Source organism: Arthrobacter sp. StoSoilB13 (assembly GCF_019977255.1).
GTDB lineage: Bacteria > Actinomycetota > Actinomycetes > Actinomycetales > Micrococcaceae > Arthrobacter.
In genome coordinates, this window is sequence record NZ_AP024649.1 from 915,662 (window position 1) to 972,480 (window position 56,819).

Annotated in this window: 55 protein-coding genes, 1 tRNA gene and 4 pseudogenes (2 of these 60 running past the window's edge); 44 read left to right on the forward strand and 16 right to left on the reverse strand. The window is 62.5% G+C overall.

What is annotated here, in order from left to right; all coding sequences use genetic code 11:
* The 6 genes from LDP01_RS22850 to LDP01_RS22875 all read left to right on the forward strand — a co-directional run.
* Positions 1–1,879 carry the 3' portion of a carbon starvation CstA family protein gene (locus LDP01_RS22850; RefSeq protein WP_224094417.1) on the forward strand. Its footprint begins 446 nt before the window's first position, so only the last 1,879 of its 2,325 coding nucleotides appear in the window; its start codon lies off the left edge, out of view; it ends in the stop codon at positions 1,877–1,879.
* On the forward strand, positions 1,879–2,070 hold the full coding sequence (locus LDP01_RS22855) for a YbdD/YjiX family protein (protein WP_224094419.1): 192 nt from the start codon (positions 1,879–1,881) through the stop codon (positions 2,068–2,070). The genes LDP01_RS22850 and LDP01_RS22855 overlap by 1 nt, the downstream gene beginning before the upstream one ends.
* A gap of 79 nt (positions 2,071–2,149) precedes the next feature.
* On the forward strand, positions 2,150–2,791 hold the full coding sequence (locus LDP01_RS22860) for a bacterial proteasome activator family protein (protein WP_224094421.1): 642 nt from the start codon (positions 2,150–2,152) through the stop codon (positions 2,789–2,791).
* Positions 2,792–2,799: 8 nt separating this feature from the next.
* Positions 2,800–3,252 (forward strand): hypothetical protein, encoded by a 453-nt coding sequence (locus LDP01_RS22865; protein WP_224094423.1) that lies wholly within the window; start codon positions 2,800–2,802, stop codon positions 3,250–3,252.
* A gap of 120 nt (positions 3,253–3,372) precedes the next feature.
* Entirely contained in the window at positions 3,373–4,212 is an 840-nt protein-coding gene (locus LDP01_RS22870) for an aldo/keto reductase (protein ID WP_224094425.1), read from the forward strand.
* 156 nt (positions 4,213–4,368) lie between these two features.
* Positions 4,369–5,325, forward strand: a complete 957-nt coding sequence (locus LDP01_RS22875; RefSeq protein WP_224094427.1) for an AsnC family transcriptional regulator — start codon at positions 4,369–4,371, stop codon at positions 5,323–5,325.
* Here LDP01_RS22875 and LDP01_RS22880 read toward each other — a convergent pair.
* Complete coding sequence (locus LDP01_RS22880) at positions 5,306–6,772, reverse strand: amidase (protein ID WP_224094429.1); 1,467 nt, start codon at positions 6,770–6,772, stop codon at positions 5,306–5,308. The two genes, LDP01_RS22875 and LDP01_RS22880, sit on opposite strands and share 20 nt — an antisense overlap.
* Before the next feature lie 272 nt (positions 6,773–7,044).
* Between LDP01_RS22880 and LDP01_RS22885 the strand changes: the two genes are divergently transcribed.
* From LDP01_RS22885 to LDP01_RS22905, 5 genes and pseudogenes are all read left to right on the forward strand, one after another.
* The gene (locus tag LDP01_RS22885; protein WP_224094431.1) at positions 7,045–7,821 is read left to right on the forward strand and encodes a DUF5058 family protein; all 777 of its coding nucleotides are present in this window, start codon (positions 7,045–7,047) and stop codon (positions 7,819–7,821) included.
* A 73-nt stretch (positions 7,822–7,894) separates the two neighbouring features.
* Positions 7,895–8,627, forward strand: a pseudogene (locus LDP01_RS22890) (hypothetical protein).
* Positions 8,628–8,676: 49 nt separating this feature from the next.
* Entirely contained in the window at positions 8,677–9,906 is a 1,230-nt protein-coding gene (locus LDP01_RS22895) for an amidohydrolase (RefSeq protein ID WP_224094433.1), read from the forward strand.
* Positions 9,907–9,925: 19 nt separating this feature from the next.
* Positions 9,926–11,191, forward strand: a complete 1,266-nt coding sequence (locus LDP01_RS22900) for a CaiB/BaiF CoA transferase family protein (protein ID WP_224094435.1) — start codon at positions 9,926–9,928, stop codon at positions 11,189–11,191.
* A pseudogene (locus LDP01_RS22905) lies at positions 11,192–12,770 on the forward strand (carboxyl transferase domain-containing protein).
* A 63-nt stretch (positions 12,771–12,833) separates the two neighbouring features.
* On the opposite strand, the gene LDP01_RS22910 reads toward LDP01_RS22905, so the two are convergent.
* The 5 genes from LDP01_RS22910 to LDP01_RS23545 form a co-directional block, all read right to left on the reverse strand.
* On the reverse strand, positions 12,834–13,712 hold the full coding sequence (locus LDP01_RS22910; protein WP_263433800.1) for a dihydroorotase: 879 nt from the start codon (positions 13,710–13,712) through the stop codon (positions 12,834–12,836).
* A 100-nt stretch (positions 13,713–13,812) separates the two neighbouring features.
* Complete coding sequence (locus tag LDP01_RS22915) at positions 13,813–14,259, reverse strand: amidohydrolase family protein (protein ID WP_263433801.1); 447 nt, start codon at positions 14,257–14,259, stop codon at positions 13,813–13,815.
* Positions 14,252–15,217: an acetamidase/formamidase family protein gene (locus LDP01_RS22920; protein ID WP_224094438.1), complete on the reverse strand. Its 966-nt coding sequence runs from the start codon at positions 15,215–15,217 to the stop codon at positions 14,252–14,254. Before LDP01_RS22920 ends, LDP01_RS22915 begins: the two co-directional genes overlap by 8 nt.
* A gap of 12 nt (positions 15,218–15,229) precedes the next feature.
* On the reverse strand, positions 15,230–15,703 hold the full coding sequence (locus LDP01_RS23540) for an aminotransferase class IV (protein WP_527249102.1): 474 nt from the start codon (positions 15,701–15,703) through the stop codon (positions 15,230–15,232).
* Positions 15,624–16,205 (reverse strand): aminotransferase class IV, encoded by a 582-nt coding sequence (locus LDP01_RS23545; RefSeq protein ID WP_527249103.1) that lies wholly within the window; start codon positions 16,203–16,205, stop codon positions 15,624–15,626. The genes LDP01_RS23540 and LDP01_RS23545 overlap by 80 nt, the downstream gene beginning before the upstream one ends.
* Before the next feature lie 441 nt (positions 16,206–16,646).
* Here LDP01_RS23545 and LDP01_RS22930 point away from each other — a divergent pair, with 441 nt between their 5' ends.
* The 15 genes from LDP01_RS22930 to LDP01_RS23000 all read left to right on the forward strand — a co-directional run bounded on the left by LDP01_RS22930 (position 16,647) and on the right by LDP01_RS23000 (position 29,676).
* Positions 16,647–17,534: an ABC transporter permease gene (locus LDP01_RS22930; RefSeq protein WP_224094439.1), complete on the forward strand. Its 888-nt coding sequence runs from the start codon at positions 16,647–16,649 to the stop codon at positions 17,532–17,534.
* Positions 17,531–18,427, forward strand: coding sequence for an ABC transporter ATP-binding protein (locus LDP01_RS22935; protein ID WP_224094440.1), 897 nt, complete (start codon positions 17,531–17,533; stop codon positions 18,425–18,427). The genes LDP01_RS22930 and LDP01_RS22935 overlap by 4 nt, the downstream gene beginning before the upstream one ends.
* 2 nt (positions 18,428–18,429) lie before the next feature.
* Positions 18,430–19,233, forward strand: a complete 804-nt coding sequence (locus tag LDP01_RS22940; RefSeq protein ID WP_224094441.1) for an ATP-binding cassette domain-containing protein — start codon at positions 18,430–18,432, stop codon at positions 19,231–19,233.
* The gene (locus LDP01_RS22945; protein WP_224094442.1) at positions 19,230–20,315 is read left to right on the forward strand and encodes an ABC transporter permease; all 1,086 of its coding nucleotides are present in this window, start codon (positions 19,230–19,232) and stop codon (positions 20,313–20,315) included. Before LDP01_RS22940 ends, LDP01_RS22945 begins: the two co-directional genes overlap by 4 nt.
* Positions 20,316–20,366: 51 nt before the next feature.
* Entirely contained in the window at positions 20,367–21,194 is an 828-nt protein-coding gene (locus LDP01_RS22950) for an MBL fold metallo-hydrolase (RefSeq protein WP_224094443.1), read from the forward strand.
* A gap of 9 nt (positions 21,195–21,203) precedes the next feature.
* Positions 21,204–22,034 (forward strand): MBL fold metallo-hydrolase, encoded by an 831-nt coding sequence (locus tag LDP01_RS22955; RefSeq protein WP_224094444.1) that lies wholly within the window; start codon positions 21,204–21,206, stop codon positions 22,032–22,034.
* A 28-nt stretch (positions 22,035–22,062) separates the two neighbouring features.
* Positions 22,063–23,658: an ABC transporter substrate-binding protein gene (locus LDP01_RS22960; protein ID WP_224094445.1), complete on the forward strand. Its 1,596-nt coding sequence runs from the start codon at positions 22,063–22,065 to the stop codon at positions 23,656–23,658.
* A 78-nt stretch (positions 23,659–23,736) separates the two neighbouring features.
* Complete coding sequence (locus tag LDP01_RS22965; RefSeq protein ID WP_224094447.1) at positions 23,737–24,372, forward strand: cysteine hydrolase family protein; 636 nt, start codon at positions 23,737–23,739, stop codon at positions 24,370–24,372.
* Positions 24,373–24,448: 76 nt separating this feature from the next.
* Positions 24,449–25,222 (forward strand): MBL fold metallo-hydrolase, encoded by a 774-nt coding sequence (locus tag LDP01_RS22970; protein WP_224094449.1) that lies wholly within the window; start codon positions 24,449–24,451, stop codon positions 25,220–25,222.
* Entirely contained in the window at positions 25,219–26,043 is an 825-nt protein-coding gene (locus tag LDP01_RS22975) for an MBL fold metallo-hydrolase (protein WP_224094450.1), read from the forward strand. Before LDP01_RS22970 ends, LDP01_RS22975 begins: the two co-directional genes overlap by 4 nt.
* Before the next feature lie 37 nt (positions 26,044–26,080).
* The gene (locus tag LDP01_RS22980; RefSeq protein WP_224094451.1) at positions 26,081–27,013 is read left to right on the forward strand and encodes a polysaccharide deacetylase family protein; all 933 of its coding nucleotides are present in this window, start codon (positions 26,081–26,083) and stop codon (positions 27,011–27,013) included.
* Positions 27,014–27,178: 165 nt separating this feature from the next.
* Positions 27,179–27,439, forward strand: a complete 261-nt coding sequence (locus LDP01_RS22985; protein WP_224094452.1) for a cupin domain-containing protein — start codon at positions 27,179–27,181, stop codon at positions 27,437–27,439.
* A 61-nt stretch (positions 27,440–27,500) separates the two neighbouring features.
* The gene (locus LDP01_RS22990; RefSeq protein WP_224094453.1) at positions 27,501–28,223 is read left to right on the forward strand and encodes an aldolase/citrate lyase family protein; all 723 of its coding nucleotides are present in this window, start codon (positions 27,501–27,503) and stop codon (positions 28,221–28,223) included.
* 113 nt (positions 28,224–28,336) lie between these two features.
* A complete protein-coding gene (locus LDP01_RS22995; protein WP_224094454.1) occupies positions 28,337–28,954 on the forward strand; it encodes a cupin domain-containing protein in 618 nt (205 codons plus the stop codon).
* Between the two features lie 2 nt (positions 28,955–28,956).
* Complete coding sequence (locus tag LDP01_RS23000; protein ID WP_224094455.1) at positions 28,957–29,676, forward strand: maleate cis-trans isomerase family protein; 720 nt, start codon at positions 28,957–28,959, stop codon at positions 29,674–29,676.
* Positions 29,677–29,771: 95 nt separating this feature from the next.
* Here the strand turns inward: LDP01_RS23000 and LDP01_RS23005 are convergent, their stop codons facing one another.
* On the reverse strand, positions 29,772–30,683 hold the full coding sequence (locus LDP01_RS23005) for a polysaccharide deacetylase family protein (protein ID WP_224094456.1): 912 nt from the start codon (positions 30,681–30,683) through the stop codon (positions 29,772–29,774).
* 92 nt (positions 30,684–30,775) lie between these two features.
* Here LDP01_RS23005 and LDP01_RS23010 point away from each other — a divergent pair, with 92 nt between their 5' ends.
* Genes LDP01_RS23010 through LDP01_RS23020 form a run of 3 tightly spaced genes read left to right on the forward strand, consistent with a single transcriptional unit; the run spans position 30,776 to position 33,764 of the window.
* On the forward strand, positions 30,776–32,149 hold the full coding sequence (locus LDP01_RS23010) for an amidohydrolase family protein (protein WP_224094458.1): 1,374 nt from the start codon (positions 30,776–30,778) through the stop codon (positions 32,147–32,149).
* Positions 32,146–32,361 (forward strand): hypothetical protein, encoded by a 216-nt coding sequence (locus LDP01_RS23015; protein ID WP_224094459.1) that lies wholly within the window; start codon positions 32,146–32,148, stop codon positions 32,359–32,361. The genes LDP01_RS23010 and LDP01_RS23015 overlap by 4 nt, the downstream gene beginning before the upstream one ends.
* Entirely contained in the window at positions 32,358–33,764 is a 1,407-nt protein-coding gene (locus LDP01_RS23020; protein ID WP_224094461.1) for an amidase, read from the forward strand. The genes LDP01_RS23015 and LDP01_RS23020 overlap by 4 nt, the downstream gene beginning before the upstream one ends.
* 232 nt (positions 33,765–33,996) lie before the next feature.
* Here the strand turns inward: LDP01_RS23020 and LDP01_RS23025 are convergent.
* Positions 33,997–34,069, reverse strand: a tRNA-Thr gene (locus tag LDP01_RS23025).
* Between the two features lie 217 nt (positions 34,070–34,286).
* Here LDP01_RS23025 and LDP01_RS23030 point away from each other — a divergent pair.
* Complete coding sequence (locus tag LDP01_RS23030; protein WP_224094463.1) at positions 34,287–35,018, forward strand: HAD family hydrolase; 732 nt, start codon at positions 34,287–34,289, stop codon at positions 35,016–35,018.
* A 21-nt stretch (positions 35,019–35,039) separates the two neighbouring features.
* Here LDP01_RS23030 and LDP01_RS23035 read toward each other — a convergent pair whose 3' ends face one another.
* The 3 genes from LDP01_RS23035 to tmk are packed head-to-tail and all read right to left on the reverse strand — an operon-like array spanning position 35,040 to position 38,481.
* Positions 35,040–36,650, reverse strand: coding sequence for an alpha/beta hydrolase (locus LDP01_RS23035; protein WP_224094465.1), 1,611 nt, complete (start codon positions 36,648–36,650; stop codon positions 35,040–35,042).
* A gap of 8 nt (positions 36,651–36,658) precedes the next feature.
* A complete protein-coding gene (locus tag LDP01_RS23040; RefSeq protein WP_224094467.1) occupies positions 36,659–37,810 on the reverse strand; it encodes a DNA polymerase III subunit delta' in 1,152 nt (383 codons plus the stop codon).
* Positions 37,807–38,481, reverse strand: coding sequence for a dTMP kinase (gene tmk / locus LDP01_RS23045; RefSeq protein WP_224094469.1), 675 nt, complete (start codon positions 38,479–38,481; stop codon positions 37,807–37,809). The genes LDP01_RS23040 and tmk overlap by 4 nt, the downstream gene beginning before the upstream one ends.
* Before the next feature lie 74 nt (positions 38,482–38,555).
* Here tmk and LDP01_RS23050 point away from each other — a divergent pair, with 74 nt between their 5' ends.
* Both LDP01_RS23050 and LDP01_RS23055 read left to right on the forward strand, forming a co-directional pair.
* Positions 38,556–39,740, forward strand: a complete 1,185-nt coding sequence (locus LDP01_RS23050; RefSeq protein WP_224094471.1) for a trans-sulfuration enzyme family protein — start codon at positions 38,556–38,558, stop codon at positions 39,738–39,740.
* Between the two features lie 10 nt (positions 39,741–39,750).
* Positions 39,751–40,092: a DUF2516 family protein gene (locus tag LDP01_RS23055; protein ID WP_216921243.1), complete on the forward strand. Its 342-nt coding sequence runs from the start codon at positions 39,751–39,753 to the stop codon at positions 40,090–40,092.
* Between the two features lie 6 nt (positions 40,093–40,098).
* Here LDP01_RS23055 and LDP01_RS23060 read toward each other — a convergent pair whose 3' ends face one another.
* A complete protein-coding gene (locus LDP01_RS23060; protein WP_224094472.1) occupies positions 40,099–40,920 on the reverse strand; it encodes a class I SAM-dependent methyltransferase in 822 nt (273 codons plus the stop codon).
* A 131-nt stretch (positions 40,921–41,051) separates the two neighbouring features.
* Here LDP01_RS23060 and LDP01_RS23065 point away from each other — a divergent pair, with 131 nt between their 5' ends.
* Positions 41,052–41,798, forward strand: a complete 747-nt coding sequence (locus LDP01_RS23065) for a phosphoglyceromutase (protein WP_224094473.1) — start codon at positions 41,052–41,054, stop codon at positions 41,796–41,798.
* Between the two features lie 162 nt (positions 41,799–41,960).
* Here LDP01_RS23065 and phoU read toward each other — a convergent pair whose 3' ends face one another.
* Positions 41,961–42,614: a phosphate signaling complex protein PhoU gene (gene phoU, locus LDP01_RS23070; protein ID WP_224094474.1), complete on the reverse strand. Its 654-nt coding sequence runs from the start codon at positions 42,612–42,614 to the stop codon at positions 41,961–41,963.
* A gap of 199 nt (positions 42,615–42,813) precedes the next feature.
* Here phoU and LDP01_RS23075 point away from each other — a divergent pair, with 199 nt between their 5' ends.
* Together LDP01_RS23075 and LDP01_RS23080 are read left to right on the forward strand one after the other, a co-directional pair.
* A complete protein-coding gene (locus LDP01_RS23075) occupies positions 42,814–44,052 on the forward strand; it encodes a sensor histidine kinase (RefSeq protein WP_224095158.1) in 1,239 nt (412 codons plus the stop codon).
* A gap of 96 nt (positions 44,053–44,148) precedes the next feature.
* On the forward strand, positions 44,149–44,829 hold the full coding sequence (locus LDP01_RS23080) for a winged helix-turn-helix domain-containing protein (RefSeq protein ID WP_159704610.1): 681 nt from the start codon (positions 44,149–44,151) through the stop codon (positions 44,827–44,829).
* Between the two features lie 102 nt (positions 44,830–44,931).
* On the opposite strand, the gene LDP01_RS23085 is transcribed toward LDP01_RS23080, so the two are convergent.
* On the reverse strand, positions 44,932–45,483 hold the full coding sequence (locus tag LDP01_RS23085) for a hypothetical protein (RefSeq protein WP_224095159.1): 552 nt from the start codon (positions 45,481–45,483) through the stop codon (positions 44,932–44,934).
* 293 nt (positions 45,484–45,776) lie between these two features.
* On the opposite strand from LDP01_RS23085, the gene LDP01_RS23090 reads away from it, so the two are divergent.
* From LDP01_RS23090 to rlmB, 6 genes are all read left to right on the forward strand, one after another.
* The gene (locus LDP01_RS23090; RefSeq protein WP_011690592.1) at positions 45,777–46,259 is read left to right on the forward strand and encodes a CarD family transcriptional regulator; all 483 of its coding nucleotides are present in this window, start codon (positions 45,777–45,779) and stop codon (positions 46,257–46,259) included.
* A gap of 66 nt (positions 46,260–46,325) precedes the next feature.
* A complete protein-coding gene (gene ispD, locus LDP01_RS23095; RefSeq protein WP_224094475.1) occupies positions 46,326–47,108 on the forward strand; it encodes a 2-C-methyl-D-erythritol 4-phosphate cytidylyltransferase in 783 nt (260 codons plus the stop codon).
* A complete protein-coding gene (gene ispF / locus LDP01_RS23100; RefSeq protein WP_224094476.1) occupies positions 47,108–47,671 on the forward strand; it encodes a 2-C-methyl-D-erythritol 2,4-cyclodiphosphate synthase in 564 nt (187 codons plus the stop codon). Before ispD ends, ispF begins: the two co-directional genes overlap by 1 nt.
* Entirely contained in the window at positions 47,664–48,020 is a 357-nt protein-coding gene (locus LDP01_RS23105) for a hypothetical protein (RefSeq protein WP_224094477.1), read from the forward strand. The genes ispF and LDP01_RS23105 overlap by 8 nt, the downstream gene beginning before the upstream one ends.
* Before the next feature lie 35 nt (positions 48,021–48,055).
* The gene (gene cysS / locus LDP01_RS23110) at positions 48,056–49,525 is read left to right on the forward strand and encodes a cysteine--tRNA ligase (RefSeq protein ID WP_224094478.1); all 1,470 of its coding nucleotides are present in this window, start codon (positions 48,056–48,058) and stop codon (positions 49,523–49,525) included.
* 79 nt (positions 49,526–49,604) lie between these two features.
* Positions 49,605–50,594, forward strand: coding sequence for a 23S rRNA (guanosine(2251)-2'-O)-methyltransferase RlmB (rlmB, locus tag LDP01_RS23115; RefSeq protein ID WP_224094480.1), 990 nt, complete (start codon positions 49,605–49,607; stop codon positions 50,592–50,594).
* 365 nt (positions 50,595–50,959) lie between these two features.
* Here rlmB and LDP01_RS23120 read toward each other — a convergent pair whose 3' ends face one another.
* Entirely contained in the window at positions 50,960–51,769 is an 810-nt protein-coding gene (locus LDP01_RS23120) for a carbon-nitrogen hydrolase family protein (RefSeq protein WP_224094482.1), read from the reverse strand.
* Between the two features lie 240 nt (positions 51,770–52,009).
* Between LDP01_RS23120 and glgX the strand changes: the two are divergent.
* The 3 genes and pseudogenes from glgX to LDP01_RS23135 all read left to right on the forward strand — a co-directional run bounded on the left by glgX (position 52,010) and on the right by LDP01_RS23135 (position 54,968).
* Positions 52,010–54,126, forward strand: a pseudogene (gene glgX, locus LDP01_RS23125) (glycogen debranching protein GlgX).
* Positions 54,127–54,136: 10 nt separating this feature from the next.
* On the forward strand, positions 54,137–54,601 hold the full coding sequence (locus LDP01_RS23130) for a guanyl-specific ribonuclease (protein ID WP_224094483.1): 465 nt from the start codon (positions 54,137–54,139) through the stop codon (positions 54,599–54,601).
* 6 nt (positions 54,602–54,607) lie between these two features.
* Positions 54,608–54,968: pseudogene (locus LDP01_RS23135) on the forward strand (barstar family protein).
* A 136-nt stretch (positions 54,969–55,104) separates the two neighbouring features.
* Here the strand turns inward: LDP01_RS23135 and glgP are convergent.
* Positions 55,105–56,819, reverse strand: partial view of an alpha-glucan family phosphorylase gene (gene glgP / locus LDP01_RS23140; RefSeq protein ID WP_224094484.1) — the 3' portion only. Its footprint extends 910 nt past the window's final position; only the last 1,715 of its 2,625 coding nucleotides appear in the window; its start codon lies off the right edge, out of view — the gene reads right to left on this strand; the stop codon is at positions 55,105–55,107.

Here is a 56,819-nt window from a genome sequence, read left to right on the forward strand (position 1 = left end):
CGCTGGACCCTTGGTGGGCCCGATCATTGCGGCCCAGATGGGCTATCTGCCCGGCACTATCTGGATCATCATCGGCGTCGTTCTTGCCGGTGCGGTGCAGGACTACCTGGTCATGTTCTTTTCGATGCGCCGCGGTGGCCGTTCCCTGGGTCAGATGGCCCGCGAGGAACTCGGTGTCATTGGTGGTACGGCGGCGCTCGTGGCAACGCTGCTCATCATGATCATCATCGTGGCCATTCTTGCCCTGGTGGTGGTCAACGCCCTGGGTGAGAGCCCGTGGGGCGTGTTCTCGGTGGGCATGACGATTCCCATCGCGCTGTTCATGGGCGTCTACCTGCGTTATCTTCGTCCGGGCAAGGTCATGGAAGTCTCCATCATCGGCTTCGTTCTGCTGATGGCAGCGATCATTGGTGGCGGTGCCGTGGCCGGCACCGAGTGGGGCTCTGCCTTCTTCCACCTGGACAAGGTCACTATCGCCTGGGGCCTCATCATCTACGGTTTCATCGCGGCCATCCTGCCCGTGTGGCTGCTCCTTGCACCGCGTGACTACTTGTCGACGTTCATGAAGATCGGCGTGATCGTGATGCTCGCCGTCGCCATCATCGTGGTCCGCCCGGAAATCAGCGTCCCGGCCTTTAGCGAGTTCGCGGGACGTGAGAACGGCCCGGTCTTCTCGGGGGCGCTCTTCCCGTTCCTCTTCGTCACCATCGCCTGTGGTGCGTTGTCCGGTTTCCATGCGCTCATCTCCTCGGGAACCACGCCCAAATTGATCGAGAAGGAACGCCAGACCCGCTTCATCGGCTACGGCGGCATGTTGATGGAATCGTTCGTGGCCATCATGGCGCTGGTGGCTGCCATCTCGATCGATCGCGGCATCTACTTCGCCATGAACGCTCCACTGGCACTTACGGGTGGCACCGTGGAGTCGGCTGCGCAGTGGGTGAACAGTCTTGGACTGGCCAACGTCAACATCACTCCTGACCTTTTGGCCCAGACTGCCAAGGACGTGGGAGAAGAGAGCATCATCTCGCGTTCGGGTGGAGCGCCCACCTTGGCGGTCGGCCTGGCCCACATCATGCAGCAGTTCATTGGCGGGCCGGCAATGATGGCCTTCTGGTACCACTTCGCCATCATGTTCGAAGCCCTCTTCATCCTTACGGCAGTGGACGCCGGCACCCGGGTTGCCCGCTTTATGCTGCAGGACTCCATCGGTAACTTCGTGCCTAAGTTCAAGGATCCCGCATGGCGCCCTGGCGCTTGGCTGTGCACCGCCGTCATGGTGGGAGCCTGGGGTGCGGTACTTTTGCTGGGCGTTACGGATCCGCTGGGCGGCATCAATACGTTCTTCCCGTTGTTTGGCATCGCGAACCAGCTTCTGGCTGCGATTGCCCTGGCAGTGTGCATGGCCATTGCGGCCAAGCGAGGGGCTTTCCGTTACCTGTGGATCGTGGCTGTGCCCCTGGCTTTTGCCGCCGTCGTGACCGTCACGGCCAGCTTCCACAAGATCTTCTCGCCGGTTCCCGCAGTGGGCTACTTCGCCAACAACCAGGCGTTCGCGAAGGCCCTGGCAGATGGCAAGACGTCGTTCGGCACCGCCAAAACGGTGGAAGCCATGGAGGCGGTAGTGCGTAACACCATGATCCAGGGCGTGCTGTCCGTGATCTTCGTGACGCTGAGCATCATCGTGATCATCACCGCAGTGGTGGCAACGGCCAAAGCGTTCCGTGCCGGGGGCGGTAAGGACCACGAGGATCCGGCAGTGGCCTCCAAGGTCTTCGCCCCGGCCGGGCTGTTCCCGACCTCCGCAGAGAAGGAGTTGCTCGCCGATTGGAACGCCTTGCCGGCCGGGCAACGGACACAAAAGGCGGGGCATCACTAATGCACGCCGTCGTCAGGGGATTCCAGGGCTTTGCCGCCTACATGAGTTCGCTCATGGGTGCCGACGCTTACCGCAAATACCTGGACCACTTCATGTCCACGGGCCACTCCGGTCCCGCCATGACAGAACGTGAGTTCTGGCGGGACCGGATGGACCGGCAGGACAGCAATCCACAGGGCCGCTGCTGTTGACGTGTAGTTTCGCTACGAACGAAGTCCAAAATCCGGTCCTGGACCCAGGTTCCCGTGAACCGCATGAGAGTATGAACGGATGAGCGATCTGAACAACATTCAGCCCACGGATGAGGCTTCGGACGACACCCCTGTGGAAGGAACCACCTTGGACGAGGGCACCACCACGCCCACAGAAGAGCATTCGGGCAATGCGGTACCTGTCAAGGATTCCAAGCCCCGGGGCGCGAACCTCCAGGAACTTGTTGACGAGCCGGCCAAGGTAATGAGGATCGGTACCATGATCCGCCAACTCCTTGAAGAGGTGAAGAGCGCACCGCTGGACGACGCTGCCCGCGGCCGGCTCGCAGAGATTCACGAGCGCTCCATCAAGGAACTCGAGGACGGATTAGCGCCGGAGCTCATCGAAGAGTTGGAACGCATCAGTCTTCCCTTCCCCGATGAGAAGGCGCCATCGGATGCAGAGCTTCGCATCGCCCAAGCCCAGCTTGTGGGCTGGTTGGAGGGCCTCTTCCACGGCATTCAGGCTGCGGTCGCGGCTCAGCAGGCCGCAAAGGCACAGATGCAACTCCGTCAGCTTCCGCCAGGGACTGTCATTGCGCCCGGCATTGTCATCGGCGAAAACGGTCAACCGCAGCGCGCCGCTGCACCGGGTGCGCCTGGTGCGGCGCCCCAGGGCCGACCCGAAGATCCGGACCACGGCCCGGGCCAGTACCTCTGAGCTTGACCGTGGGTTTCTTTGGGGCCGTCCGGCAAGGGCGGAAGGACGATCTTGAGCTGGGTAAGGGGCTCTGGCGCCGCGCCCACGATCGCTTTCACCGCGGATTGGACCGGTACCATCAGGTCCTTGAGGGTGTCGACGACGACCAGCTTTACAACGAGCTCGTGGAGATCGCGAATGAGCTGGCCGAGTTGTCTCCTCGTGTGAGAACCATCTGCGTGGAAGCCCAAAAGAGGGCCCCGAGCGATGGCTTGGACGTTCCTGGTTCTCTAGCCGGTGTTCACCGCGCTCTTTCCAAGGCTGGGAATTCCTTGGCCACCACGGCCGAGGCAGCGGCCATGCTTCGGCTGGCCGTTGGCCCCGTCCCTGTGGGTGCATTGTCTGTCAGGCGCCGGGCGGAGTCAGTCTTCGAGCAGGTTGCCGACGCTGAACGCCAACTGCGGGCTCCAGAGGTTCAATAAAGCAAGCGTGTGCAAATACTGGCGCACGCCTATATTTACAGATTGCAAGCAGTTAAGCGGATAGCTGATCTCTGTAATATTTGGTGCCTCAGGCAACCCATTGCTGGCAGGATGACAAACATGACTTCGTCACCAACACTTACTTTCAACGACGGCAACACCATTCCCCAGCTCGGCTACGGGGTGTGGCAAGTTGAAGACGACGTAGCCGAAAAAGTTGTGCGCCAGGCGTTCGAAGCGGGCTTCCGCCACATCGACACCGCAAAGATTTACGGGAACGAGTCTGGAGTGGGCCGCGCCATTGCTTCCTCTGGCCTTTCCGCCGAAGAAATCTTCATCACCACCAAGCTCTGGAACGCCGATCAAGGCTACGAGTCCACGCTTGCCGCGTTCGAAGAATCCATGGACCGCCTGGGCATTGAGACATTGGATCTCTACCTCATCCACTGGCAGCAGCCCAAGCAGGACAAGTTCGTGGACACCTGGAAGGCCCTGATCGAACTCAAGAAGCGCGGCCGGGTCAAGTCCATCGGTGTTTCCAACTTCACCGTTGAGGGACTGCAGCGCATCATCGATGAAACCGGAGTTGTCCCGGCCATCAACCAGGTGGAACTGCACCCGTTCTTCAACCAGGCCGAACTGCGCGCCTTCAACGCCTCCAAGGGCATCCTGACGCAGGCTTGGTCACCGCTGGGACAAGGTGGGGAACTGTTGGAGAATGCCACGGTGGCCGAAATCGCAGCCAAGCATGGCGCCACCCCGGCCCAGGTAGTCATCGCCTGGCACTTGGCCATCGGCAACGTCGTGATCCCCAAGTCCGTTACGGAATCCCGTATCCAGGAGAACTTCGCCGCCTTGGGCGTGAAGCTGGACGACGCCGACGTCGAGGCCATCAATGGCTTGGACCGCGGTGCCGAAGGCCGCATCGGCCCCGACCCGGCAGTCTCCGACTTCGCCTAAACCCGAAGCCTAAGCACGTGCCCCGCCCCGACCTGGGGTGGGGCACTCGCCGTTAACGCCCGACGCCGGTACTCGCCACCGGGGCGAAGCGCCCCGAAGTCCGTGGTGAACCTTGAGTCCGTGGTGAAATTGAGCGACGCAAGGGACGGAGTTCGCATGGTGGTGTTTGACGCATTGGAACGGCAGATTGTCGCTGCCCTCCAACTGGATCCGCGCTGTCCTTGGCGCAAGATGGCGGCTGTGCTCGGTGAAGCTGAGCGGACGGTGGCCCGCCGGGGATCGCAGCTCTTGGAATCCGGGGCCGTCGCCGTGGTGGGGGTGCGCCCCAGGCCGACTGCAGTCCTCGTGGAAATGCGCTGCACCCCGGGAACAGTACGGGCGGCAGCCCAAGCACTCGCGCAGCGCACCGACACCACGTTCGTTTACACCACCACCGGCACCGGCGATTGCGTTGCCGAAATCCTCACCGAACCAAACCGCATGGGCGATGTCCTCTCCGATGAGTTGCCCTCAACCATCGGCCTGCGCGACTCCACCAGCTACCCTGTATTGCGCTACTTCCGGACGATCCGGGGCTGGCGGCCCGAGATCCTGACCACGGACAGGGCGGAAGCGCTTCGCTCGGGTTTGACGTCCGACTCAGGCATCCTGGAGCCCCTGCAGGAACTGAACCGCCAGGACACTGAACTGGTGGACGCGTTGTGTGCGGATGGGCGAATGAGTTTCGAGGCACTCGGGCGGCGGGTCGGCGTCTCCGAGGCTACTGCCAGGCGCCGCAGCGAGTGGCTTCTGGCCAACAACCAGGTCCAACTCCGGGCGGTGGTTGAACCCGCGTCCTTTGGGTTGGCAGTAGAGGCGTTGCTTTGGATCCGGGCTTCGCCGCAACACGTTGAGCAGCTCGGCAAAGGCCTGGCGGAGCTTCCCGTGGTTCGCTACGCAGCCGCGATCGCAGGCGACTACCAACTCGTTGCGGACGTGACCGTGGGGGACATGTCCTCCCTCTACCGCTTCATCACGGGCTCGGATTGGGCGCAGTATGCTTCAGGCGTCGACGTCTCCATCCTGCTTGATGCCCGTAAGCGCGGCGGACGGCTCATGCGGCCGTCGTCGTAAGGGTTGCAGTGCCCGTTGAAGCATTCGACCCGGCCTCAAGGACAGGAGCGACGGCGGCGTACCCCGTCTGCTGCTCGAAGGCGCGGCCCCACCGGAGCAGCTGCATATCCGTGTAGTGGTTGCTGGCGAGCTGGAGGCCAATGGGCAGGCCGGCGGAGCTGAACCCGGCGGGCACGCTGAGGACGGGCAAGCCTGTGGCGGATAACAGGCAGGCGGAGCGCATCCAGTCCAGGTAGGTTTCGGAGGCCGCGCCGGCTACCTCCAAGGGATACCGGAGCGTCGCATCAAAAGGCAGGACCTGGGCGCAGGGACTGGCGAAGAGATCGTAGCGCCCGAAGAACTCCTGCACGCTCTTTTCAAGGCGGGTCCGGGCCGCGGCGGTCTCGATGAGATCCCGGGCAGTCAAGGCCAAGCCCTTGTTCACATTCCAATGGACTTCCGGCTTGATGACATCCCCGGCTCGTTCCAGGATCGGGCCAAGCCCGGCGGCAAAGTCCATGGCCCGCGTGTTGCCGAATACCAGGTCGGCCTCGCTGAAATCCGGTGTGGCCTCTTCCACGATCGCTCCGAGCTTCTCGAAAACTGCCAGCTGCCGCTCAAGATGATCAAGAATTTCCGGCTCCACGGGTACGCCAATCCCGAAGTCCCGTGACCAGCCAATGCGCACTCCGCGCATGTCGGTCTCCAGCCCGGACCGGAATACCTGCGGATCAAGGCCTGCCGGATGGGGAACGCGGGGGTCCTTGCCGGCGGTCACGGACATGAACAGTGCAATGTCTTCCACGCTTCGGGCCATCGGCCCGGTCCGTCCCAGCCACGCGTACGCGTTGACGTCGGAGGGCATGGGGATTACCGCCGTCGACGGCCTGAAGCCAACCACATTGCAGAAGGAAGCCGGGATGCGAAGCGAACCGCCCATGTCGCTGCCGTCGCCGATGCTCTGGACGCGGGACGCGACGACGGCAGCTACTCCGCCGCTGCTGCCGCCCGCGCTCAGGGTGGGCGCGTAGGGGTTGGTGGTGGTGCCGAAGAGCTCGTTGAAGGTGTGGGAGCCCGCTCCGAACTCGGGGACATTGGATTTTCCGGTGCTGACCACCCCGGCCGCCTTCAAGCGCGCCACGATCAGGTCGTCGGCGTCGGGAATGAAGTCGCGCAAGGCGAGGGACCCCTGGGTGGTGCGCATCCCGGCGGTGTTGTTGGTGTCCTTATGCGTCATGGGGAGGCCGTGGAGGGGCGGGAGTTCGGCACCGGAGGCGGTGAGCTGGTCGGCCTGGTGTGCCAGGTTCTCCGCTCCCTCCGGGTCGAGTGTGACCACGGCGTTGATGACGGGGTTCACCTGGGCGATCCGCTCCAGATGGGCTGCCAGGGCTTCGCGTGCCGAGACCTTCTTGTCCCGGATGGCGGCGGCGAGTTCGACGGCGGACAGCTCGCCAATGGTGTCAGTCATGGTGCTCCTTTGCTGGGTGTTCTCTGCCTGAAAGTGTGCCCCGTCACATCAGGGTGCGGAAGTCGGAGCTTTCAAGGAGGCCTCGTTTGACTGTTTCGGCCAATCAAATGGCTGATTCCGTCAGCTATTGTGTGTGATCCGGCTCATAGCGGAAGGTGTTGCTAACCCACTGGCCGATCTGGTCGTTGGGCAAGGATTTGCCCTTAGCGCAGTACCTACCGGACAAGGACGTCGACCGGGGACTGGCGCCGGGCACCAACCGGAGGTTCCCCATGTATCAACCCCTGGCACTTCAATCCCTCGCACTCCAACCGTTCGCCGCGAACGGCTCAACCGACATCCTGTCCACCGCGAACAACCCCGTCCTGTGGATCTGCGTTGCCGGCGTCTTCGGCGTCATCATCATCCAGTCCCTCATTTTCATGAAGGCAGCCCGCCGCGCAGCTCCCTCCGTGAACATGAGCGCACAGGACATCAAGACGTCGTTCCGCTCCGGAGCCGTTTCGGCCATCGGACCCTCACTCGCCGTTTCACTCGTGGCCATTGCCCTGTTGGGGCTCTTTGGCGCGCCGGCTGTCCTGTCCAGGATTGGCCTGATCGGATCGGCCGCCTACGACGTATCCGCAGCCGGCATCGCCGCCGGTTCAATGGGAGCAAAACTCGGCGACGCCAGTTACACGCAGAGCGTCTTCGCGGTCGCGTTCTTCGCCATGAGCATCGGCGGCGCCATGTGGATGCTTGCCACCCTGATCCTGACCCCGCTGCTCCGCAAGGGCGACGCCAAGATCCGTTCCGTGAATCCGGCGGCCATGGCGATCGTCCCGGCAGCCGCCCTGATCGGCGCGTTCTCCTGCCTGGGACTCACCGAGCTGCCGAAATCCGGAATCCACGTCCTGTCCTTCGTTGTCTCGGCGGCGGTCATGGGTATTTGCCTGCTGTTGGCCAAGAAGCTCGGCAAGAGCTGGCTGCGCGAATGGGGACTGGGATTCTCAATCGTCATCGGCTTGGGCGCTGCCTACCTCGCCGTCGGTCCGGCCGTCGGTGCCTGAGCGCACGGCGCCAGCACCTGACCCCGACTCCCGCCCTGCAGCCAGACCACTGAGCACGAAAGGAACACCCCTCATGTCTTCCATTACTTCCGCTCCCGCTACCACGAATACCGCCATGGCGGACTTCAACCGCACCACGTCCCGCTGGGGACAGATCACCATGATCGGCGGATTGCTGATCTCCATCGCCGGGCCGCTGTATCTGGTCTTTGCCAGCGGCCTCGACATCGGCCCTGCCCAACTCTGGATCGCTTTCGCAGCCGTCGCCGCAACGTTCGGCATCATCTGGATCGTTGAGCCGCTCACGTACTTCCCGATCCTCGGGCCAGCCGCCATGTACCAGGCCTTCATGATCGGCAACATCTCCAACAAGCTCCTGCCGGCGGCCCTTGATCGCCCAAACCAACATCGGCGCCAAGCCGGGCAGTAAGCGTGCGGAGCTTGCCGCCGTCGTCGCTATCTGCGGTGCTGCCGCAGTCCACCTGATCTCCCTCGCGATCTTCGTCGGGCTGCTGGGCAGCTGGCTGATCAGCGTCATTCCGCCGTCTGTACTTCTCGTGACCCGCCTGTATGTTCTGCCCACGGTTCTTGGTGCAGTCCTGGTGCAGGCCATCGTGTCCATGAAGCAGCCCCGCACCACGGTCTTCGCGCTGCTGGTCTCGGCGGTCGTCGTCTTCGTGGTGCTCCCCTTGCTGCCGTCGCTGGCCATGGTGTCCACCGCCATCGCCGTGCTGGGAACCATTCTGCTGGCGTGGTTCTTCCGCGGAAAGCAGGTCATGGAGGCCAAACCGATCCACATCGAGTAGCGGCCACGCCCGAAACAACTCCCGACTGACAAACAAGGAAGACAGGACCATGAGCCAAACAGCTACCGCACTTCAGCTCGACAGCGAACAGACAACCAAGCTCCACTCGTTGTACCGGCGCCTTCACGCGCATCCGGAACTGTCCATGCAGGAGTTCGCCACCGCCACACTGATCGAGGAGCAGTTGGACGCACTGGGCATTGAGCATTTCCGCTGCGGTGGCACAGGGGTGGCGGGAATCCTCAGGAACGGCGACGGTCCCGTGGTTGCCTTCCGTGCGGACTCCGATGGCCTGCCCATCGAGGAAGCCACCGGGCTGGATTACGCCAGCAAGGACACCGGAACGCTGCCGGACGGCACCTCGGTTCCGGTAATGCACGGCTGTGGCCACGACACGCACGTGGCCAGCCTGCTCGGTGCCGCCGAGGTGCTGGCAGGGAACCGGGATGCCTGGTCCGGGACCCTGGTCTTGATTTTCCAACCGGGGGAGGAGACCGCGGCAGGCGCACTTGCGATGCTCGACGACGGGCTGTGGGACAAGGCTCCCCGGCCGGAAGTGGTCTTCGGGCAGCATGTCATGCCGCGCCCTGTGCGAACGGTCGCCATTTCAAGCGGTCCCGTGGCGGCCATGGCCGATTCGCTCCGCGTCACGGTTCACGGCCAGCAGTCGCACGGCTCCCAGCCGCAGGATGCCATCGATCCAATCGTTATGGCCGCGCACATGGTCACCCGGCTCCAGGGGATTGTGTCCCGCGAGCTGGACCCGCGGAAGTCCGCCGTCGTAACGGTCGGTACCTTTCATGCCGGGCTCAAGGAGAACATCATCCCGGCGTCGGCGGAGTTCACTTTGAACATCCGCACGTTCGACGAGGACGTCCGCGGACTTGTCTTGTCCGCTGTCCGTCGCATCATCGAGGCCGAGGCTGCCGCATCCGGCGCGCCGAAGCCTGAGATCGAGGAGATGTACCGCTTCCCGCAATGCTTCAACGATCCCGACGCCGTTCCTGCCGTGATCGAGGCACTGCGCGCTCAGCTGGGGACTGAGTCGGTGGAAATCACCCCGCCGATGATGGGCAGCGAAGACTTCGGGCACCTGGGAACGGCGATCGGAGTGCCGTCCGTGTTCTGGATGTTCGGCGGAACTCCTGCAGCCGGGCACGAGGGCCCCGGTCCCATCCCCGTGAACCACTCGCCGTTCTTCGCCCCCGAGCTGGAAGGCTCCTTGGCCGGAGGCGTCTCGGCCGCCGTCGCCGTGCTGATGTCCCGGCTGGGCAACTGAGAATTTCAAGGACATTCCCATGACTTCAGCTCTGACAGATTCTTTGACCCAACCACAAAGCGCCACAGACGCACCGCCGTCGGTAAGCCCAAACCTGCAAGCAGCCCAGGGCCCGCTCGCCGGCAGGCTCGTGGTGGACCTCAGCCGGGCACTTGCCGGTCCGCACGCCGCCATGATGATGGGCGATCTTGGGGCGCGGGTCATCAAGATTGAAAACCCGGGTACGGGAGACGATACGCGCGGGTGGGGTCCACCGTTCGTGGGTCCGGAGGACGATCCGCAAGCCACGTACTTCCTGTCATGCAACCGCAACAAGGAATCCCTCACGCTGGACCTCAAGAGCGAGGACGGCCGGACCGTCCTCCGTCAACTGTTGGAGCGCGCCGACGTCGTGGTGGAAAACTTCCGGCCAGGGGTTCTGGAACGGCTCGGCTTCAGCACCGACGCCATGCACCGCATCAACCCGCGCTTGGTGATCCTCTCCATCACGGGTTTCGGCCATGACGGTCCTGAATCGCACCGCAGCGGTTATGACCAGATCCTGCAGGGCGAAGCCGGGCTCATGTCCCTCACCGGTTCCGGGCCCAATGATCCACAGCGGGTGGGTGTGCCGATCGCCGATCTCCTGTCCGGGATGTACGGTGCGTATGGCGTGGTGGCTGCTTTGTTGGAACGGGAGCATACGGGCCGCGGGCAAGTGGTGCGGACGTCGCTGCTTGCGTCCCTTTTGGGTGTCCACGCCTTCCAGGGCACCAAGGTCACCGTTGCCGGTGAAGCCCCGGAAGCGCAGGGAAACCATCACCCGTCCATTGCGCCGTACGGGCTCTTCCGCTGCCGGGGTGGCAGTGTCCAGATCAGCGTTGGGAGCGAGAAACTGTGGGCGGCGTTTGCTGCCGCCTTTGGAATCGACCCCTACGCTCCTGGCCTGGCCACGAACGCGGACCGGGTCCGAAACCGCTCCCGTGTCATCGACGTTGTGGAGGCTGCCTTCGCCGATTACGACGCCGAGCCACTCCTCGCCAAGCTCAGCGACGCAGGCATTCCGGCCGGGAAAGTCCGGACACTCAAGGAAGTCTACGAGTGGCCGCAGCTTACCTCGCAAGGACTGCTGGTGGACGTCGAACACCCCGTTCTGGGGCCCGTCACTTTGCCGGGGCCTCCATTGCGCTTCTTCGACAACGCCGACGGCGCTGAGTCCACGCGCCGTGCCCACACTGCGCCGCCGCTGCTCAACCAGCACGGCGACGGAATCCGCGAATGGCTCGCCGCCGGGGAGGTGGGCTGAATGGCGACAACTGCCACCCGCCGTCGGCTTGGGGTCCGGGAGCTGCTGGAGGAAACGCTCGACGCCGGGACTTTCGTTTCGTGGGATCGTCCGGTTCGTGGCGCGCAGGGTTCCTCGGGTTCGGCTGATGCTGTGTCCGCTGACTACGCTGCCGACCTGGAAGCGGCGCACGAGAAGTCCGGCAGTGATGAGTCCGTCCTCACGGGCGAAGGCCGGATACGCAACCACCGCGTGGTGGTTGTCGCATCTGACTTTGCCTTCCTGGCCGGCTCGATCGGGCGAGACGCGGCGCAAAGGCTCGTAGCCGCCGTCGAACGTGCAACGGATCTGGGCCTCCCGCTCGTGGCCATGCCGGCGTCGGGCGGGACCCGCATGCAAGAGGGAACCAGTGCGTTCCTGGCCATGGTGGAGATTGTGGCGGCGGTCCAGGCGCATCGTTCGGCCGGGCTGCCCTATTTGGTGTATCTGCGGCATCCCACCACCGGGGGCGTCATGGCGTCGTGGGGTTCGTTGGGGCACGTCACCGCGGCTGAGCCGGGTGCGCTCCTGGGCTTTCTCGGCCCGCGCGTGTACGAAGCCCTGCATGGCGAGCAGTTCCCTTCAGGAGTGCAGACCGCCGAGAACCTGTTCGATCACGGCCCTGGTGGACGCCGTGGTTCCCGCTGAAGGACTGCGCGATTACTTTGGGCGTGTTCTGGACCTGTTGCGTCCTAACGCTGCCGTGACCCCGATGGCTGCCTCCCTGCTCAGCGCGGACGCCCCAGCCACGTCCCGGGATGCTGGGGCTGCAGTGACCTCGGACGTAGGCGCGTGGGAGTCCGTGCTGCGCTCAAGGGATCCGCTCAGGCCGTCTCCGGGTGAGCTTCTCCGGGAGACCGCGGACGGTGTGGTGCTGCTGCGCGGTGCGGGCGATGGCGCCAAGGACCACGGAATGCTCGTGGCACTCGCCAGCTTTGGCGGGACCTCCTGTGTGGTGGTGGGGCATCACCGCACCAGCTCCGATGCAGCTGCTGTTGACAGACCCGTAGCGATGGGTCCCGCCTCCTTGAGGGACGCGCGGCGTGGCATGCGGCTCGCCCAGGAACTGAACCTGCCGCTCGTCACGATCATCGACACTGCAGGTGCCGCACTGTCGAAGGAAGCCGAAGAGGGTGGGCTGGCCACCGAAATTGCCCGGTCCCTCTATGACCTGTTGGGCCTCGGATCGCCAACGTTATCGGTCATGGTGGGCCAAGGTACCGGAGGAGGGGCACTGGCACTGCTGCCCGCCGACCGGACCATCGCTGCCCGGAACGCCTGGCTCGCACCGCTGCCGCCGGAGGGTGCCAGCGCCATCGTCCACAGAACCACGTCGCGTGCTCCGGAACTCGCGCAGGCCCAAGGCATCACGGCCGCCGCGCTCGCAGCCAGCGGAGTGGTAGACGTGGTGGTGGAGGAGAATCCCGACGCCGCGGAAGAACCCGTTGATTTCTGCCGCCGCATCGGTGACGTGATCGCCGTCGAGCTCCAAGGCCTTGCCCGGCGGGGTGCCCCCGGGCTCCAGCAGCGACGGGCAAAGTATCGCGCGCTGGTGTCGTAGCGGCCGGAGCCCTGCCCGTTCCTCGGCCAGCGGGCAGGGCTTCAGCCTATCCTTGCGGGGCAGTCAGCAAGCCGGCCGGTTGAGCACGTCGCTGGACACGCGTTGTTTGAGCAGGGAACCTCCGGGACCCTTGAGTAGCTTCCGGTCCTTCACCATGATTGTTCCGCGGAGCACGGTCATGCTCGGCCACGCCGCAACTTTGTAGCCCTCCCAGGGTGTGTAGTCTGCCTCGTGAAGATCCGAGGCCGTAATTTGGCGTTCCGCACTGGTATCAAGGACTGCCAGGTCAGCATCGCTGCCAATCGAGATGACGCCCTTCTGTGGATAGAGGCCAAGGATCTTCGCCGCATTCGCAGACGTTATATCGACGAAACGCGTCAGGTCCAGGCCACGCTTTGCGACGCCCTCGGTGTAGGCCACGGCCATCCGCATTTCCACCCCGGCATGGCCACCGGTGGCGTCGAATATGGTCTTGCCACGCGTTTTGACGTCCAGATCGGTGCACACTCCATCAGTGGCCAGGGTGCTGAGCGAGCCATTGAGCAGCGATTCCCACATCGAGTCACGGTCATCCTCGGACTTCAGAGACGGGTACGTGTGATAAATCGCGCCGTTCTTCTGCCGGTAGTCGTCCGCTGTGAAATAGGCGTAGTGGGGAAGGATCTCTCCGTATACAGCCTGCCCTCGTCCGCGGGCCTCGCGAATGGCGTCCACGCCTTCGCGCGCACTGACGTGCATCAGGTAGATGGGTGCACCTACGTGCTGGGCAAGCGTAATCGCCCGCTGAAATGAAAGTTTCTCGGACAGGTTGTTGTGTGCGTGATGCATGTACTCGATGCCGGTCTTGCCCTCCCGCTGCAACTTCTTGTAGGAGTACATGACGATGTCGTCGTCTTCGGCGTGCACAGCGAGCATCGCGCCGGCGGCGGCCGTTTGCTCCATCAGCCCCCACATGTTGCCCAAGTCAGTTTTCTGTTTCGGCCGCGTCGGCGTCGTATTCGTCATCCACACCTTGTAACTGCCGTGGCCGCCTGCCACGGCGTCAGGAATCTGCTCCAAAACTTCGAAGGGAATTTCGGGTTCCTTGAACGTGCCGTGCAGCGCGTAGTCGGTGTAGGTAGAGCCGGCCCCACTCGGCGGACTTCCGCGCGAACGATTCGGACAGTTCGTCACCGGGCTTCCAATGTGCGAAATCAACAAGCGTGGTGGTCCCGCCGTAAATGGCGCCCTCGCTGACGCGGTCCGGTCCGAAGCACATGATGCCGCTCTCGGCAGCGGTTGGAAGGACGGAATTCGTGTGGACGTGTGGGTCCACGCCGCCGGGCACCACGAGCTGACCCTTAAGGTCTACCGTCTCCCGGGCTTCGTCGGGTGCGCCCGCGCCCGGTGCCCGAAGCGAGACGATCTTGCCATCGGAAATACCAATATCCAGCTTGCTGGCTCCGGAGGGCGTGACGACCAACCCATTGGTCAGGAGGAGATCAAACATGGGGGACCTGCGCATTCGTAGTGTCGGGAGTTTCCAAGGTGAAGGGTTCAGTTCTGAAATAGCGCGAGGCCAGCGTGACCTTGGCCGAGACACGGGCGTTGACCAGTTGTGAAACGGACACGTCCGCGGCCGCGCTCAGCAGCATCGCGGTCTTTTCGCGCGACCATTGCCTGTCGCTTTGGAGCAGTTCCAGCATGTCGTCCAAGGCGAGCCTTGCCGCCTCATCCAGGGTGTCGCCGTCGCCGATTGTTATGACCGAACCGCCGCTGAGGACCACTGGCCGCTGGATGCCGTCTGCAACTCGAATTGTGGGCCCAGGAACAACTGTGCAGGAGAGCCGCACGCTGCCTTCGACCTCGACCGCGGTCAGCGAGCACTCGCCATCCCCCTGCGCCGCGTGCAGGTCGCCGGCGTACAGCATCGCTCCGGCTACTTGGACAGGGATCACGACGGCGGAACCTGCAGTTACGTCCTTGCAATCCATATTGCCGCCATGGATTCCTACGGTGCTGGAGTTCGGGCCGGCACCCACAGGTGCCACTCCGATCTTCCCCACCATGGGACGCACAGGAATGGTTGTGTCCTCATCGAACACAACATGGCCATTGGCGATCTCCACTACATGGCCTGCCCGTCCCAGGCCGTCGGTGAACCCGCCGCGTCCTGCCAGCGTCACCATCGCACCGCGATCGTGGATCCTGATTTCGTGGATGTCTATTCGCAAAATATCGCCGGGGTTCACTCCGCGAATGGCAACCGGACCAGTGACAGGGATGGACAGTTTCTCGTACTCCCCGGTCTCCTCGAAGAGGCCACCAGTGAGCAGGCTGCGCGCATCCAGCCAGAAATGCTCGCCCTGATCGACGGTAAGTTCTGGTTTGGCTGCGGACTCGAAGGATAGTGAGGCGTTGCCAAATCCGACGCGCGGCACTTCCTGCAGCGTCTGCGTTTCGTTCATGGGTGCCTCCATTCAGGACGGGTAGACGGGTATTGCCCAGTTCTGGTCTTGGGCGACCTGCCCGATCACGGCCCTCCGGTAGAGGTCCTGGAGGCTGCGGGTGAGGTCCCCGGCTGTTCCGTCGCCGATAGTTGTGCGGTCAACCGAGGCAACGTGGTTTACTTCTGCGGCACTGCCGCAGACAAACACTTCCTCAGCTGAGTACAGCTCGGTGCGGTCGATGGGCCGGACGTCGACGTCGAGCCCCAGTTCCGTCCGGGCGAGGTGCAGGACACTGTCCCGGGTGATTCCTTCAAGAATGCTGTCGGTGACGGGGGGAGTGCACAGCCTCCCTTGGCGGACCATGAAGACGTTGTAACCGGCGCCTTCAGCCACATGTCCGCTTTCGGTAAGAAGCAGCGCGGCGTCATAGCCGTTTCGCTTGGCTTCCAACAGGGCCAGCCTCCCGTTCTGGTAATTGGCAATTGACTTGACCCTGGGCGGCATGGACCGATCGGAGAGGCGGGCCCCAACTGCTGATTTGCACATCCAGGCCGGTTGCGCCGAAGTAGTTGCCCATGGGAATGGCTGCCATGAAGACAGTAGAGGGACCCGTGTCTTCCGGCTTTCCATCCTTGGAATCGACGAATACCTGCGCCCGCATATGGAGGTTGCCCCGCAGGTCGTTGGCGCGAATGAGTCCGAGCAGCTGGTCGCCGAGCTGGTCGATGTCCTGTGGGCCGTCGATTTCCACGACCCGCATGGAATCGATCAGTCGCTTCATATGGTCGGCCACCCGGAACGCGTACAGTTGCTGGTCGTCCTCGCTCCAATACGCGCGGAAGCCCTCAAAGACCCCGACGCCGTACTTCAGTGATGTGCTCAGCACATGAAGGCGGGCATCGGCATAGTCCACCAGCTCGCCGTCGTGGAGGAGGTACTTTACTGGCTGGCCGGGAGCTGGCTGCCTGGTGCCAACTGCGGCTGCTGCTTCTTGAAAGTCGTCCATGGTAGGTTCCGTTCCTCATTTATCTGTGCTGGCGGGCATGACAGCCAGCAGCTTCATCTCAAGCGGCACTTGCTCACTATATTGAAGTCCCTTCTCGGTGATGTCAATGGTTCCGACTGTCTTGTGGCCGCTTCCAAGGGTGCAAGTGGCCACGGAGGGGCCAGCGAGGAAGAATCCGCACTGCAGCTCCTCTAAGTGCGCCAATCCGGCGATTTTCCCAAAAAGGAGTGCAATTCGTCACACTTGGCGCTACAGTCAAATTCAATAAAGTGATGAGACTTTGATATGAGGCCCTCGCCCGTCAAGGTCCGAACAGGAGCTGAACATGTACCAGCCATCGGTCCGTAGCCAGGACGATCTTCAATACATTGTGAGTGGGCTCAACGCGAGCACACCTAACAACTCCCTCTCAAACTCCCGCGGACTTCGTGAGGAGGCTCCATGAGCATTCAAGGGCTTCCGCGTACATCGCCCGGCCTCCGCGTGACGGGGTGGGCCCGCCGCGGCCAGAGCCTCCTGATGAACCGGTCGAGCACCATCATGGTCGCAATCGCGGTGACCATCATTGTGGGATTGCCGCTTATGGCCATGGTGGCTCCGCTGCCGCACGACCCATTGCGTCCGGATACGGACGCAATCGGTATTGCACCCAACGGGACCCATTGGTTTGGCACTGATGGAAATGGGATGGACATTTTCTCCCGCACCATCGAGGCTGCGAAGCTGGACCTTCCAGTTGCCCTCGCCGCCACGGCACTGTCGCTGGTAGTTGGCGTTCCTTTGGGCCTGTTCGCAACGAGCGGCAAGCTCGGCGATGCCATCATGCGCGTCATTGACGCATTTGCAGCCCTTCCGATCATTGTGATCGCGGTGGTCTCCATCAAGCTGATGGGTGGTGGGGCGACGGACGTGGTCCTTGCGATCGCTATCGTGGCTGCGCCCAGGTTTGTGCGACTTTCCCGCGCTGCGGCGCTGGCACTTCGGTCCGCGCGATATGTGGAGGCTGCCGCAGCGATTGGTTGTTCTCCGATCCGCATCGCCTTCAACCACATCTTCCGCAACGCATATGGCGTGGTTCTGGTGCAGGCAACGCTCACCGCTGCCAACGCGCTCGGAACCATTGCTGCATTGAACTTCCTGGGTGTAGGCGTGAAGCCGCCTACACCCACGTGGGGGGCAATGATCAACGATGGCGTCAGCATGCTGATTCGCGGGGAATGGTGGGCTGCTGCCTTTCCCACGCTTGCCATGCTCCTGGCGATTGGTTCCCTGAACGTGATCGCCGGGGGAATCGAAACCAAGATCGAGCGAGTGGAAAGGGCGCGATGATGACAGGACTTCACGTACAGGACCTCGTCACCGAGTTCCACTCCCGCGGCGGAATAACGCGGGCCCTGCACGGTATCTCCTTCGATGTCGGCGCCAACGAAGTCGTGGGCATCGTGGGTGAGTCGGGATCAGGGAAGTCCACTGTTGTGCGCTCGGTGATCAAGCTGCTGATGCCTCCCGGACGTGTCATGGAAGGTACTGCCGAATTCCACGGCCAGGATCTGATCCGTTTGCCGGAGCGGCAGATTCGCCATATCCGTGGCAAAGAGATCGGCTTCGTGGCGCAGAACCCCTTCAGCGCGTTGAATCCGGTGGTCCGCATCGAGAAGCAGTTCGCAAACATCGCCAAAGCCCACGGGCTGAGGGCGGACGCCGAATTACGTGGCCGGGCGCTCGACTTATTGGCCTCCTCCGGTGTCAACGAACCCGAACGGGTAATGCGTGGCTATGCGCACGAACTCAGCGGCGGTATGGCTCAGCGCGTCGTCATCGCCATGGCGCTGTACCTCAACCCACGTCTGGTTATTGCGGATGAACCGACCACGGCCCTGGACCTCACCGTGCAGCGCCAGGTACTGGACACGCTCACCCGGTTGACGAAAGGGAGTGGACGGTCAATGTTGATCGTCACGCATGACCTTGGAGTGGTGGCCAATTACTGCGATCGCGTCCTGGTGATGTACCGCGGCCGGATTGTTGAACATGGACCCGTGTCTGAGGTTTTTGTCCATCCGAAGGATCCCTACACCGTGTCCTTGCTTGACTCAGTAGTGCAGCCGAAGGCCGCTGCGCCCGGCAAAGCAGAGCCGGAGGCCGGGAGGCCCGCCAGCGCGCAGCCGAAAACTTCCGACACAACGAATCCCACCGTTCTCTCTCCATCCAGGAGTGCCTAACCATGCCCATCATCGAACTGAAGGATGTCAGGAAAACGTTCCGAAGCCCCCAAGGGCAACTCGTCACTGCGGTGGACGGAGTCTCATTGGCCGTCGAACGGGGCGAAACCTTGGGAATCATTGGCGAGAGCGGCTCCGGCAAGTCCACACTGGGCCGCCTGATTCTCAGGCTCATTGAAGCCGATTCGGGCACGATCCTCCTGGAGGGCGAGGACATCCGGGACTTGTCGAAAGCGCAGCTAAGAAAACGACGCCGGCGCTGGCAGATTGTGTTCCAGGAGCCTTTCGCGTCCCTGAACCCGCGTTTGACGATCCGCCAAATCGTCGAAGAGCCGCTGATCGTTGCGAAGACATATGGCTCCCGGGCCGAACGTCTGCGCCGTGTCACGGACACGCTCGAAGAGGTGGGGTTGTCGCAGGATTTCCTCGGCAGGCGTCCCGCCAACCTCAGTGGTGGGCAACAGCAACGGGTGGGCATTGCCCGCTGCCTCGTCACTGACCCGACGCTGGTGGTCCTGGATGAACCGACGTCCTCACTGGACCTGACCATCCGGGCATCCATCCTGCGCATGTTGGCCAAGCTCCAGGTGGCAAGGGGCCTGACCTATGTCTTCGTTTCCCACGACATTGATACAGTCCGTCACTTTTGTACCAGCGTGGCTGTCATGCACCGCGGACGGTTCGTTGAAACAGGTTCCACGGATGACGTTCTTTCCAATCCCCAGGAGCCCTACACACAGGCCCTGATGTCCGCGGCAATGCCTCCCATTCCCTACAACCCAGGAGCCAAGGAGGCCATGGCATGATCCGGTACATCCTCTCCCGTATTGTTATTGCCCTTTTACTCCTGTTGGGACTCATTACCCTGAGCTTTGGATTGGTTTCCCTGCTCCCCGGTAACCCGGCCGTGGCGCTATTGGGTGAGTACGCTACTGAAACCGATATTGCCCGCATCAATAGCCAGCTCGGTTTGGACAAGCCTTTTTGGGACCGCTACTTCGATTACATTGGCCGGACGTTGAGCGGAGATCTGGGAAATTCCTTCTTCACCGGAAGCTCGGTTTCCAGCGAGATCTGGACGCGGTTGCCCAACACGCTTGTCTATCTGGTGCCTGGGCTGGTGCTGGCCCTGCTCATTGGAATGGGAATGGGTACCCTTGCGGCCTACCGATATGGGCGCGTGGCAGACAAGGCATTCACTGCAGGGGTCTCCGTCCTCATGGCCATGCCGGAGTTTGTCCTGGCGCTCCTTCTTCTCTTTATCTTCTATCAGCAACTCCATCTGGCCCCCGCACCCTTGGGCATGCTTTCCAGCTCCGATATCCCGCCACCTAAAGTCACGGGATCTTTGGCGCTGGATGCGATGCTCGCCGGGCAATGGGGGACGATGCAATCCATCCTCAGCAGGGCAGTGCTGCCGATTATCACCATGGGCTTGTTTTTTGCGGCTCCCTTTGGAAAGACCGTCAGGACCGGTCTCCTCCAAGTCCTCAACTCACCGCAGATCGAATTTGCGAGGGCCTGCGGACTGAAGCCGCTGCAGGTGTTCCGCTACGCCCTCAGCGACGTGAGGGGAGCCTTGATGACCTACATGGTGCTGTTGTTTGCCGCCGCGTTGAGCGGTGCGGCAATTGTGGAAAGTGTCTTCTCCTGGCCAGGTGTTGGTGGCTGGTCATTGGACGGGGTGCTTAAGGGCGACGTACCCGTCATACAGGGGTTTGTGCTGATCATGGGTGCTACCAGCCTCCTTGGTTACGTGCTGTTGGACACCCTGATTACGCTGCTGGATCCCAGGACACGCAACAACGCAAAAAGTGGCGTTAGGCGTCCCTCGAAACCGGCCCCTGCTGCAGAGCCGGTCGTAGAGCCTGCCGTGCAGCAGGGTTAGGCGCCCAAAGAAAATCCTTGACAAACCCTCCAGATTCAATAGATTGAAGATATGTTCACTTCATTGCATGCAGACAAGTTGACGGTCCTTGGCGGGAACATCCCGCTCGACGGCCGCGTGAGCTGGGTTCCGCAAGGTGCAACAGGCTTCCAGCCGTCGAACGCCTACCTCCTGGCCGAAGGAACCTCCAGCCTTTTGGTTGATTCAGGTTTGGCTGTCCACAGCGAAGAGATCCTTGACGACCTGGCGGAGCTCATTGGTGAAGGCGGGGGAGTATCCATCTTCTTCACCCGAAGCGAGATGGACTGTGTGTCCAACCTCGAACGGATCGCCGGGCGGTTCGACATCGAGCGGCTCTTCACTGGCGGGGTGATCAACCCCTTCGATGCCTTCGATGACCTGAGCAGGATGGCACTACGCGGGAGGCGCCACCAGATCGACGCGCACAGAACCGAAGAAGGTGACTCCCTGGCCAGGGCTGCCGAGATCCAGATAGCACCCGGCCGCGTGCTCCAGGTGGAATCGCCCCTCCTGCGCCTCCTTCCCACCTTCTGGGGTTGGGACCAGGAAACGGGCACGCTGTTCACCTCGGATACCTTCACGCACGGCGTTATGGACCGGCCCGACGGCCAGCGCATTATCGACTCCACAGTGGAGGACACCACCACGGTGGAACAGGTGGCCGGGCACCTGTATGCGAAGTACGAGTGGATTCCGCGCTCCACGTGCGAGCCCCTGAGGGAGTGGCTCCAGGACAAGTTCGACACCTTGGATCCAGAGATCATCGCACCCTCCCGCGGCTGCGTTCTCAAGGGACGCGACGTGGTTCGCCGGCACCTCGATTTCATGCTCGACGCGCTAACCCCGCAGTTGGTTTAGGAGAGAACCATGGAAGAACAACTCGTAGAGACGATGAGCAGCGACCTCCCACGCAGCGTCGCGAAGGGCGTCACGTGGATGAGTTCCTGCCTCCCGTTCCACTTGGCCGACCGCGTGATCCACGGCCATAACTCCACCTACCTGGTCCAGGGCGAACACTCGTCCATCCTGGTCGATACCGGTAACCCGTCCAGTTGGCCAATCATTTCAAGCACTCTGGATGAGCTGCTGGATGGACGGGAGCTGACCTACGTCTTCCCCACGCACCCTGAGCTTCCGCACACCGGAAACCTGCCAAGGCTCGTGGAGAAGTATCCGAACATCCAGGTGGTGGGTGACATCCGCGACTACCACTTGTTTTACCCGCAGATCGTTCCGAATCTCCACGCAAAGGTGCCCGGGGACAAGGTGGATCTTGGTGGGCAGGAGTTTGTGGTGGTGGAAGCCCTCATCCGGGACTTGCCCAACACCCAATGGGGATTCGCGCCTGGAGCCGGCGTGCTCTTCACCGCCGACGGTTTCTGTTACATGCACCGCCCCGAGCTCGACGACGAAGACCCGGTACACCTCCCGGGCGAATGCGGTTTGACCACCGGAGAACTGCAGGTTCCCATCGCCGTCGAAAACGCGGCGTTCTTCACCGGAAGTGCCCTCTATTGGGCACGCTTCGCAAATGACGCAGACGCAGTATATGACCGCGTCCTTCACCTTATTGATGAACTCGGCGTCACATCCGTGGCCCCAACCCACGGCAATTTCATTAGCAACATCCGCGATGTGGAGCCCATCATCCGGGCCGGCCACAAGCGGGCATACCGCTACGAGACTGCACAGCCGTAGCTTCCCCCCAATAAACGGAGCCACCTTCATGAAAAGTCTGCGTTTGCTCACCGGAGGCGCTGCAATAGCCCTCACCACAAGCCTTGTTGCCTGCGGGGGTCCAGCCCCGCAAACTGCAGCTACCAAATCCATTGAAAACGTTGTTGTTGCTGTGGGCGCCCTGCCTGACAGCCTGACGCCCGCACCGTGGGGCGGCAGCGCCTCCCACGTGGTGCTGAGTGGACTCGGCTCGCAACTCCTCGAATACAAGGTTGGAACAAGCGACGGAAAGTCTTGCCCCGCGCCGTCCACAGAGGTATCGGGCAGGCTGGCCGAAAGCGCCAAACCAAGCCCCGACGGAACGGGTGTGATAGTCACCCTTCGCAAGCTCACCAGTCAGTTTGGAAACACACTGTCGGCCGAGGATGTCCGATGGAGCTTCGACATCGGCATGAAGCGTCAGCCGGTTATGAAGGGGACGCTGAAGAGCAGCGGCTTCAACGTTGACAATCTGGTCAAGGTGATCGACGAGCGCACCTTCCAGTTGAACACCACCGGACTTACCTCTTACACAGAAGAATCATTGCAAAACAACCTCTTCTACATCCACGACAGCACCGAGGCAAAGAAGCATGCCACGGCGGATGACCCCACCGCCAACGCCTGGCTTTCCAAGAACCTCGCCGACTACAGCGGCTGGAAGCTGGAAGAGTTTACTCCCGGAGCTTCCCTGACGGTGACGGCCGATCCTCAGTGGGAGGGCACTCGCGGAACGGTTAAGCGCGTGTCCGTCAAGGCTGTCCAGAGCACCGCTACCCGCAGCCAGTTGGTGGAAACCGGCGAAGTGCAGGTAGCCAATGGGTTTGAATACGACCAGTACAAGTCACTGGAGAAGTCTCCCGGCGTGACTGTCCTGAACTGCCCCAGCCAGACCCGAGACACCATGATGATCAACACGAAGACCGGTCCGCTTGCCGACCCCAAGGTTCGGCACGCAGTCTCCATGGCTATCGACCGCGAGGCGCTGATCAAGGGTGCGTACGCCGGATTTGGTGAACCCGCAGGTTCAATCTTCCCCAATGTCGGGGACTCCCCGATCTACAAGTTCAACAAGGACGAGGCCAGGAAGCTGCTCACCGAAGCCGGATATGGCAATGGTTTCCCGATGACCCTTAGTTACAGCGTTACGCGTCCTGGACCCGTAGCCGCAAAGTCTGCGGTCCTGATCCAGTCCATGCTCAAGGAAGTCGGCATCGACGTCCAATTGCAGAATGTGGCCAGCTCCACCGACTTCTCGACGGCGCTCATCGATGGCCGGTACCAGGCGGTGCTGTACTCGGAGCCGATCGTCATCGCCGATCCCGCCTTCTACAGCTACGCGTTCTACGGCACGGGCGCTCCCAGTAACAGCACCGGATGGTCCAACCCTGAATTCGATAAGGCACGCAGCGAACTCGCGGCCACTCCGGACCAGGAAACGGAAAAGCGCGATGGCCTTCTCAAGAAGATGGCCGGGCTGGTGGATGAGGGCGCAGCCATTCTGTCGCTCGTTGAAACCAGGGGAGTGCTGGTCACCAGGGACGGTCTCTCGGGTGCGGTTCCACTGACCAATGGCCAAATCCACTTCAATTCCCTGGGCCGCTAGCCCGCCGGTAGCTACGCGTGATGCCGGCCGGTCGCCGTCGAAACCCGGCCGGCATCACCCTACAGAAGGAAGACTTCGATGATTGAAATCTGCGGAAAGCAGGTCCGCGACACCCTGCAGGAGTTACTGGATCCGGCCACTACGGCCCTTGTGGTTATCGATATGCAGGAAGGAGCCGTCTACGCCGGCGGCGCCATCGGCGATTCCGGCCACGACCTGAGCATGATGCCTGCCGTCGCCAAGAACTGCGGCAGGGCAATTGAGTCTGCGCGGAAGAATGGCGTGCCGATCTTCCACATCCGGGTCGAAAACCTTCCCGACGGCGCCAGCTCGCCTCCCGCGTGGCTGCGGGCTTTGTACACAGCTGCCAACGGGCGGCCGATCGATCTTGGCAGGCTCAGCCTCAAGGGCGATCCGGCCACGGAATTCTGCGCCGAGTGCATGCCTGAAGAAGGCGAAGTCGTCATCACAAAGCGCCGCCCCAGCGCATTCGTGGGCACGGAATTGGCGCTCCTGCTACGGAGCCAGGGCATCGAATCAGTCGCTTTGGTAGGCGTCTCTACAGGCGGTTGCGTCGAGGCCACGCTGCGGGACGCGGTTCATAACGACTTCTATGCAGTCCTGATCGAGGACGCCGTGGGCGCCTACGACACCGTGATCCACGACGCTGCGCTGACTGTCATGAGGGCCCCGCCACGATGTCTGCACGCTTGACCAAGCCATTGAGGTGTGGGATTCGGCCAGCGCCAGCTCCTGATTCGACCGACGGAACCACGGAGAGGAGAAGCCGTTGAATCCACGTACAGCCCAACGGGCGGCGGTCACCGGCGCCCACAGCCTCATCGGAGACCGCATTTATCGTTTGGGAGCAAATATCGTCCTGGATGAAAACGTCAGCTGGTGCCCGCCCGGCACCCGAACCACCCAGGCTGTCAATTGCTACCTCATTAAGGGAGACAACGGCTCGGTGCTGGTGGATACGGGTATCCGGCTTCATGAGGCAGACATCATCCGGCAGCTGGACTCTCTCCTGGAACAAGGGGAACCACTGGTTGTGGTGCTGACACGAACGGAAATGGAATGTTGCCTGAACCTTCCGGCCATCGAAGCACGGTTCAATGTCGAATCGGTCTGGTACACCGGGGGAATTACGGTGCCGAGGATGGCTGCATCACCGCAGCGCATCATGGTCAATCCTGGAACCTCCCGTGAAGTGGAGGTTATGGGCGGCCTGACGTTGGAGTTCGTATCGCCGTTGATGCGGCTGCTGCCAACACTTTGGATCTTCGATCCAGTCTCCAAGGTGCTCCTGACCTCGGACGCATTCACGCATCGCTCCCCAGACAGCTCCGTGGGGAGCTCCCCGGCGGCGGGACTGCATAAGTTCCAGTGGTTTGCCCAGGCGGATACGAGGGACATTGGGCGGGACGTTGAAGAAGTAATCCTTCGGCGGCAGGTTGAGGCGATCGGACCCGGGTACGGCGAGCCAATCGTTGGCGCTAGCGAATCTGCCGCCGAGGCCGCCATCCTGGCCGAGGCGATCAGGAAGGTAGGTAGCCAGTGAGTGTCGAGGTTTCGGGCGGGGAGTCCACCAAGGGTCGCGTCATCGCAGAGGGTGTGCATTGGCTGGGCGGTTGCCTGTCCGCCAGCGCCGAGGGACAGGAAGTCCACTACCACGTCTCGTCTTATCTGGTGATGGGCTCCGAAGCATCCATCCTGGTGGACACGGGAGATCCCGCGCACAGGGATACGGTCCTGGCCGAACTGGAGAATGCCCTTGGAAGCAGATCGCTGGACTACGTCTTCCCGACGCATCCGGAAATCCCGCATGCTGGTAATCTTCCCGTTCTGTTGGAGCGTTATCCCTCGGCTGTCGTAGTTGGGGACGTTCGTGATTATGCACTCCATTTCCCCGAGTATGCAGACCGTCTGACGGCCAGGCGGGCTGGGGAGTCGATTGATCTGGGGGACAGGGAGTTCCATTTCCTTCCGGCTTACATCCGCGACCTGGAGAACACTCTCTGGGGCTACGACTCCGGTGCGGCGATCATGTTCGTTTCCGATGGCTTTTCCTACATCCACGACATACCAGGACCGGATGACGACGACGAACCCGTGCATCTGCCAGGGCAGTGCCGCTTGCTCTCCTCCGAGATGCCGGAACCGCCGTCCGTGGAGCAGGCGGCCTATGGCACGGGCCGTGCACTGTACTGGACCAAATTCGTTGATGTCGGCAGTGCGTTCCGAAGCATCGAGGAATCCTTGGAAAACTACCCGGCCAGGTTGATAGGGCCCGCCCACGGAAATGTCATTGACGACGTCCAGGGCATGCTCAAGACATCGCTGGCGGCCCACCGCAAGGTTTACGAAGGACGGCGGCTCTAATGAACTCCCGTCACCATGAACAGCAAGGAGAGAGTCAATGCGGGACCTGATTGGATATGGGGAGAATCCCCCGATTGTCACTTGGCCTCACGGTGCCAAGGTAGCCGTCTCCTTGGTGCTGAACTACGAGGAAGGCGCTGAAAGTTCCATCGAAGCAGGAGATGAGCGGGACGAGGACGTTTCCATCTTTGGCGGATGGTCCTCTGACCCCTCGCGGCGCAGCCTTATGAAGGAGTCCTTCTTCGAATACGGCAGCCGCGTCGGCATTTGGCGATACCTGGGCATGTTCAGGGAGTACAACGTTCCAGCAACCGTTATGGCCTGTGGAGCTGCCCTTGAACGGAATCCGGACGCGGCCGTTGCTATTGTCCGGGATGGTCATGAGATCTGCGCCCACGGCTACAAGTGGCGCGGAACGGTGGGAATGGAGCCGGATGAAGAACGGCAGGAAATCCGGAAGTCCTTGGCCGCCGTCGAGGCCGTGTCCGGAGTGCGGCCGGTGGGTTGGTATGTCCGTGAGGGCATCACCGAGAACACTCGGACCATCCTGGCCGAGGAAGGCGTTCTTTACGATTCCAATTCCTACGCAGACGATCTTCCCTACTATGTGAAGGCCGGCACGCACAATCACTTGGTGGTGCCATACTCGGGTGACACGAACGATGCCCGCTTCTGGGGCAACGGGAGCCTGGGCACCGCGGAGGATTTCTTCAACGTGTTGAGGGACTCTCTGGACTGCCTGCTGATTGAAGGCGAAACCGTGCCCAAGATGATGTCAGTCGGGCTGCATTTGAGGATTGGCGGGCGGCCCAGCGTTGCCCACGGAGTGCGCCGTTTTCTTGAGTACGCCCTTGCCAAAGAGGGAGTCTGGTTCGCCACCCGTGAGGAGATTGCGCGGTGGTGGATGGAGCACCCGCCCGTGGAGGTAAACGCCAGACCGGCCGAGGCTGCTTTCGAGGGGGCGGCGTGATGGGAACCGGAGACGGGCAAACAGCCACAGTCAACATCGATCGGCTGGTGCACAACGTCCATGAGCAAGGCTTTACTGCCTTGGACAAGGTAGGACTCAACGGTCAGCGCGACCAAGGGCCTGGTCAGCACACTCATCTCCCGGGACCTCAGCGGTTCAGATGATTTGTGCGTCAGCTGGGGCCGGATCCTTCCCGGCCAGCACCACCTCTGCCACCATCACCCGGACGCATCAGAGTTCTATGTTGTCGTCAGCGGGACCCCGATTGTCCATCTTGGCGACCTCACCTACCGGGCAAAACCGGGCGATGGCATTTACATCCCCCGCGGGACTACCCACGGACTCACCAACGATGGTTCAGAAAATGTGGATCTCGTGGTTGGTGTGAGCAAGCCTGCTGACTGGCAATTCGTTCCGGATGAGTGAAGTCTCCAGCGGACGCCAAGGCCAGATCCATTCGTCATCATCACTTTCAGGAGGACCACACGTGAACCAGGAACAGCCTCCGGCCCTGAAACGCAGCGTTGGCATCATCACCGCCGACCCCACCCCTACTTTGCTGGCACTCCTCGCGCATGCCGGGGTTGACTTCCTTGTCCTGGACGCTGAACAGACGGGGATTTCCGTCCGGCAATGCCGTGATGCAGTGCAACGGCTGGCTGGCTCCGGGGTGCACGTGGCAGTGCGGGTACCGGACTTGGAACCGAACACACTGGTGGCCTTCGCGAACACCGGGGTAGACGAGATAGTCCTTCCGCAGCTGCGCACCGTGGACCAACTCGAACGGGCTTACGAGGCTACGAGGTACGCCCCCGTGGGTTCACGTCCCCACCAAGTCACGCCCGCTTCGTCCTTTGGGTTGGACTATTCCTTCTCTCCCTTGTTGACCGTGTTGTTCGAGACGGCAGAAGCTGTGGAACGGGTCAAGGAGTTCGTTGACAGTGACGCATTTGCCGGAGGGTGGGTGGGTCCGACTGACCTGGGCACGGATCTCCGTCGACATGGAGAAGAGCGCCCCGAAGCCTTGCAGGAAGCCATCAAGCATGTGGTCGACATTGTTGCAGGGGCTGGCTACAGCATTGGAGTTCCTGCGCCCGCAATGGCCGCAGCGGCGACTGTTTTCAGCCGTGGCGCTGACCGTTGTGCCGTCTATTGGGAGAAAGAGGTTGCTTCAATGCTTACCGGTTACGCCGGGTTGCGGGCGGCGTGAGCAACCTTGCCAAGGACGCATCCGCCGTCGAAACCGTTGCCTTCAAAAAGGCATCCAAGCGAAATCATCTTCGATATACTGACGCAAAACCGAGGACTAATGAAGGAGTCGTCGTGGACGGTACAGACACAGCACAAGGCGAAGTAACCGAGTCCCTGGAACGCGACTTCTGGATTGCCCATCTCGGGGCCATGATCAAACAGCAACGCCTCGGCCGTTTCACGGTGGAGGAGCTTGCTGAACGCGCAGGCGTCAGCGCGGGACTCATTAGCCAGATCGAGCGCGGAATCGGTAATCCTTCCTTTGCGACGCTGCTTCGTTTGGCAAACTCGCTGGACCTTCCGTTGGCAAGCATGTTCATGGACCCGAATGAGGGCCAGGACCACATGCTGGTACGCCGGGCCGATCGGCGACGCATCGAAATTCCTTCCCAGGGCATCATCATGGAGCTGATCGTTCCGGATTCGGAGCGCAAGCTCGGCGTCATCAGCATGACCATTCCAGCCAACTTCGAGGGCGCACACGTTCCGCACTCCCACGAGGGCGAGGAATGTGTCATCCTGCAGGCCGGCACTCTGGTGGCGACCATCGGTGGCCAGGATTTCGTGCTGGAAGCCGGCGACAGCCTGACGTACGACGCTTCCTTGCCACATTGGTGGAGCAACCAAACGAATTCGGCCGCAGTCATGCTCGCGATCTCCACGCCGCCCTCTCTCGGCAAAGCGCACTAAACGTGGGCGCTCCCGGCCCGAAGACCAGGCTTGGCATCCTGGTGCCGTCGAGCAATTCGAATGCGGAAACCCTCACAGCATCGATCCTTGCGGAACAGCCCGATCTTGGAGTGCACTACAGCCGCTTCCGTCTGCCTCCACGGCTTGATGATCCAGTTGACCTGGGCGTCCTCGGAGAGGCTCCTTCCCTGTTGAATGACGCCGAGCTGCAAGCCATCGCCTTCCACGGCACATCCGGTTCCTGGACGGGCATCGCAGGCGATCACGGACTTTGTGCCGGGCTTGAGTCCGTGTGCGGCGCGCCCGCAACCACCGCATCCGTGGCCGTCGTCGAGGCCCTTGCAGTCTTGAAGGCGACGCGCGTCGGCCTCGTTTTTCCAGGGCCCGGCACTATTGCTTCCCTGATTCAGGAGGAGTACGCGGCCCACGGCATTGACGTCACAGGTATTTCGGTTCCGGAGGTGGTGATGACCAACCCGGAAATAGCCCGACTGGACAAGTCCGGAGTCGTGGGCCTGATGAGGCCCGCCTTCACTGCGGACATGGATGCCGTGGTGTGCATCGGAACCAACCTTCGCTCGGGATACTTCGTCGCCGGCCTTGAGCAGGAGTTCGGCATTCCCGTAGTCGACAGTGCCATCGCGACTCTTTGGCATCTGCTCCGCATTGCCGGGGTGGCCCGGCCGATCCCGGGATGGGGAGCGCTCCTGGCTTTGGAGTAGAAGCGGCTGGCCCTGAATGGAAGTGGCCCGAGCTCAGCTTCCCGGAAGCCCTATGAGGTGCCCTGCAACGCCGGTGACCCGCCGCCGTCGTGTGTTCAGCAGTCGTCTGCTCCGCCCGCCGTAACGTCCAGCCAGGCATTGACGATGTCCATGCGTGTCGCGAACCAGGCATCCTTCTGGCGTGCGTGGGAGATGAATCGCTCGAGCGCCACTGCGTACCCCGGCCGTCCAATGAGCCGGGGGTGTAGTCCGACGCTCATCACGGAGGGGCCGCCGCGGGGATCTTCGAGCAGCATGTCCAATGCGGCGGTGAGGTGGTTGCCGAACGCTGTCGCGGTGGGGAATTGCTTGAACAGCCCGGAATCGTTGGTATCACCCGCGTACGGCAGGACTGGAAGGCGCGGATTTCCTTGGCCACTGCCCCAATGCGGCAGGTCGTCATTGAAACTGTTCGATTCGTACGCGAACCCGTTGGTAGCGAGAGCCTGGCGGGTCCCCGGTTTGAGGCCATCCCGCGAGTACCAACTCGTGGGGACGTGGCCTGTACTCTCCATAATCGCGTCCTTGGACGCGACAATCAGGCGGTGCTCCGCGTCGTCGTCGAGGTCTGTGTGCGTGTCCCACTGGTTCCCGTGATCTGCGATCTCATGACCGTCGCGGACCAACGCTGCAGCAATTAGAGGGTTGAGCTGCAACGCTGCGGCACAGCAGAAGGCGGTCGCTTGGACTCTGTGTTTCCGCAGGATCCTCAGCAAGCGCCAGATGCCAGCCCTGGAGCCGTATTCGAAGGCTGATTCCAGGGCGACGTTGCGTACTGCTGCTGGCTGGGCGGGAATCCAGTGTGCCGCCAGGTCGTCGGCCTTGTCGCCGCGGGCGATGCTGCGCTCGGCACCCTCTTCCACATTGATCACGAGGGAAACTGCCACCCTGGCATTGCCCGGCCAGCGGAACTCTGGCGGCGTTTCGCCATATCCGACGAAATCCCGCTGCGTGGGTGGCTGTGCCATTGGCTTCTCCATCTCGGGGGTTCCTGCGCCGCAGCGTTACGGCTATAGTGAAGCAAACTTCGATATGATGAAACTAGCCGAGAGGGGCCTGAATGTCTACGCTCATCCGTGGAGGCATCGTTATTACGGCGTCCGGCGACACAGTCACCGACGGCGGCGCGGTAGTCATCCGCGATGGCCGCATCGCGGATGTGCTCCACCGATGGGATGCAGGTCAGCCGTTTGACGGCGAAGTCATCGAGGCATCCGGGTGCGTGGTCATGCCAGGCCTGATCAATATCCACACCCACGGAGTGACCCCGGGCCCGCTGTTCCCGAGTGCGGCACCGGCGCTGCCTGCCGAGCGATGGATGGCGAATCTGGACAGGCACCTTTTGGCGGGAACCACCACAGTGCTCAGCCTCTGTGGTTTCGCCTCCATGGACGATGTCCGCGAAGCAGACAAAAGGCACGCCGTGCACGTCCGTGGTGCAACGACCCATCTACCCCATTGCTTGCGGGCCGCAGCTCTGGCGGACGGCCGGGGTCTTACAGTCGAGGCGGGCGAACTCACCGTTGAGGCGATACTCGACGACGGCGCTGTCGCCATCGGTGAGTTGGGCGGTGGACAAACCCTGGGCGGCGGAGGGCAGGACCTCGTCTACATCCCTGCGGCTATCCAAAAAGCCTCCAGCATTCGAGTCACTATTGATCAAGCCCGCCGCATCAAGGAAGCAGTCCTGGGCAGGTTCATCGACGTCCGCGCATTCGATCCGGCAGCCCTTGCGGGGGCGGCCCAGGACGCTGGCCTGGCGGACGCCTTCACAGCAACCCAGCTGGTGAAGCTCGTCAAGGACACGGTGATGCCGTCATTTGTCCCGGCCATCGAAGGAATTCGGGAGGGTGTCCGTGCGGCGTCGAAGTTTGGCGTGCCGGCCATCGTGCACAGCGCATCAGCAACCGCCAGCGTTCTAAGGGAACTGATGCCCGAGCTTGCTGGAACGGGAGCCACGGTGATTGCCGCGCACGCCAACCACCCGTCCCACACGCCGGCCGAGGCCTACGAACTGGCTGTCCTGGGCAGAAAAATGGGTTGGCCGGCTGAGGCTTCAGTGTTTGATCTCCTGCACCGCCGGCGAACGGTGACTACGCGCGAGCACTGGGACTTGCTGCTTCAGGAAACCGGCCTGATCTCAGTCATCGGGACCGACTATGGACACGACGGGGACCATGACGAGCTAATCTCTGCCGTCCAGGATATTGCGGCGCACGGACACCGATCCCTGGCGGGTGCCGTCGCCATGGCAACCTCTGCCGTGGCTGATCTGGTTCCGGGCATCGCACCCGGAAGCGGGCGGCTCGAGGCTGGGCGAGTCGGGGATGTAGTGGTCGCCAACGCCGGGGATTTCAGGGATGTACGTTTTGTTCTGGCAGACGGCGTCTGCGTGGTTCGCGATGGACGGCTCACCCCGGAGGCGCACCGATGAGTCAAGCATCCAACAAGGCGCTGCCGTTGAGCAGTCACCAACTGGCAATCGTCCATGAGCTGGTTGGAGCTTCGATTGCCCAGCAGGACCTTCCCGCGCTGGAGAGTGCCTACCGCGACTTCCGGACTGGGATGGATTCCCTGAAGGCTGCCTTTGAACAGCAAATCCTTTTGGAAAAGGAGACCGACGCAAAACGGGAGGTGAATCCTTGACGGAAGCGTGGGAACTGGGCATCGCGGAAGCAGCTGTACTCATCCGGCGTCGCCACTTGTCCGCTGTTGAACTGCTCGACGCTGTTCTGGATCGTGCCCGGGCCACAGAGGAGTATGCCCGGGCCTGGGCGCATATCGACGAACGCGGCGCACGTGAAGCGGCCCGCATCGCCGATGACCTGGCCATCGGGGGCCAATTCGCAGGCAGCCTTCACGGGATCCCCATCGGAATGAAGGACGTCATCGACGTCCAGGGGATGCCGACGGAGGCCGGCTCCGAAAGCCTCCGTGGGAATATCGCGCCGGACGACGCCGGAGTGGTACGCCGACTCCGTGAAAGCGGTGCCGTGATCCTCGGGAAGCTTCAAACACACGAGTTCGCCTTCGGACAAGGAACTCCACCGTCGCGAAACCCTTGGGGCCCTGACCGGTACGCAGGAGGCTCATCCGTTGGATCGGGCGTTGCCGTTGCTGTGGGCTCAATTCCCGGGGCGCTGGGCACTGATACCGGTGGCTCCGTCCGGAACCCGGCCGCCATCAACGGGCTGGTGGGGCTCAAGCCAAGCTACGGCGTCGCTTCTTCCACTGGCATCCTTCACGTAAGCCACACCATGGATCACGTGGGACCTATTGCCCGGAGCGTCGAAGACTGCGCGGCGCTTCTGGACGGCATGGTGGAGCCACAGGGCATGGCGCTGCTTGGCGGGCCAGTCTCAGCCCAAATCCGTGCCCCCCTTGTTCCGGTCAGGCTTGGGGTCGATCGCAGAATGTGGTCGGAATGGGGAGTTACCGCGGAAGTCACGGAGGCCGTGGAAGGAGCGCTTCGTGTATTCAGGGACCTTGGATTCGAGGTCGTGGAACTTCCGCTTCCCGAGCTTGACCTTGCCCTGCATGCCAGCGTCGCAATCTCTCTTTCCGAAGCTGCCCAACATCATCGCGTCCGGCTGGGCAGCGCGGCGGAACGATACTTGCCCGCCACCCGCATCATGATCGAAACAGGTGCGCTGGCTTCCGAGGAGGACCTTCACCTGGCGTGGCAGGTAAGGGCGCACCTCCGGTGGTTCTTGCCGCGCGCCATGGCACAGGCTGGAGTACATGGACTCGTGTCACCTACGCTGCCGACGATCGCCCCCTTGGCTCAGACGATGTCCTCTGAACTGACTGGTTCCCCCGGAGAGGACTCCCTTTCGGCTGCCCTTCGCATGCTCTCAGCTGCGAATCTGACCGGCATGCCTGGGGTGAGTATTCCCTGTGGCTTCTCAAACGGGCAGCCCGTTGGTCTGCACATCATGGGACCGGAACACGCCGATGCCAGGGTCCTCGCGATCGCCCAAGCCTATGAGCGCGCCACGCAATGGAAGGGGTTCGTGCCGGTCCATATGCTGCCACAAACTGTTGGGTAGGCATCTGCGCGTCAGGGAGTGCTTGGCCGATGACACCCAAATTCCCCACGGACCCTGAAACGGGCTGAGGACGCCTGGATTCCCGGGGCGTCAACCCATCGTTGTGGCGCGCACGAATATGGGTGTCGCCAGCCAAACCGCTAACCGGCGAAACCGAAAACCGCTGGGGCGCGAAACAAGCGAAAACACGAGAACCCCTGGAAATCCTTTGATTTCCAGGGGTTCTCTACCGAGCTTCCTATCAGAATCGAACTGATGACCTTTTCATTACGAGTGAAACGCTCTACCGACTGAGCTAAGGAAGCACCGCGTCCATCACCGGTTTCCCGGGCGATCACGCAAGACATAACTGTAATAGAGGCACCGCGCCCGGGTCAAAACGAGGGCGGTGGCGGCCGTTGCGGGGATGTTCACTTGCACGTCGGGCCGGGTTCAGGCGGCCTTTTCCCGGCCGCCGGAGGCTGGGAAATCAACGGTGGCGGTTATATCCAGCCACGCAAAACCAGCCGAAGGAGCCGCGCAATGACCGGGGACGCAATGACCAGGGATACCAGCCACACCCACACGCGGCTGCGGCTGGCTGTGGTGGACATGGTGGGAACCACCATTACCGACAATGGGCGCACGGAGCGGGCGTTGTCCCGGGCGTTGGCGGAGCATGGCGTAGAACCAGGCAGCACCCGCTTCGAGAGCATGCTCGGTTATGCACGTGACACCATGGGCTTCTCGAAAATGGCCGTCTTTGGGGACCTTTTTGGTGACCCTGGTGTTGCAGAGAGCGCGAACAAGGCCTTCGAGAGGGCTTATGACGAGCTGATTGAGGACGGTGGTATCCGCGCTATTCCCGGTGCGGAGGATGCCATTGTCTGGATGCGGGAGTCCGGCATGCAGGTCTGCCTTGCCACAGGCTTTGGCCGTCACACGCAGAACATGGTCCTTGAATCACTGGGCTGGATGGGTTTGGCGGACCTCAGTTTGTGTCCGGCAGATGCCGGACGGGGCCGCCCCTTCCCTGACATGATCCTGACGGCGTTGCTGGCTTTGGACCTGGACGATGTTCGTGAGGTGGCCGTCATCGGAGACACCAGCTCAGACATGCTCTCGGGGGTTCGCTCAGGTGCTTCGCTGATTACCGGAGTCCTCACAGGCTTCCACTCCGAGGCGACGCTGCGCGCAGCGGGCGCCACCGTCGTCGTGGATTCCATCAAGCAGCTGCCGCTCCTGCTGGAGAAACGGGAGGCCAGGCGCGTCTAGCACCCTTAGGTCACGGCAGGCCTAGCACTGGAGCCCGTCCTGCGGCAGCTTTCCGTCAACAAAGTAATCGTCGACGGCGGTGCTGACGCATGAGTTCGAGCGGCCGTAGGCTGTGTGCCCTTCGCCTTCCCACGTGACCAGAGAGGCATTTTCAAGCTGTTTGCGCAGCGACTGCGCCCACTCCAAGGGGGTGGCCGGGTCTCCCGTGGTGCCGATAACGACAATGGGGGCGGAGCCGGTGTAGTCCACGGGAGCAGGCGTGCGGGTGTTCTTGTAGGGCCAGTCCTTGCAGGTGACCCCGCCGTAGGCGAAGAATGCGCCGAAGGTCGGAGATTCCTGCTTGAGGCGGGTTTCCTCCGCCCTCATGCCAGCGGTATCAGTGACCATTGGGTAGTCGAGGCAGTTGATGGCCTGGAACGCGAATGCCGAGTTTGAACTGTACGTACCATTGGCTTCGCGGTCGGCCCCGAGATCGGCGATGCGCATCATCTGGGACACGTCGCCGGAGAATGCGCTGTCCAGGGCCTGGGTCAATGCCGGCCAGCTTTGGTTGTCATAGAGCGGGAGGAAGAGCCCGTTGACAAACTCGGTCCCGGTCACCAGCCTTCCGTCCTTGGCTGTTTGCGGGTTCTGGTCCACTGCGTTGATGAGATCCCTGATTTCCTGGATTCCATTATCAACGGAGCCGCTGAGGGGGCATTCCTTTTGACGAAGGCAGTCGTCCACGTAGGTGCGGAGGGCCTTTTCAAAGGCTCTTGCCTGCCCCGCAGTCAGTTCCTCGTTGCTGATGGACGGGTCCACGGCACCGTCAAGGACGAGGTGCCCGACGTTCTCCGGGAACAGCGAGGCGTAGGTGGAACCCAGGAAAGTACCGTAGGAATAGCCCAGGTAATTGAGCTTGGCATCGTTGACGACGGCACGCAGGACGTCCAGGTCCTTGGCAGCACTGACGGTATCAATGTGTTCGAGCACGGGTCCGGTCTTCTCGACGCACTTCTCAGCCAAGGACTTGTTGAAGGCCAATGCCGCCGCCAGGCCCTGGTCCGTTTCCTTCCGGAATACTTTCTCGCGCGCGGCGTCCCGTTCGGCATCCGACATGCAGGTGACCGGAGCGGACCGCTTGACGCCGCGGGGGTCGAAGCCCACCACGTCGAAGTTGGCCCGGAGCTTCTCGGTGAAGTGCGTGTTTCCCGCATCCTTGACGAAGTCGACACCGGAGCCGCCCGGACCTCCCGGATTGACCAGGATGGAACCCTTCTTGGTGCCCGTGCTGGGCAATTTGATGGCGGACAGCGTGATTTCGGCGGAGTCCGGATTGCCGTAGTCCAAGGGAACCTTCACTTCAGCGCACTGGAACCCATCCTCACATGAGCTCCATTTCACGGACTGCGAATAATACTTTTCGAGTCCCTTAGGCGCCGAGGCCGCAATGGACGGGTCAACAGTGCTGGTGCTCGGCTTCGCAGTAGGTGTTGGCAGGAAAGGCAACGAGCAGGCACTGAGCACCAGCAGGGAGGCAAGGGCCAAGCAGAGGGCCGCGAAACCCCGCAGCCTAGCACCCCCGCCCGCAGCAGGCTGGACAGACCGGTCCCTTGAACGGGCACCGGCGGGCCGGCGAAGTGCGGACTTCATGCATTCTCCTATTGCTGGATGAGGCTCGTCGCCATGGACTCGACCGCCAACAGCGGCGCAACATTGGTGGTGGTAATGCGGACACGGGCCTTGTTGATCGCGTCCATCCGGGCGAGGGTCGCTTCCGGGGTTGAGCGGGCGGCGTATTCTTCAAGATCGCTCTTGAGCTCAACGTTGACCAGCTCCACTGCGTTCCCCAATTGGATGATCAGGACGTCCCGGTAGAAGGACAACAGATCGGTCAGCGTGCGGTCCAGGGAGTCCGTGATGGAGCGCTTGGCACGGCGTTTTTGGTCGTCCTCAAGCTGCCTCACCTGACTCCGCATTGAGGGTGGCAGCGTGCCCGACTCTGGTGCGCCGAGGCTTGCCAAAAGCGCAATTTTCTCCGCCGCGTCGCGTTCATCATTGGAGCTGTTGGCTTCATCGGTAGCGATCTTGACGAGTTTCTCCGCCATCATCACCGCTGCCGTAACCCCACGGAGCCCCAGCGGGATGCGAACCGTTTCCAGACGGCGTTCGCGGGCATCAGCGTCCCGGGCGAGGCGGCGGGCAATCCCGATGTGGCTTTGTGCTGCTCGGGCAGCCCGGTCCGCGAGTTCAGGATCAATGCCGTCGCGCCTTACCAGCAATGCCGCGACGTCGGACGCTGGCGGAAGTCGCAGGCTGACGGGACGGCACCGCGAGCGGATGGTAACCAGTACGTCTGCCGGCGATGGGGCGCACAGCATCCAGATGGTACGCGGAGTTGGTTCCTCGATGGCCTTCAAGAGGACGTTGGTGGTTCGTTCCGCCATACGGTCCGCATCCTCAACGATGATGATCCGCCATCGGCCAGTGGCGGGCCGGTCACCGGCCTTTGAGACAAGTTCGCGGGCTTCGTCAATGGTGATGGTGACTTTTTCGGTTCGCACGAACGTGACATCCGAATGGGTCTCGCCCAGGATCGTGTGGCACGCCGCGCACTCGCCGCAGCCACGCAAAGTGACGTCGTCCTGCTCGCAGTTCAGCGCGGCAGCGAAGGCCTTGGCAGCATTGGAACGGCCCGATCCCGGAGGGCCCGTGAAGAGCCAGGCATGAGTGAGGCCGGTTTCGCCCTGCGCTGCCTGCTTGAGCTGGGCAACGACCGGCGCCTGGCCTTGGAGGTCGTCCCAAACGCTCACAGGTGGTTCCCGGAAACACGCTCGCCCAGCCCGCGCTCAGCCAGCAAGGATTCCACCCGTTCGAGGATCTGCGCGGCCAGCGTCGAAATGTCTGATTTGGCAGGCAAGACCAGGTAATCCGAGGGAGCAGCAGCGGCGAGATCAAGGAAGGCGTGGCGGATGGTGGAATGGAACGCGTCAGGCTCCGATTCCAAACGGTCCTCAGCAGCCGCACCGGCGGTGCGGCGTTCGCGGCCGTCGGAGGGCTCGACGTCGAGCAGTACAGTCAGGTCCGGATGCAGGCCTTCCGTGGCCCATTCGTTGAGGGACAAAACACCCTCTGCCCCGAGCCCGCGGCCAACACCTTGATAGGCAACGGACGAGTCAATGTAGCGGTCCGTGATGACCACACGACCGGCTGCAAGCGCCGGACGGATCACCTGGCTGGCGTGCGCTGCCCGGGCCGCCGCGAACATCAGGGCCTCTGTGCGGGCATCGATGGTGCCGTGGCCATGGTCCAGCACAAGGGAGCGCAGCTTTTCTCCGATGGGCGTGCCGCCGGGTTCGCGCGTGCGCACCACGGACAGGCCCCGCGATTCGAGGGCATCGCAGAGCCGGGCAGCCTGGGTGGACTTGCCCGCTCCATCTCCGCCCTCGAAAGCAATAAAAAGGCCGGGGCTCTGAATACTCACCTGTCTAGCCTACCGATCAGGGGCAAACCGTAACGGCTTTCATCCACAGGCTCGCCCACGACTACCCTGAAACCATGAGCCTTTCCGATCAGCGCGCAGCCGATTTGTCCCCGGAAACCGTTGTGGTGGCTGCGGGCCGCCCCGAGCGCAAACACGATGAACCGGTGAATCCGCCCATCGTCCTGTCCTCCACATACTTTGGAACCGGTTCTCTTGGCGACGGCGATCGCGGCTATGGCCGCTACGCCAACCCCACCTGGGACCCGTTCGAGGACGCCCTGGGCAAGCTGGAAGGCGCAAAGCTGCCCGGCTTGCTCTACGCATCCGGGCTCGCTGCAGTCAGCTCGGCTCTCTCCTTGGTACCAGCCGGTGGAGTTGTAGTCATGCCATCGCACAGCTACTCAGGTTCCTTGGTGATGGCGACTGAACTCGCGGAGAAGGGCTTCCTGGAGCTCCGTCTCGTGGACATTGCGGACACGGACGCCGTGAAGGCGTTGATCAGCCCGGAAGAGGGCAAAGCCGCGGACCTGCTCTGGCTGGAAAGCCCCACCAACCCCATGCTTGGCATTGCCGACGTCCGGGCGCTCACCGACGCCGCCCACGCTGTGGGCGCGATCGTGGTCACGGACAACACTTTCTCCACTCCCTTGGTGCAGCAGCCGCTGAGCCTGGGCTCCGACGTCGTGCTGCACTCGGTGACCAAATACCTGGCCGGCCATTCCGACGTCGTACTGGGCGCCTTGGTGACCTCCAACCCGGAACTGCGGGCCACGCTCCTGCACCACCGCATCATCCACGGCGGCATCGCCGGGCCGTTCGAAGCGTGGCTGGCGCTGCGCGGACTGCGCACCCTCGCGCTGCGGATCGAGCGTTCGCAGGCCTCCGCGGCAGTGCTCGCCGAGCGCCTCAGCACCCATCCGAGGGTAGAGTCCATCCGTTATCCGGGCCTCCCCACGGATCCGGGGCATGAGCGCGCCAAGGACCAGATGAAGGGATTCGGTTCCATCCTGTGCATCCAGATCGCCGGTGACGAGTCCCGCAGCGGCGCTGACGCCGCCGACGAACTGGTCCGCGCGCTCCAGCTCTGGCTCCCGGCGACATCCTTGGGCGGGGTTGAGTCGCTGATCGAACGTCGACGCCGGCACACGGCTGAGCCGGTCAGTGTCCCCGAGAACCTGGTCCGTTTAAGCGTGGGGATCGAGAACGTGGAAGACCTCTGGTCCGACCTCGAGCAAGCGCTGAAGTCGCTGGACAGTTAGGCTAAGGGGCGTGGACGGAAAATTCTTGATCGCGATTGTCACCAACGCGGTCTACTTCATCCTTGGCTTGGTGGCCGTTGTCCTTGAGCTGTGGGCGTTTGTGGATTGTTTGCGCCACCGGCCGACGCTGTTCGTGGCCGCCTCCAAGCGCACCAAGACGTTCTGGTTGGCCCTCACCGGCGTTGCTTTTGCCATCGGCGCGTTGACCCTCTTGAGCGGTGGAAGCGGTCTCGGCCTGTTCGGCATTGCCGCAGTAACCGCATCCTGCGTCTACCTTGCTGACGTCCGTCCAGCAGTCCGCGAAGCAGGCAGCGGCGGCAACCGCAACGTCGGTCCCTACGGACCCTGGTAAACAACGCTACTTCGGCGCAACCGCGTCCCACGCCACCGTAACTTCACCCAGACGCCACCGCGACGGGCCATCCTGAAGCGGCCACCCGGCGTCGCGCAGTATGCGGCACATTCCCGTCCAGCGCTGCCGGTTGCCGAACGATGCCAGTGGCGCGACCTCCAGCCATGCCTTGTCCATGGCCCGCAGGAACGTATGGATGGGTTCGCCCGGCACATTCCGGTGGATCAGGGCTTTGGGCAGCCGCTCGGCCATTTCCGACGGCAGCTCAAAACTGCCGAACCGCACCGAGAAACCAAGGCTCAAGGGGCGGTCACGGTCCAAGGCCACCCACGTGACACACCGGCCGATCTCGTCGCAGGTGCCATCGATGAACAGGCCACCCGGAGCCAGACGGGACTGAACCAGGCTCCAGATCCCGGCCACGTCCGCCTCCTCATACTGACGGAGCACATTGAAGGCCCGCACAAGTATGGGGTCGCCGGGAACCGGCACTTCGAACCCACCTACGTGGAAGCTGAGCCCGGGGCGTTCCAGCGCCTTGGCCGTACGTACCCGCTCAGGCTCAATTTCGATCCCGCAGACGCGAACGTCCGAACGGACGGCCTGCAGTCGTTCAAACAGTTCAACGGCGGTGGCCGGCGAGGCGCCATAGCCCAGGTCCACAACCAAGGGGTCGACGGCGGCGCGGAGCCGCCACGCCTGCGGACCGGCGAGCCACCGATCCAAACGGCGCATGCGGTTGGGGTTCGTGGTGCCGCGGGTGACGTTGCCAACAGGCTTCCCACTTCGACTTCGGGAAGTATTCACCCGTTCGGCTTTTTGCACCACGAACCCACTTTATCCTGCAACGCGGGGTCACTTACGGCCCATGCGGAGCGGCTTTATGGGCCGTAGATGACCCCGCGTTGAGAAACGTAACGCCCGGCAAGGCACAGGACCCCTCGGCTAGGATGAAAACCATGACTTACAAGCTGATTCTGCTGCGCCACGGCCACAGCGACTGGAACGCCAAGAACCTGTTCACCGGTTGGGTGGACGTTGACCTGAACGACCAAGGCCGCGCCGAAGCAGTGCGCGGTGGGGAACTCCTGGTTGAGAACGACATCCTCCCGGACATCCTGTACACCTCGCTCTTGAAGCGGGCCATCAACACCGCCAACATTGCCCTGGACAAGGCCGACCGCGGCTGGATTCCGGTCAAGCGCGATTGGCGCCTCAACGAGCGCCACTACGGTGCGCTGCAGGGCAAGGACAAGGCCCAGACTCTCGCCGAGTTCGGCGAAGAGCAGTTCATGGAATGGCGCCGCAGCTACGACACCCCGCCGCCGCCCCTGTCGGACGACAGCGAATTCTCGCAGGCACACGACGTCCGCTACAAGGACCTCGGTGACGCCCTCCCGCGGACCGAATGCCTCAAGGACGTCCTGGTCCGCCTCCTCCCGTACTGGGAATCGGACATCAAGGAAGACCTCAAGGCCGGCAAGACCGTCCTGGTTACCGCGCACGGCAACTCCCTGCGCGCGCTGGTCAAGCACCTGGACGGCATCAGCGACGAGGCCATCGCAGGACTGAACATTCCCACGGGCATCCCGCTGGTGTATGAACTGGACGAGGACTTCCAGCCGATCAACCCGGGCGGCACGTACCTGGACCCCGAGGCGGCAGCAGATGCGATCCTGGCTGTAGCGAACCAGGGTAAGAAGTAGGCTCTACGCTACTGCCGCGGCGGCTGCCCGGTCGTTCCTCCCTTGGACGCAGCCTGCCCGCGGCACCAGCTACGTAGTGTGTTAACGACGGCGGCCGGTCACCCCAGGTGACCGGCCGCCGTTGCTGTTATGCAGGGAGTCGCTGTTTATGCAGGGACGGGCTTAGAAGCCCTCAGGCTGCCATTCGCCCGTGACGAGGTATGTAACCTTGCGGGCAACGGAAACGCCGTGGTCCGCGAAGCGCTCGAAGTAGCGGCTGGCCAGGGCCACATCCACCGTGGTGGAAGCAGTTTCGTTCCAACCAGGGGAAGCAATCGCCTTGAAGACGCTCAGGTGGAGGTCGTCCACGGCGATGTTGATCTTGAGGATGTCACGGGCCACCTCAAGGTTGCGGGTCTCGAGGAGTTCGGTGACCTTGGCCGTGATGTCGATGTCGTGCTGGGCCATCGCCTTGAAGGTCTGGGTCAGGGACGTCGGAATGACAGTGGAGGGGTAGCGCAGGCGGGCGAGTTGCGCCACGTGGCGGGCGAGGTCGCCCATACGCTCCAGCGACGCACTCATACGGAGCGAACCAACAATCATGCGCAGGTCGCTGGCGACGGGACCTTGCAGGGCGAGAATGTCGATGGCACGTTCGTCGAGGCTGTTCTGCAGGAAGTCGATGCGCGCGTCTGCCGCGATGACGTCCTGGGCAAGATCGACGTCGGCGCCTTCGAAGGCAGTGGTGGCCTTCGTGATTGCTTCGTGAACCAGTTTGGAAATCTCGACGAGGTCGTCACCGACCTGGGTGAGCTCCTCCTGAAAAACCTTGCGCACTAAGGCGTCCTTTCCTTGGAAATCCTGTCCCATGATGGGGTACGGATTTCAAAAACCATTGGCAGTCCAACCACTAACTGTGTCAGGAGCCAGTGAACGGTTGCGCACCTTTAGATGAACGTTAGTTGAACCGCCCGCGTTTGGCACCGGATCAACACTTTGGCGTGATTCCAGAGCATAAGCTGGACATGTGGATCCGTTGCTTATAGGTGTCGTTGCAGGCCTGGTTGGCCTGTCACTGGGCGTCTTTGGCATGCTCGCTTTCAGGATCAGCGAGCGGCAACGCAGGATCGTGGACCTCGATGTTACCGAACCCCTGCTTCCGGAAGGTGCAGCGGAAGTGCTTGCCGTCGTCGGGCGCGCGTTTGTGGTGGTCGATGCGATAGATGGCGTGGTCCGCGCGAGTCCGGCAGCGTACGCCTACGGCCTGGTTCGCGGCCACACGGTGGTTCATAAGCAGCTCCTGGACATGACCGCAAAGGTCCGCCGCGATGGCGTGATTCTGGAGCAACAATACGAACTTCCCCGGGGGCCCCTCGGCAAGGGCACCATCGTGGTCCAGGTGCGGGCAGCCATGCTCGGGTGGGAGTACATCCTGCTGCTCGCCGACGACCGAACCGAGATCACCCGCACCGAGGAGATCCGCAACGACTTCGTGGCCAACGTTTCCCACGAACTCAAGACGCCAGTGGGCGCTATTTCGCTCCTGGCCGAGGCATTGGAAGCCTCGCCTGACGACGAAGAAGCCGTGCGCCGCTTCGCTAAACGCATGCATAAGGAATCCGGACGCCTCGCAGCGCTGGTCCAGGACATCATTGAGCTTTCCCGGCTTCAGGGCGCAAATGTTGCCCAGCAAGGGCACACGGTGGACATCAACACTGTGATTACCGAGGCAGTGGACCGCTCGCAGCTCCCGGCCGAGAGTAAGAACATCCAAATTGTTGTGGGTGGCCATTCAGACTCCCTGGTGTTCGGTGACAGGGACCTGCTGGTCACCGCCCTGCGCAACCTGATCGACAACGCCATCCGCTACTCGCCGGAGAACACCCGCGTAGGCGTCGGAGTCCGGACCCGGGAGGGCGTCGTCGCTATTTCAGTCACGGACCAGGGCGAGGGCCTGACCCCCGAGGACCAGGAACGGGTCTTCGAACGCTTCTACCGGGTGGACGCTGCCCGCTCCCGGCATACCGGTGGCACCGGCCTGGGCCTCAGCATCGTCAAGCACGTTGTGTCCAACCATGGTGGCGAAGTCACAGTGTGGTCCCAGCCTGGTCAAGGTTCAACGTTCACCATCCGGTTGCCCGAGATGGAAGGCCAGGACGACGACGCCGGCCTCCCGGCGTCCGCTGCCACCGCGGCTCCGTCTCCTGAACTTCCAGCGGCGGGTGCCGCCGTCGGACCCCACCACCCGACTCAGCAACCGCATCACGCGAATTAACCCGCATCATGCGAATTAACCGCATCACGCGAATCAACCCGTCACGCTAATCAACAAAGGGGGCGCCAGCGGCGCCCAAGAGCAAGGAGCCAGCGCTTGAGCAGGATTTTGATAGTGGAGGACGAAGAGTCCTTCAGCGACCCCCTGTCCTACTTATTGGGCAAAGAGGGTTTCGACGTCGAGGTAGTGGACAACGGCACCGACGCCTTGGTGGAATTCGACCGGAACGGTGCCGACCTCGTCCTGCTGGATCTCCAACTGCCCGGAACACCGGGGACGGAAGTGTGCCGTCAACTGCGCCAACGTTCCAGCGTGCCGGTCATCATGTTGACCGCCAAGGACTCGGAGATCGACAAAGTGGTGGGCTTGGAGTTGGGTGCCGACGATTACGTCACCAAGCCATACTCCTCCCGCGAACTCGTGGCGCGCGTGCGCGCAGTGCTCCGCAGGCAGGGTGAGCCTGAAGAGCTGATCACCTCCACAGTGCAGGCCGGACCCGTCCGGATGGATATCGAACGCCACGTGGTGAGCGTCAACGGCGAGCAGGTGTCACTGCCGTTGAAGGAATTTGAACTCCTTGAAATGCTGCTGCGCAATTCCGGACGTGTGCTCACCCGGGGCCAGCTCATTGACCGCGTGTGGGGTTCAGATTACGTGGGTGATACCAAGACGCTCGATGTCCACGTAAAGCGACTGCGTAGCAAGATTGAGCCGGATCCGTCCGCTCCAAGGTACTTGGTGACGGTGCGTGGACTGGGCTACAAGTTCGAGCCGTAAAGCTTCAAGCAGCTGACCCTCGGCCAGCAGACAACGACAAAGGAAGGGTTCCGCCGCAGCGGAACCCTTCCTTTATTGTCTTTGCTTGCAGCGCGCAGCCTGCTAGTGGCCGGCAGCTGCAGATTCGGTGTGCGTCGGCGTCGGCGTTGCCGTGGAAGTGGAAGACGGAGTTGCCGAGGCACTGGAGGAGGGCAGGTACTCCTTGTACTCCGGCAGCGTGCCGTCAACCACGGGAACGTTGATCGTTGCGGAGTCCGACCCGCTGCGAATGGTTACCGGGCTCAGTCCGCCGGGCCTGGTGCCTGCGGTGCTAAGGACCGCGGCGTCGGCTTCGTCGTTCAGGTACGTCTCCGAGTTGGCCTTGACCGGGATTTCCGTCTGGGCGCCATTGGCACCACTGATGGTCAGGGTGGCATCCGAGCTGGACTTGTTGAACACGGCGCCGATTACGCGGCCCGGCTGGTTCTCGCCTGAAGCGACGATCAGCATGTTGCGCAGCTCAAGCTGGCCGAGATCTGCTTTGACCCCGTCCGATGCTGAGTACTGGTGGGAAGTCTGCTGGGCGTTGACGAAGCCACAGCCGGTTACGGACAGAAGACCGACGCCGATTGCAGCCGCCGCAATTGCCAGCTTGCCGCGCTGGACAGGGTTCATCGCAGTAATGCGCACGACACCTACTCCTCAAGAGTCATTGGAACACTTTTCAGCCATAGCCTATCGGCAAAGCGGCCGAAATAAGGATTCGAGAAGGCATTGTGGCGAACGCGACCGGGAAGATCCGACGCGCTCCTTGCTTCCGTGAAGCATCTTTCCTGGCTCGCGTCAAGGGGTATCGCGAGCCCCTTTGGGGCCTATTTCCCTTTATTGGCGCGGCTGGACAGCCCGTCGGGTGCCAGTCGTATGCCTTAATCGTGATAGACTAGTCTGCGGGAAAGGGGAAAGTCCACATGGTTTTTGAGGTCGGCGAGACAGTAGTTTACCCTCACCACGGTGCAGCAAAAATTGAGGAAATCAAGATGCGCACCATCAAGGGCGAAGAGAAGATGTATCTCAAGCTCAAGGTGGCTCAGGGTGATCTGACCATTGAAGTTCCAGCAGAGAACGTTGACCTTGTTGGGGTCCGGGACGTAGTGGGCAAAGAAGGCTTGGAGCACGTATTTGACGTTCTCCGCGCCGAGTTCACTGAAGAGCCTACCAACTGGTCACGTCGTTACAAGGCAAACCTGGAGAAGCTTGCTTCGGGCGATGTCATCAAGGTGGCGGAGGTCGTTCGCGATCTTTGGCGTCGTGATCACGATCGCGGCCTTTCCGCAGGTGAGAAGCGCATGCTGGCCAAGGCGCGGCAGATTCTGATTTCAGAACTGGCCCTGGCTGAGAAGACAGACGAAGAGAAGGCAGCAAGCGTTCTCGACGAAGTCTTGGCTTCCTAAGAATTGATGCCCGGTGGTGCGAAAGCGCCGCCGGGTTTCTTTTTGCCACAAAGTACTCTTGTCACCATGAGTATTCCTTCCAAGCGCGCTGTTACGGCGGTAATCGTGGTGGCTGCCGGCTCGGGCGAGCGCCTCGGCTACGGCATGCCCAAAGCCAAAGTTCCGCTGGGCGGCGAAACCATCCTGATGCACGCCCTACGTGGCGTCGTCGCTGCCGACGTCGCACGCCAGATCTGTGTCGCCGTGCCCAAGGGGGATGCGGAACTCCGCCAATTGATCGCCGCGTTCACGGTTGAGCTGGTAGACGGTGGCCCTGAGGTGACAGTTGTCGACGGCGGCTCCACCCGTGCCGATTCCGTCCGCGCCGCTTTGGCTGCTTTGGAAGAGGGGACAGAAGCCGTCCTGGTCCATGACGCAGCCCGCGCATTGACCCCCGAGCGCGTATTCCAGCGCGTGGCCGATGCTTTGGCCTCCGGCGCCAAGGCCGTCATTCCAGCCATGCCTGTGGTGGACACGATCAAGACCGTCGCTGAGACCAACGGCCCGGACTCCTCCATCGCTCCGGAAGTTGTCACTGGCACAGCGCCCCGTGAACAGCTCAGGGCAGTCCAGACGCCCCAGGGTTTCGACCTCGCTACGTTGCGCCGCGCGCACGACGCCGCCGGGCTCTTCGATGACAAACAGGCCGCCGCAGTCACCGATGACGCCATGCTCGTTGAGCTTCTGGGCGTTCCGGTCCACGCCGTCCGCGGGGCCAGCCAGTCGCTGAAGATCACCACGCCCCTGGATCTCATCATTGCCGAGGGCCTCCTCGAGGGCCCCCTTGGAATGCGCTGGGTGGAAGGCTGATGGCCGGCCAGCAAGCTGCGGGCCTTGCCGGCACCGTGGTACTTCCCCGAACCGGAATCGGCGTCGACGTGCACGCATTCGCGCCGCAGGACGATCCCCGGCCGCTCTGGTTGGGTGGCCTCTTTTGGGAGGGCGAGCAGGGGCTCTCCGGACATTCCGACGGCGATTGCGTCGCCCACGCGGCTGCCGACGCCCTGTTTTCCGCCTGTGGAATAGGTGACCTCGGCACCCACTTCGGAACGGACCGGCCCGAGTTCGCCGGCGCCTCCGGGGTCAAGCTGCTCGGTGAGGCTGCACGGATAGCCAGGGCCGCAGGGTTCGAGATCGGCAATGTCGCCGTGCAGTTCGTAGCCAACCGCCCCAAGTTCGGCCCCCGCCGGGAAGAATCCCAAAAGGTCCTGAGCGAAGCTGCAAACGCGCCCGTCAGCGTCACAGCCACCACCAGCGATGGCTTGGGATTTACTGGCCGCGGCGAGGGAATTTCTGCGGTTGCCACCGCCCTCGTTTACCCCGTCAACGGAGCAATCCAGCCGGGTTCCACTGAAGGTGGGCTGAATGCTTAAGGTGCGTTCCGGCGTCGTGCGTTACGCCGCGCTGTTGTCCGCGGCCGTGACTTCTGCGCTCCTGCTCGGGGGCTGTGCAGGGACACCGAAGATGGATGTGAAGGCCAGTTGCGAGTTCCTCAACAACGACACCTTCAAGCCCGATGGCAACCAACAGCAGCAGTCCAAGCAGATCGCTGCCCACTATCACGAGATCGCAGACAAGCTGGCTCCGGAAATTGGCGATCCCATCAAGGAGATGGCCGCCATCATGGACAAAGCCGCGGCGTCGTCGCTCGGGGCGGCAACGCAGGAACAGCAACAGCAGCTGACCGTGCACTTCAACAAAATCGGCGAGTACTGCAAGTAGGCAAGTCATGGCGCGTCATCGGCTAATCTGGAGCGGTGACCCTGCGCTTCTATGACACCGCCTCCGCCGAAGTCCGCGACTTCGTTCCCCTCGAAGATGGCAAGGCCAGCGTGTACTACTGCGGGGCTACCGTTCAGGGGATGCCACACGTAGGGCACGTCAGGTCCGCAATCGCGTTTGACCAACTGACGCGCTGGCTTGAATTCCGTGGGCTCCGCGTCACGGTAGTGCGCAACGTCACGGACATCGACGACAAAATCCTGGCCAAGTCCGAGCAATCCTTCGGTCCCGACTGGGCCGCCGAGCCGACAGCGCGGAAGGACGAGGAGTGGTGGGCTCTGGCTTACCGCTACGAGCAGGAATTCGAGAACGCTTACGAATCCCTCGGCGTCCAGCGGCCAACGTACGAGCCACGAGCCACCGGGCACATCCCGGAAATGCATGCGCTGATCCAGCGGCTGATCGACCGCGGCCATGCCTACCCCGCCCTGGACGACTCCGGAGACGTGTACTTCGACGTGCGCTCCTGGAGCAAATACGGATCGCTGACGCGGCAGAACATTGATGACATGCAAGGCGCCCCCGACGCCGACCCTCGCGGCAAGAGGGATCCGCGCGACTTCGCGCTGTGGAAGGGTTACAAAGACGGCGAACCCGTCACTGCCAAATGGGAGTCCCCCTGGGGAGCCGGACGCCCAGGGTGGCACCTCGAATGCTCCGCCATGGTCACCAAATACCTGGGCACGCGCTTCGACATCCATGGTGGGGGATTGGACCTCCGATTCCCGCACCACGAAAACGAGATGGCCCAGTCCCAGGCCGCAGGCGATGAATTCGCCAATTTCTGGATGCACAACGGCATGGTCACCTACGAGGGCGAAAAGATGTCCAAGTCCATCGGCAATACGGTGAGTCCTGCCGAGATGCTTGACCTGGCCTCGCCCCGCGTGGTCCGGTACTACCTTGGCCAGGCCCACTACCGATCCGTACTGGACTATCGACCCACATCGCTGCAGGAAGCAGCGGCCGCCGTCGAACGCATTGATGGCTTTATCGCCAAAGCCGCCGCGAAGGTGGGGCAGCAACTCAGTGAGCCGAAGAGCTACGCCGAGGATGCGCAGGCCGCGATGCCGGCCGCCTTCATCGCGGCCATGGATGATGACCTCAACGTCCCGCAGGCGCTCGGCGTCCTGCACGAGACCGTTCGGGCCGGCAACACAGCCCTGGCTGCCGGGGACCTGGGCGCCGTAAAAGACGCTCTCTCCAGCGTCCACGCCATGACAAACGTCCTTGGCCTGGACGCCGTGAAACGACCGGAGGCCGTGCAGAGCCGCGAACATGCGGCACTGGAAATTTTGGTGGAAGCTCAGCTTGAGGCCCGCGCTGCAGCCAGGGCCAACAAGGACTGGGCCGCGTCCGACGCCATCCGCGACACCCTCGCGGCCGCCGGAGTCGTCGTCGAAGATGGTGCGGAAGGCGCTACCTGGAGCCTGAAACGCGACTGACAAACCGCCGCCACCGCCGAATTGCATTGGGTCAGTAGACTGGAATGCAGACTCATTAATTTCAAGCAAGGTGGACAGAATGGCCAACCACGGTCGCCCGGGTGCAATCCGCAAGAGCAAGAAGGGCCCCTCCACGGGTACCGGAGGCCACGGTCGCAAGGCCCTCGAAGGCAAGGGGCCCACCCCCAAGGCCGAGGACCGGACCTACCACAAGGCGTACAAGAACAAGCAGCTTTCCGAGCGTTCAGCTGCCAAGCGCGGTCCCGCACGCCCGGGAACCGGCGCCCGCTCCGGCCCCAAGGGCCGCGCAACTGAAGAGCTGGTCACCGGCCGCAACTCGGTTGTGGAAGCGCTGCGCGCCGGCATCCCTGCAAAGGCCCTGCATGTTGCCATCCGCATCGAAATGGATGACCGCGTCAAAGAGTCCCTCAAGCTTGCAGCAGAGCGCGGCATCCCGCTTCTGGAAACCGGCAAGCCCGAACTGGACCGCATGACCGAGGACGCAGTCCACCAAGGACTCGTCCTGCAGATCCCGCCGTACGAGTACGAGGACGCCTACGACCTCGCAGAGACCACCATCGCCAAGTGGAAGAAGGGGCACATCTCCAACGCCCCGATCTTCGTTGCACTCGACGGCATCACCGATCCCCGCAACCTCGGCGCGATCATCCGTTCCGTCTCCGCGTTCAGCGGCCACGGCGTCATCGTTCCCGAGCGCCGGTCCGTCGGCGTCACGGCCTCCGCTTGGAAGACCAGCGCCGGTGCCGCAGTCCGCGTACCCGTGGCCCGCGCGTCGAACCTCAACAACGCGCTCAAGCAGTTCAAGAACATGGGCATCTACGTGCTCGGCCTGGACGGCGACGGTGACGTCTCGCTGCCCGACCTCACCGTAGCAACCGAGCCCGTCTGTATCGTAGTCGGGTCCGAAGGCAAGGGCCTCAGCCGTCTCGTGCGCGAGAACTGCGACCAGATCGTCTCGATTCCGATCGACTCCGCCATGGAATCGCTCAACGCGTCAATGGCCGTGGGCATCTCGCTGTACGAAGTCTCGAGGCAGCGCGCAAGCTAATCCGCCAAGGCGCCGCAAGCGCCATCCTCCGAGGGCTGCTCCTCCGTCGCTTTGACGCACGCTTCCGGATGGCTCCAGCGGCGCCCTTGGATGCTCTCTCACTTCCCGCGGGTTTTTGACGGATCTTCTCTCACTTCCTGCCCATTTTCGGCCAACGCTCTCTCACTTCATGCTGGTGGGGGAGCGTTTGCTGTCTTCTGGAATGACGACGACGGCGGCATCCGGCCCGGGCGGTCCGGTCCCCTTTGAAAAGGGGATGTGAGAGAAGATCAGCCAAAAGCCCGTTGGATGTGAGAGAAGATCGGCCAAAAACCCGCTGGATGTGAGAGAAGATCGGCCAGAAGCCCGCTGGATGTGAGAGAAGATCAGAAGTCGCGGCGGTTGGCCAGGACCGGGAGCTTTTGACGGGCTTCTTCCACCACGGCGGGGTCGAGGTCGGCGAAGAGGAGGCCGGGCTCGCCGTCGAGCGCTTCCACGACCTGCCCAAAGGGGGAAACGACGGCGGAGTACCCGACGCCCGTGGGCGCGGCACCCTTGACCTCAACACCCTGCGTAGCAGGATCTCCTTGGCCGCAGGCAAGCACGAACGTCGTGGTGTCGACCGCCCGGGCGCGGGACAGGAGCTGCCATTGATCGGCCTTTCCCGGTCCGGCTCCCCACGATGCCGCCACGATGTTTACAACGGCTCCGCGCAACGCGTTGGCAGTGAACAGCGCGGGGAAACGGATGTCGTAGCAGGTGGCCAAGCCAAAGGTGACGCCGCCGACGTCGAACGTCACTGGGTCTGTTCCCGCCTCAACCGTGTCCGACTCAGCGAAGCCGAACGCGTCGAAGAGGTGGATCTTGTCGTAGCTGGTCTCTACTCCGGGGCCTGTGACCAGGAGGGTGTTCCGCACGCGGCGCGCGCCGGAATCCGAAGCTGAGCCAGGCGTGAACATGCCAGCCACGATCACCAGCTGAAGTTCGTCAGCCAGCTCGCGCACCCGGCCCGCCCAGGGACCGTCGAGAGGTTCGGCGATGTCCAGCAGGGAGTTGCCGAACGCGCGCATCATTGCCTCGGGAAAAACGACAAGCTCAGCGCCCCCGTCCTTGGCACGGCGGGCGTACTCCTCCAAAAGCCGCAGATTGTCAGCCAGGTCCCGGCCGGTGATGACTTGAGCGAGTGCAACGCGCACGATTGAACCTCCAGTTCTGTCCAGTCCCAGTATGGCAAGGCTGCCGCCAACACACAGCCGCGGCGACACATTCGGGGGAGGGGATACGGGTGTGCTGTTGCCCGGTCCAGAGCGTTCCAGCACGTGAGCGGCCCGGAACGATCCCCGCGGCCGGTACGTGCCGGAAATTTGACGTGGTGGGCGCCGTCACACGGGCGGCCAACTCAGCACTCATCCTGTATGGAACTAAACTTGCAAGCAATGGTTATGCCTATTTTGGACCCAGCAGCCGCCCTGGATGCATCGCGCCCCAGGCCCCCTCGGACTGAGCGAGCCCCAGCCCGATTTCTTTGATGCCGTCACGCAGCAGACAGACAACGTCAACGTCGCAGTGTTTGCTCCGGACCTGGAACGCGTTGAGGTCGCATACCAAGCGCCCGGTGATGGTTGGCGGGTTCACACCCTTCCCAATCTGGAGGACGGTGTGCACTTTGGCATCGTCAGCGGCATGCCGCCGGGCACGCGGTACGGATTCCGCGCTGCTCCACCCGAGGGCGGGCTGCCGATGTCGGTACCGGCACTGGATGTTGACGACGACGACGAACAGTCCCTGTTGCTGGATCCCTATGGTCGCGCCGTGGATCAGCGGGGCGAGTTCCTTACGAGCGTCCACATGGCAACGGATTTCGACTGGGGCGATGATGCGCCGCCGCGGACGCCGATGCGTACGTCCGTAATCTACGAAGCCCACGTCCGTGGCCAGACGATGCTTCACCCGGACATCCCGGAACACCTCCGCGGCACCTATGCCGGAATGGCACACCCAGTGATGATCCAGCACCTGACTGAGCTTGGAATCACTGCGGTGGAACTCCTGCCCATCCACTTCCATCTGGACGAGTCACACCTCCAGGACCTGGGCATGACGAACTATTGGGGATACAACACCGCGGCCTACTTTGCCCCTCACTCCGACTACGCCACAGAGGCTGCGCGGAACGCGGGTCCCCACGCTGTGCAGGACGAGCTGAAGGGCATGATCAAGTTGCTCCATGCCGCCGGCATCGAGGTCATCCTGGACGTGGTCTACAACCACACCGCGGAAGCCGGACCGGACGGGGCCTGCGCTGAGCTTCCGCGGCCTCGCGGAGAAGAGGTTCTACCGGCACGATGCGCATGGACGGTATCTGGATACCACCGGTTGCGGCAACACCCTGGACTTCAGTGATCCCGTGGTGGTGGACCTTGCCTTGGATTCCCTGAGGTACTGGGTGAATGACTTCCACGTGGACGGCTTCCGCTTCGACCTCGCCGTGACCATGTGCCGGGACGCGGGCAACCAATTCGACCCCAACCACCCCTTCCTGCAGGCCATTGCCGAGGATCCGGTCCTGTCGGAGGTCAAGCTCATCGCCGAGCCTTGGGACGTGGGTTACGGCGGCTGGCAGACAGGGCGGTTCCCGCCGGGGTGGTCAGATTGGAACGATCATTTCCGCGACGGCGTCCGGCGCTTCTGGCTGTCGGACCGTGCCGCGATTGAGGCCGGCGGCCAAGGCGGCTCAGTCGCGTCGCTGGCTGAGCTGATGGCGGGTTCGGCGAGCCTGTTCGCGCCGTCCGGCCGAACGCGCCTGGCCTCGGTCAATTTCATCACGGCACACGACGGCTTCACGCTCAAGGACTTGGTGAGCTACGACCGAAAGCACAACGAGGCCAACGGTGAGCAGAACCGCGACGGCCACGGAGACAACCGCAGCTACAACCATGGCTTCGAAGGCCGTAGCGAGGACGAAGAAATCGTGGCCGCCCGGGCGCTCTCCGTCCGGAACCTGATGGCCACCTTGTTGTTGTCCATCGGCGTCCCCATGATCACCGCTGGTGATGAGATCGGGCGAACGCAGCACGGGAACAACAACGCGTACTGCCAGGACAATCCCACGGCATGGCTGGACTGGAGCCGGACCCAGGAAGCCAACGCCATGTTCCAGACCACCAGGGAGCTTGTCAGGCTTCGCCGGTGGTTCCTGCGCCACCAGCCCGAGAGCTTCCCCGCCCACGCGAATGATTCCAGCCTGCAATGGTTCGACGACAAGGGAAAGCGCATGACGCCCGCGCGTTGGAATGATCCCAACGCCCGCTCCATTCAGCTCCTGATGGGTCATGAGGACAGCGAAATCCGGGGCCTGATCGTGGTGAACGGCAGCAACCAGGACGTAAAAATGGTGCTTCCCGAGATCCTGAGCGAAACCGGCATCGGCAAGCGTATGTTCGAACTCCGGTTCACAACGTCGGTGCTGCATGAACGCCGGAAGGGTGCGCTGGTGGCGTCGGGCGAGCGGGATATCCTGCAGGCCAACACCATCAACGTTTATCGCACCTAGGAGCCCCTGCATGAAACGGATCAGCAGCAAACTGCTGGCCTTCGGAGCTCTGGTGATTGCCGTCGTCGCGCTTGTGGTCGCATTGGTGGGCGGCGGCCCGCTGACCGTCCCTCAGGAAACGTCAAGCACGCAAACCACGACGGCGGAGCCTGGCTCCGCGTCAGCGCCGCCGTCGGTGGCAAACCCCTCTGCGCTGCCCACCATCAACGCCTCGCAGCTTCCCAGGGAAGCGCAACAGACGCTTGCCCTGATTGCGAAAGGCGGGCCCTATCCCTATGACAGGGATGGCGTGAATTTCGGTAACTTCGAGGGACTCCTGCCCAAGAAGTCCAGCGGATTCTATAAGGAATACACGGTCCCAACACCCGGTGAGCCAGATCGCGGCGCTCGCCGAATCATTGTTGGCAAGGACACGGCCAAGTACTACACCGCTGACCATTACGATTCGTTCAAGTTCATCGTCGAAGGCAAGTAGGAGCCCATGAAGATCTATTCCGCAGACACCTGGACCATCGAAGAACTTCAGGAGCAGGTGGCAGACGCCGGGCGCAGGACCATCCTCGTCCCGCCGGCGACAACAAAATCGGGCGTCCTGGAGGTCTTTGGCCAGGTCCTGGACTTCCCGGAGTATTACGGCGTGAACCTGGACGCCCTCAACGACTCCCTGCATGACTTTGCCGACGCCCTGTCCGACGACGACGGCACTCCCGTCACGATGATCTGGCAAGTCCCGGCGGCCCTACCGAACGGACCGTTCCTTCGGCGTGGTCTGCGAGATCCTCCAAGACGCCGAGCGCTACGCAGGCCGCGACCTCGCGGTGATCGCGGTCTTCGAAAACTAAAACTTCATAAGTCGCAACGCCTCGCCGAATTAAACAACAAAGCCGGATGCCAGTTATCCGGAAGCGTGCGTCAAAGCGACGAAGGAGCAGCACGCGGAGGACAACTGACATCCGGCGGATGTCGTCTGGTTACGGACTAGGCGTTCGCGATCAACCCCAGTTCAGCTTTGGAAGCCAGCGCCGAATGCTTCGGGAACACACGGACGGTGTAGCCGAAGGACCCTGAGCGGTTGATGACCAGGTCGCCGTGGAAGAGGTGGCGTCCACCGCCGAGGTTCTCCAGGGAGTCCAGTTCCGCTACGACGATGTCCTCAAGCTCATCGGATTCCTCGGCACGGCCAAACGCCACCTCCACGGAGACGTCGTCGGGGGTCAGGTCGTGGAGCGCCACGTATGCGTTGACCTGCAGGGTGTCGCCGACCTGGGGTTCTTCGGACACTCCCACCGAGTCGACGTGTTCCACGACGACCTCGGGCCAGGCGCTGCGGACCTTGGAGGTCCAGGCCGCGAGTTCCTTGGCTTCCTTGAACGATTCAGCGGTGGCCCGACGCCCGGCTACTGCCGCGGGGCAGTACAGGTTGTTGACGTAGTCGTGCAGCATGCGTTCGGCTGAGACTGCCGGGCCCAGGTTCGCCAGGGTGTGCTTGATCATGGACACCCAGTGGGTGGGCACGGTTTCGCGGCTGGATTCGGAGGGTCCTGCTGCGCCGGCGCCTTGGGCCACGGTGGTCCCGTAGAAGCGCGGTGCCACTTGGGTTTCCAGCAGCTCATAGAGTGCGGAAGCTTCAATGTCGTCGCGCTCATCTGCGGATGCGCCGTTGTTGGCCGTGGGGATCGCCCACCCGTTTTCGCCGTCGTACATTTCGTCCCACCAGCCGTCCAGGACGGAGAGGTTGAGCGAGCCGTTGATGGCTGCCTTCATCCCGGATGTGCCGCAGGCTTCAAGCGGCCGAAGCGGGTTGTTGAGCCAGACGTCGCAGCCGGGGAAGAGGGTGCGGGCCATGGCGATGTCGTAGTTCGGGAGGAACACGATCCGGTGGCGAACCTCGGGGTCGTCGGTGAACCGGACAAGGTCCTGGATCATTTTCTTGCCGGCGTCGTCAGCGGGGTGCGATTTACCTGCGATGACCAGCTGGATGGGGTGCTTGGGGTCCAGCAGGAGGGCTTTCAGACGCGCGGGGTCGCGCAGCATCAGCGTGAGTCGCTTGTATGTGGGCACCCTTCGGGCGAAGCCGATGGTCAGGACGTCCGGATCCAGCACGCTGTCCGTCCAGCCAAGCTCGGCGTCGGCGGCACCACGTGTCTTCCATGAGGCGCGCAGCCTGCGCCGGACGTCTTCGACGAGTTGGGTGCGCAGTTCCTTGCGGAGCCCCCAGACGTCTTCGTCGCTGACGTTGTAGGCGAGGTCCCAACGGCCCAGGGCTTCGGCTTCTGCGCCGAACTGCTGCCGTGCCAGGGAGGATATCTTTGGGTCTACCCAGGTGGGAACGTGGACGCCGTTGGTCACGGAGGTTATGGGGATTTCGGAGTGGTCGAATCCGGGCCAGAGACCGGAGAACATTTCCCGCGAAACCACGCCGTGCAGCTTGGCTACGCCGTTGGCACGCTGCGCGAGGCGCAGGCCCATGACTGCCATGTTGAACACGGAGGGGTTGCCGCCGTCGTAGTTTTCCCGGCCGAGTTCCAGGATCCGGTCCACGGGCACTGCAGGGGCGAGCCCGGCTTCGAAGAAGTGCTTGATCTGGAGGGTCTCGAAACGGTCGATTCCTGCCGGGACGGGGGTGTGCGTGGTGAAGACGGTGGATGCACGCCCGGCTGCGAGGGCTTCGTCCCAGGTGAGGGGATCGTTGG

Excerpts from the sequence above, each read along its gene's own strand:
- LDP01_RS22855 (WP_224094419.1), top strand. The coding sequence starts at position 1,879 with ATGCACGCCGTCGTCAGGGGATTCCAGGGCTTTGCCGCCTACATGAGT.
- LDP01_RS22860 (WP_224094421.1), top strand. The coding sequence starts at position 2,150 with ATGAGCGATCTGAACAACATTCAGCCCACGGATGAGGCTTCGGACGAC.
- LDP01_RS22870 (WP_224094425.1), top strand. The coding sequence starts at position 3,373 with ATGACTTCGTCACCAACACTTACTTTCAACGACGGCAACACCATTCCC.
- LDP01_RS22875 (WP_224094427.1), top strand. The coding sequence starts at position 4,369 with ATGGTGGTGTTTGACGCATTGGAACGGCAGATTGTCGCTGCCCTCCAA.
- LDP01_RS22880 (WP_224094429.1), bottom strand. The coding sequence starts at position 6,772 with ATGACTGACACCATTGGCGAGCTGTCCGCCGTCGAACTCGCCGCCGCC.
- LDP01_RS22885 (WP_224094431.1), top strand. The coding sequence starts at position 7,045 with ATGTATCAACCCCTGGCACTTCAATCCCTCGCACTCCAACCGTTCGCC.
- LDP01_RS22895 (WP_224094433.1), top strand. The coding sequence starts at position 8,677 with ATGAGCCAAACAGCTACCGCACTTCAGCTCGACAGCGAACAGACAACC.
- LDP01_RS22900 (WP_224094435.1), top strand. The coding sequence starts at position 9,926 with ATGACTTCAGCTCTGACAGATTCTTTGACCCAACCACAAAGCGCCACA.
- LDP01_RS22910 (WP_263433800.1), bottom strand. The coding sequence starts at position 13,712 with ATGGAGCAAACGGCCGCCGCCGGCGCGATGCTCGCTGTGCACGCCGAA.
- LDP01_RS22915 (WP_263433801.1), bottom strand. The coding sequence starts at position 14,259 with ATGTTTGATCTCCTCCTGACCAATGGGTTGGTCGTCACGCCCTCCGGA.
- LDP01_RS22920 (WP_224094438.1), bottom strand. The coding sequence starts at position 15,217 with ATGAACGAAACGCAGACGCTGCAGGAAGTGCCGCGCGTCGGATTTGGC.
- LDP01_RS23540 (WP_527249102.1), bottom strand. The coding sequence starts at position 15,703 with ATGCCGCCCAGGGTCAAGTCAATTGCCAATTACCAGAACGGGAGGCTG.
- LDP01_RS23545 (WP_527249103.1), bottom strand. The coding sequence starts at position 16,205 with ATGGACGACTTTCAAGAAGCAGCAGCCGCAGTTGGCACCAGGCAGCCA.
- LDP01_RS22930 (WP_224094439.1), top strand. The coding sequence starts at position 16,647 with ATGAGCATTCAAGGGCTTCCGCGTACATCGCCCGGCCTCCGCGTGACG.
- LDP01_RS22935 (WP_224094440.1), top strand. The coding sequence starts at position 17,531 with ATGATGACAGGACTTCACGTACAGGACCTCGTCACCGAGTTCCACTCC.
- LDP01_RS22940 (WP_224094441.1), top strand. The coding sequence starts at position 18,430 with ATGCCCATCATCGAACTGAAGGATGTCAGGAAAACGTTCCGAAGCCCC.
- LDP01_RS22945 (WP_224094442.1), top strand. The coding sequence starts at position 19,230 with ATGATCCGGTACATCCTCTCCCGTATTGTTATTGCCCTTTTACTCCTG.
- LDP01_RS22950 (WP_224094443.1), top strand. The coding sequence starts at position 20,367 with ATGTTCACTTCATTGCATGCAGACAAGTTGACGGTCCTTGGCGGGAAC.
- LDP01_RS22955 (WP_224094444.1), top strand. The coding sequence starts at position 21,204 with ATGGAAGAACAACTCGTAGAGACGATGAGCAGCGACCTCCCACGCAGC.
- LDP01_RS22960 (WP_224094445.1), top strand. The coding sequence starts at position 22,063 with ATGAAAAGTCTGCGTTTGCTCACCGGAGGCGCTGCAATAGCCCTCACC.
- LDP01_RS22965 (WP_224094447.1), top strand. The coding sequence starts at position 23,737 with ATGATTGAAATCTGCGGAAAGCAGGTCCGCGACACCCTGCAGGAGTTA.
- LDP01_RS22980 (WP_224094451.1), top strand. The coding sequence starts at position 26,081 with ATGCGGGACCTGATTGGATATGGGGAGAATCCCCCGATTGTCACTTGG.
- LDP01_RS23005 (WP_224094456.1), bottom strand. The coding sequence starts at position 30,683 with ATGGCACAGCCACCCACGCAGCGGGATTTCGTCGGATATGGCGAAACG.
- LDP01_RS23010 (WP_224094458.1), top strand. The coding sequence starts at position 30,776 with ATGTCTACGCTCATCCGTGGAGGCATCGTTATTACGGCGTCCGGCGAC.
- LDP01_RS23015 (WP_224094459.1), top strand. The coding sequence starts at position 32,146 with ATGAGTCAAGCATCCAACAAGGCGCTGCCGTTGAGCAGTCACCAACTG.
- LDP01_RS23030 (WP_224094463.1), top strand. The coding sequence starts at position 34,287 with ATGACCGGGGACGCAATGACCAGGGATACCAGCCACACCCACACGCGG.
- LDP01_RS23035 (WP_224094465.1), bottom strand. The coding sequence starts at position 36,650 with ATGAAGTCCGCACTTCGCCGGCCCGCCGGTGCCCGTTCAAGGGACCGG.
- LDP01_RS23050 (WP_224094471.1), top strand. The coding sequence starts at position 38,556 with ATGAGCCTTTCCGATCAGCGCGCAGCCGATTTGTCCCCGGAAACCGTT.
- LDP01_RS23065 (WP_224094473.1), top strand. The coding sequence starts at position 41,052 with ATGACTTACAAGCTGATTCTGCTGCGCCACGGCCACAGCGACTGGAAC.
- LDP01_RS23085 (WP_224095159.1), bottom strand. The coding sequence starts at position 45,483 with ATGAACCCTGTCCAGCGCGGCAAGCTGGCAATTGCGGCGGCTGCAATC.
- LDP01_RS23090 (WP_011690592.1), top strand. The coding sequence starts at position 45,777 with ATGGTTTTTGAGGTCGGCGAGACAGTAGTTTACCCTCACCACGGTGCA.
- ispD (WP_224094475.1), top strand. The coding sequence starts at position 46,326 with ATGAGTATTCCTTCCAAGCGCGCTGTTACGGCGGTAATCGTGGTGGCT.
- ispF (WP_224094476.1), top strand. The coding sequence starts at position 47,108 with ATGGCCGGCCAGCAAGCTGCGGGCCTTGCCGGCACCGTGGTACTTCCC.
- LDP01_RS23105 (WP_224094477.1), top strand. The coding sequence starts at position 47,664 with ATGCTTAAGGTGCGTTCCGGCGTCGTGCGTTACGCCGCGCTGTTGTCC.
- rlmB (WP_224094480.1), top strand. The coding sequence starts at position 49,605 with ATGGCCAACCACGGTCGCCCGGGTGCAATCCGCAAGAGCAAGAAGGGC.
- LDP01_RS23130 (WP_224094483.1), top strand. The coding sequence starts at position 54,137 with ATGAAACGGATCAGCAGCAAACTGCTGGCCTTCGGAGCTCTGGTGATT.